This is a genomic window from Nonlabens ulvanivorans (assembly GCF_000732625.1).
Classification (GTDB): domain Bacteria; phylum Bacteroidota; class Bacteroidia; order Flavobacteriales; family Flavobacteriaceae; genus Nonlabens; species Nonlabens ulvanivorans.
This window is the reverse complement of the sequence record NZ_JPJI01000012.1, coordinates 59,257-116,927: the sequence shown is the minus strand read 5'-3', so window position 1 is coordinate 116,927 and position 57,671 is coordinate 59,257. Positions and strand designations below refer to the sequence as shown.

At 34.2% G+C, this 57,671-nt stretch carries 61 protein-coding genes and 1 other RNA gene (1 of these 62 running past the window's edge); 36 read left to right on the top strand and 26 right to left on the bottom strand.

Going from position 1 to position 57,671, the window contains the following annotated elements; genetic code table 11:
• The 5 genes in view from IL45_RS01890 to IL45_RS01870 are tightly spaced (each overlapping or abutting the next) and all read left to right on the top strand, a layout consistent with a single transcriptional unit that may run on beyond the window.
• A protein-coding gene (locus IL45_RS01890; RefSeq protein ID WP_036579582.1) for a phytoene/squalene synthase family protein crosses the window boundary here: on the top strand, positions 1-291 show its final stretch. 549 nt of this gene lie to the left of the window's left edge; only the last 291 of its 840 coding nucleotides appear in the window; its start codon lies off the left edge, out of view; it ends in the stop codon at positions 289-291.
• A complete protein-coding gene (locus IL45_RS01885; RefSeq protein WP_036579580.1) occupies positions 291-737 on the top strand; it encodes a sterol desaturase family protein in 447 nt (148 codons plus the stop codon). Before IL45_RS01890 ends, IL45_RS01885 begins: the two co-directional genes overlap by 1 nt.
• Positions 738-2,201, top strand: coding sequence for a 1-hydroxycarotenoid 3,4-desaturase CrtD (gene crtD / locus IL45_RS01880; RefSeq protein ID WP_036579578.1), 1,464 nt, complete (start codon positions 738-740; stop codon positions 2,199-2,201).
• Positions 2,198-2,821: a carotenoid biosynthesis protein gene (locus IL45_RS01875; protein ID WP_036579576.1), complete on the top strand. Its 624-nt coding sequence runs from the start codon at positions 2,198-2,200 to the stop codon at positions 2,819-2,821. The genes crtD and IL45_RS01875 overlap by 4 nt, the downstream gene beginning before the upstream one ends.
• Entirely contained in the window at positions 2,800-3,936 is a 1,137-nt protein-coding gene (locus tag IL45_RS01870) for a lycopene cyclase family protein (protein WP_036579574.1), read from the top strand. The genes IL45_RS01875 and IL45_RS01870 overlap by 22 nt, the downstream gene beginning before the upstream one ends.
• Here the strand turns inward: IL45_RS01870 and IL45_RS01865 are convergent.
• From IL45_RS01865 to IL45_RS01840, 7 genes are all read right to left on the bottom strand, one after another.
• On the bottom strand, positions 3,931-4,635 hold the full coding sequence (locus IL45_RS01865; protein WP_036579572.1) for a hypothetical protein: 705 nt from the start codon (positions 4,633-4,635) through the stop codon (positions 3,931-3,933). The genes IL45_RS01870 and IL45_RS01865 overlap by 6 nt on opposite strands.
• Before the next feature lie 141 nt (positions 4,636-4,776).
• Positions 4,777-7,044 carry an aconitate hydratase gene (locus IL45_RS01860; RefSeq protein WP_036579570.1) on the bottom strand — a complete coding sequence of 756 codons (2,268 nt, stop codon included), beginning with the start codon at positions 7,042-7,044 and terminating at the stop codon, positions 4,777-4,779.
• A 243-nt stretch (positions 7,045-7,287) separates the two neighbouring features.
• Complete coding sequence (locus IL45_RS15070) at positions 7,288-7,461, bottom strand: hypothetical protein (protein WP_160165379.1); 174 nt, start codon at positions 7,459-7,461, stop codon at positions 7,288-7,290.
• A gap of 1 nt (position 7,462) precedes the next feature.
• Positions 7,463-8,416, bottom strand: a complete 954-nt coding sequence (locus IL45_RS01855; RefSeq protein WP_036579568.1) for an AAA family ATPase — start codon at positions 8,414-8,416, stop codon at positions 7,463-7,465.
• 12 nt (positions 8,417-8,428) lie between these two features.
• Positions 8,429-9,898, bottom strand: coding sequence for a peptidylprolyl isomerase (locus IL45_RS01850; RefSeq protein ID WP_036579566.1), 1,470 nt, complete (start codon positions 9,896-9,898; stop codon positions 8,429-8,431).
• The gene (locus IL45_RS01845; RefSeq protein WP_036579564.1) at positions 9,858-10,709 is read right to left on the bottom strand and encodes a hypothetical protein; all 852 of its coding nucleotides are present in this window, start codon (positions 10,707-10,709) and stop codon (positions 9,858-9,860) included. Before IL45_RS01845 ends, IL45_RS01850 begins: the two co-directional genes overlap by 41 nt.
• Positions 10,702-12,678, bottom strand: coding sequence for a peptidylprolyl isomerase (locus tag IL45_RS01840; protein WP_051788612.1), 1,977 nt, complete (start codon positions 12,676-12,678; stop codon positions 10,702-10,704). Before IL45_RS01840 ends, IL45_RS01845 begins: the two co-directional genes overlap by 8 nt.
• A 158-nt stretch (positions 12,679-12,836) precedes the next feature.
• Here IL45_RS01840 and IL45_RS01835 point away from each other — a divergent pair, with 158 nt between their 5' ends.
• The 4 genes from IL45_RS01835 to IL45_RS01820 all read left to right on the top strand — a co-directional run bounded on the left by IL45_RS01835 (position 12,837) and on the right by IL45_RS01820 (position 15,368).
• Positions 12,837-13,295, top strand: coding sequence for an SRPBCC family protein (locus IL45_RS01835; RefSeq protein WP_036579561.1), 459 nt, complete (start codon positions 12,837-12,839; stop codon positions 13,293-13,295).
• Between the two features lie 4 nt (positions 13,296-13,299).
• On the top strand, positions 13,300-13,539 hold the full coding sequence (locus tag IL45_RS01830; RefSeq protein WP_036579558.1) for a hypothetical protein: 240 nt from the start codon (positions 13,300-13,302) through the stop codon (positions 13,537-13,539).
• A gap of 117 nt (positions 13,540-13,656) precedes the next feature.
• Entirely contained in the window at positions 13,657-13,992 is a 336-nt protein-coding gene (locus IL45_RS01825; RefSeq protein WP_036579556.1) for a hypothetical protein, read from the top strand.
• Complete coding sequence (locus IL45_RS01820; RefSeq protein WP_036579554.1) at positions 13,992-15,368, top strand: FAD-binding oxidoreductase; 1,377 nt, start codon at positions 13,992-13,994, stop codon at positions 15,366-15,368. The genes IL45_RS01825 and IL45_RS01820 overlap by 1 nt, the downstream gene beginning before the upstream one ends.
• Here the strand turns inward: IL45_RS01820 and IL45_RS01815 are convergent.
• The 4 genes from IL45_RS01815 to IL45_RS01800 all read right to left on the bottom strand — a co-directional run bounded on the left by IL45_RS01815 (position 15,365) and on the right by IL45_RS01800 (position 20,068).
• Positions 15,365-16,096 (bottom strand): hypothetical protein, encoded by a 732-nt coding sequence (locus IL45_RS01815; protein ID WP_036579551.1) that lies wholly within the window; start codon positions 16,094-16,096, stop codon positions 15,365-15,367. The two genes, IL45_RS01820 and IL45_RS01815, sit on opposite strands and share 4 nt — an antisense overlap.
• Positions 16,097-16,240: 144 nt before the next feature.
• Positions 16,241-18,583, bottom strand: a complete 2,343-nt coding sequence (locus IL45_RS01810) for a T9SS type B sorting domain-containing protein (protein WP_036579549.1) — start codon at positions 18,581-18,583, stop codon at positions 16,241-16,243.
• A gap of 130 nt (positions 18,584-18,713) precedes the next feature.
• Positions 18,714-19,154 (bottom strand): T9SS type A sorting domain-containing protein, encoded by a 441-nt coding sequence (locus IL45_RS01805; RefSeq protein ID WP_036579547.1) that lies wholly within the window; start codon positions 19,152-19,154, stop codon positions 18,714-18,716.
• Between the two features lie 146 nt (positions 19,155-19,300).
• Positions 19,301-20,068, bottom strand: coding sequence for a 3'-5' exonuclease (locus tag IL45_RS01800; protein WP_036579544.1), 768 nt, complete (start codon positions 20,066-20,068; stop codon positions 19,301-19,303).
• 191 nt (positions 20,069-20,259) lie between these two features.
• On the opposite strand from IL45_RS01800, the gene IL45_RS01795 reads away from it, so the two are divergent.
• Positions 20,260-20,643: a hypothetical protein gene (locus tag IL45_RS01795; protein ID WP_036579542.1), complete on the top strand. Its 384-nt coding sequence runs from the start codon at positions 20,260-20,262 to the stop codon at positions 20,641-20,643.
• Here IL45_RS01795 and IL45_RS01790 read toward each other — a convergent pair.
• From IL45_RS01790 to IL45_RS01765, 5 genes are all read right to left on the bottom strand, one after another.
• Positions 20,627-21,925: an O-antigen translocase gene (locus IL45_RS01790; protein WP_051788611.1), complete on the bottom strand. Its 1,299-nt coding sequence runs from the start codon at positions 21,923-21,925 to the stop codon at positions 20,627-20,629. The two genes, IL45_RS01795 and IL45_RS01790, sit on opposite strands and share 17 nt — an antisense overlap.
• The gene (locus IL45_RS01785) at positions 21,925-23,016 is read right to left on the bottom strand and encodes a DegT/DnrJ/EryC1/StrS family aminotransferase (protein WP_036579539.1); all 1,092 of its coding nucleotides are present in this window, start codon (positions 23,014-23,016) and stop codon (positions 21,925-21,927) included. The genes IL45_RS01790 and IL45_RS01785 overlap by 1 nt, the downstream gene beginning before the upstream one ends.
• A 359-nt stretch (positions 23,017-23,375) precedes the next feature.
• On the bottom strand, positions 23,376-24,314 hold the full coding sequence (locus tag IL45_RS01775; RefSeq protein ID WP_051788610.1) for a hypothetical protein: 939 nt from the start codon (positions 24,312-24,314) through the stop codon (positions 23,376-23,378).
• 81 nt (positions 24,315-24,395) lie between these two features.
• Positions 24,396-25,094: a tetratricopeptide repeat protein gene (locus IL45_RS01770; RefSeq protein ID WP_146128695.1), complete on the bottom strand. Its 699-nt coding sequence runs from the start codon at positions 25,092-25,094 to the stop codon at positions 24,396-24,398.
• Between the two features lie 98 nt (positions 25,095-25,192).
• A complete protein-coding gene (locus IL45_RS01765; RefSeq protein WP_036579531.1) occupies positions 25,193-25,756 on the bottom strand; it encodes an RNA polymerase sigma factor in 564 nt (187 codons plus the stop codon).
• Between the two features lie 106 nt (positions 25,757-25,862).
• Between IL45_RS01765 and IL45_RS01760 the strand changes: the two genes are divergently transcribed.
• The 3 genes from IL45_RS01760 to IL45_RS01750 all read left to right on the top strand — a co-directional run bounded on the left by IL45_RS01760 (position 25,863) and on the right by IL45_RS01750 (position 29,756).
• Entirely contained in the window at positions 25,863-26,240 is a 378-nt protein-coding gene (locus tag IL45_RS01760; protein ID WP_036579528.1) for a hypothetical protein, read from the top strand.
• A 39-nt stretch (positions 26,241-26,279) separates the two neighbouring features.
• The gene (locus tag IL45_RS01755) at positions 26,280-28,982 is read left to right on the top strand and encodes a CHAT domain-containing protein (protein ID WP_036579527.1); all 2,703 of its coding nucleotides are present in this window, start codon (positions 26,280-26,282) and stop codon (positions 28,980-28,982) included.
• 237 nt (positions 28,983-29,219) lie between these two features.
• Positions 29,220-29,756 carry a T9SS type A sorting domain-containing protein gene (locus tag IL45_RS01750; protein ID WP_081866512.1) on the top strand — a complete coding sequence of 179 codons (537 nt, stop codon included), beginning with the start codon at positions 29,220-29,222 and terminating at the stop codon, positions 29,754-29,756.
• Positions 29,757-30,281: 525 nt separating this feature from the next.
• Here IL45_RS01750 and typA read toward each other — a convergent pair.
• Positions 30,282-32,087 (bottom strand): translational GTPase TypA, encoded by a 1,806-nt coding sequence (gene typA, locus IL45_RS01745; RefSeq protein ID WP_036579522.1) that lies wholly within the window; start codon positions 32,085-32,087, stop codon positions 30,282-30,284.
• Positions 32,088-32,389: 302 nt separating this feature from the next.
• On the opposite strand from typA, the gene IL45_RS01740 reads away from it, so the two are divergent.
• The gene (locus tag IL45_RS01740; protein ID WP_036579519.1) at positions 32,390-32,821 is read left to right on the top strand and encodes an FKBP-type peptidyl-prolyl cis-trans isomerase; all 432 of its coding nucleotides are present in this window, start codon (positions 32,390-32,392) and stop codon (positions 32,819-32,821) included.
• A gap of 76 nt (positions 32,822-32,897) precedes the next feature.
• Here IL45_RS01740 and IL45_RS01735 read toward each other — a convergent pair whose 3' ends face one another.
• Positions 32,898-34,262: a peptide-N-glycosidase F-related protein gene (locus tag IL45_RS01735; RefSeq protein WP_200875664.1), complete on the bottom strand. Its 1,365-nt coding sequence runs from the start codon at positions 34,260-34,262 to the stop codon at positions 32,898-32,900.
• Positions 34,263-34,453: 191 nt separating this feature from the next.
• On the opposite strand from IL45_RS01735, the gene ffh reads away from it, so the two are divergent.
• Complete coding sequence (ffh, locus tag IL45_RS01730; RefSeq protein WP_036579517.1) at positions 34,454-35,782, top strand: signal recognition particle protein; 1,329 nt, start codon at positions 34,454-34,456, stop codon at positions 35,780-35,782.
• A gap of 180 nt (positions 35,783-35,962) precedes the next feature.
• A complete protein-coding gene (locus IL45_RS01725) occupies positions 35,963-36,850 on the top strand; it encodes a bifunctional 5,10-methylenetetrahydrofolate dehydrogenase/5,10-methenyltetrahydrofolate cyclohydrolase (RefSeq protein WP_036579514.1) in 888 nt (295 codons plus the stop codon).
• Positions 36,851-36,924: 74 nt separating this feature from the next.
• On the opposite strand, the gene IL45_RS01720 is transcribed toward IL45_RS01725, so the two are convergent.
• Entirely contained in the window at positions 36,925-37,704 is a 780-nt protein-coding gene (locus IL45_RS01720; protein WP_036579745.1) for a hypothetical protein, read from the bottom strand.
• A gap of 33 nt (positions 37,705-37,737) precedes the next feature.
• On the opposite strand from IL45_RS01720, the gene IL45_RS01715 reads away from it, so the two are divergent.
• From IL45_RS01715 to IL45_RS01670, 10 genes are all read left to right on the top strand, one after another.
• Positions 37,738-38,301 carry a DUF2059 domain-containing protein gene (locus tag IL45_RS01715; protein WP_036579510.1) on the top strand — a complete coding sequence of 188 codons (564 nt, stop codon included), beginning with the start codon at positions 37,738-37,740 and terminating at the stop codon, positions 38,299-38,301.
• A complete protein-coding gene (locus IL45_RS01710) occupies positions 38,301-38,798 on the top strand; it encodes a YkgJ family cysteine cluster protein (protein WP_036579505.1) in 498 nt (165 codons plus the stop codon). Before IL45_RS01715 ends, IL45_RS01710 begins: the two co-directional genes overlap by 1 nt.
• Positions 38,799-38,904: 106 nt before the next feature.
• Complete coding sequence (locus tag IL45_RS01705; protein ID WP_036579504.1) at positions 38,905-39,387, top strand: TlpA disulfide reductase family protein; 483 nt, start codon at positions 38,905-38,907, stop codon at positions 39,385-39,387.
• An 8-nt stretch (positions 39,388-39,395) separates the two neighbouring features.
• Positions 39,396-40,088, top strand: coding sequence for a thioredoxin family protein (locus IL45_RS01700; protein WP_200875663.1), 693 nt, complete (start codon positions 39,396-39,398; stop codon positions 40,086-40,088).
• Between the two features lie 103 nt (positions 40,089-40,191).
• The gene (locus IL45_RS01695; RefSeq protein ID WP_036579501.1) at positions 40,192-41,604 is read left to right on the top strand and encodes an MBL fold metallo-hydrolase; all 1,413 of its coding nucleotides are present in this window, start codon (positions 40,192-40,194) and stop codon (positions 41,602-41,604) included.
• 1 nt (position 41,605) lies between these two features.
• Positions 41,606-41,914 carry a rhodanese-like domain-containing protein gene (locus IL45_RS01690; RefSeq protein ID WP_036579497.1) on the top strand — a complete coding sequence of 103 codons (309 nt, stop codon included), beginning with the start codon at positions 41,606-41,608 and terminating at the stop codon, positions 41,912-41,914.
• A gap of 12 nt (positions 41,915-41,926) precedes the next feature.
• Positions 41,927-42,334: a rhodanese-like domain-containing protein gene (locus IL45_RS01685; RefSeq protein WP_036579496.1), complete on the top strand. Its 408-nt coding sequence runs from the start codon at positions 41,927-41,929 to the stop codon at positions 42,332-42,334.
• Between the two features lie 3 nt (positions 42,335-42,337).
• Positions 42,338-43,156 carry a 3-deoxy-8-phosphooctulonate synthase gene (kdsA, locus tag IL45_RS01680; RefSeq protein ID WP_036579494.1) on the top strand — a complete coding sequence of 273 codons (819 nt, stop codon included), beginning with the start codon at positions 42,338-42,340 and terminating at the stop codon, positions 43,154-43,156.
• A gap of 169 nt (positions 43,157-43,325) precedes the next feature.
• Complete coding sequence (locus IL45_RS01675) at positions 43,326-43,817, top strand: GIN domain-containing protein (protein ID WP_036579491.1); 492 nt, start codon at positions 43,326-43,328, stop codon at positions 43,815-43,817.
• A gap of 115 nt (positions 43,818-43,932) precedes the next feature.
• Positions 43,933-45,102: a cytochrome-c peroxidase gene (locus tag IL45_RS01670; protein ID WP_051788608.1), complete on the top strand. Its 1,170-nt coding sequence runs from the start codon at positions 43,933-43,935 to the stop codon at positions 45,100-45,102.
• 3 nt (positions 45,103-45,105) lie between these two features.
• Here IL45_RS01670 and IL45_RS01665 read toward each other — a convergent pair whose 3' ends face one another.
• On the bottom strand, positions 45,106-45,867 hold the full coding sequence (locus IL45_RS01665; protein WP_235183310.1) for a glycoside hydrolase family 25 protein: 762 nt from the start codon (positions 45,865-45,867) through the stop codon (positions 45,106-45,108).
• Complete coding sequence (locus IL45_RS01660) at positions 45,864-46,232, bottom strand: DUF1801 domain-containing protein (RefSeq protein ID WP_036579488.1); 369 nt, start codon at positions 46,230-46,232, stop codon at positions 45,864-45,866. The genes IL45_RS01665 and IL45_RS01660 overlap by 4 nt, the downstream gene beginning before the upstream one ends.
• A 135-nt stretch (positions 46,233-46,367) precedes the next feature.
• Here IL45_RS01660 and IL45_RS01655 point away from each other — a divergent pair, with 135 nt between their 5' ends.
• The 8 genes from IL45_RS01655 (at position 46,368) to IL45_RS01615 (ending at position 51,849) form a co-directional block, all read left to right on the top strand.
• Positions 46,368-47,003 (top strand): hypothetical protein, encoded by a 636-nt coding sequence (locus tag IL45_RS01655; protein ID WP_036579485.1) that lies wholly within the window; start codon positions 46,368-46,370, stop codon positions 47,001-47,003.
• A 99-nt stretch (positions 47,004-47,102) separates the two neighbouring features.
• The gene (locus IL45_RS01650; protein ID WP_036579483.1) at positions 47,103-47,855 is read left to right on the top strand and encodes a hypothetical protein; all 753 of its coding nucleotides are present in this window, start codon (positions 47,103-47,105) and stop codon (positions 47,853-47,855) included.
• Between the two features lie 22 nt (positions 47,856-47,877).
• Positions 47,878-48,168 carry a winged helix-turn-helix domain-containing protein gene (locus IL45_RS01645; protein WP_036579481.1) on the top strand — a complete coding sequence of 97 codons (291 nt, stop codon included), beginning with the start codon at positions 47,878-47,880 and terminating at the stop codon, positions 48,166-48,168.
• Positions 48,169-48,259: 91 nt separating this feature from the next.
• Positions 48,260-48,772, top strand: coding sequence for a Coq4 family protein (locus IL45_RS01640; RefSeq protein WP_051788607.1), 513 nt, complete (start codon positions 48,260-48,262; stop codon positions 48,770-48,772).
• Positions 48,769-50,184 carry a DUF4153 domain-containing protein gene (locus IL45_RS01635; RefSeq protein ID WP_036579474.1) on the top strand — a complete coding sequence of 472 codons (1,416 nt, stop codon included), beginning with the start codon at positions 48,769-48,771 and terminating at the stop codon, positions 50,182-50,184. Before IL45_RS01640 ends, IL45_RS01635 begins: the two co-directional genes overlap by 4 nt.
• 312 nt (positions 50,185-50,496) lie before the next feature.
• On the top strand, positions 50,497-50,805 hold the full coding sequence (locus tag IL45_RS01625) for a hypothetical protein (RefSeq protein ID WP_036579471.1): 309 nt from the start codon (positions 50,497-50,499) through the stop codon (positions 50,803-50,805).
• Positions 50,802-51,479: a DUF1361 domain-containing protein gene (locus IL45_RS01620; RefSeq protein ID WP_051788606.1), complete on the top strand. Its 678-nt coding sequence runs from the start codon at positions 50,802-50,804 to the stop codon at positions 51,477-51,479. The genes IL45_RS01625 and IL45_RS01620 overlap by 4 nt, the downstream gene beginning before the upstream one ends.
• Entirely contained in the window at positions 51,463-51,849 is a 387-nt protein-coding gene (locus tag IL45_RS01615; RefSeq protein WP_036579470.1) for a ribosomal maturation YjgA family protein, read from the top strand. Before IL45_RS01620 ends, IL45_RS01615 begins: the two co-directional genes overlap by 17 nt.
• Positions 51,850-51,933: 84 nt before the next feature.
• On the opposite strand, the gene IL45_RS01610 is transcribed toward IL45_RS01615, so the two are convergent.
• Positions 51,934-53,157 (bottom strand): NAD(P)-dependent oxidoreductase, encoded by a 1,224-nt coding sequence (locus IL45_RS01610; protein WP_036579469.1) that lies wholly within the window; start codon positions 53,155-53,157, stop codon positions 51,934-51,936.
• Positions 53,158-53,326: 169 nt separating this feature from the next.
• Between IL45_RS01610 and IL45_RS01605 the strand changes: the two genes are divergently transcribed.
• Together IL45_RS01605 and ssrA are read left to right on the top strand one after the other, a co-directional pair.
• Positions 53,327-53,731 (top strand): plastocyanin/azurin family copper-binding protein, encoded by a 405-nt coding sequence (locus tag IL45_RS01605; RefSeq protein ID WP_036579730.1) that lies wholly within the window; start codon positions 53,327-53,329, stop codon positions 53,729-53,731.
• A 175-nt stretch (positions 53,732-53,906) separates the two neighbouring features.
• Positions 53,907-54,305: a transfer-messenger RNA gene (gene ssrA / locus IL45_RS14900) on the top strand.
• A gap of 317 nt (positions 54,306-54,622) precedes the next feature.
• On the opposite strand, the gene IL45_RS01600 is transcribed toward ssrA, so the two are convergent.
• The 4 genes from IL45_RS01600 to uxaC all read right to left on the bottom strand — a co-directional run.
• The gene (locus IL45_RS01600) at positions 54,623-55,063 is read right to left on the bottom strand and encodes a hypothetical protein (RefSeq protein WP_036579467.1); all 441 of its coding nucleotides are present in this window, start codon (positions 55,061-55,063) and stop codon (positions 54,623-54,625) included.
• Positions 55,053-56,084: an RHS repeat domain-containing protein gene (locus IL45_RS01595; RefSeq protein WP_036579465.1), complete on the bottom strand. Its 1,032-nt coding sequence runs from the start codon at positions 56,082-56,084 to the stop codon at positions 55,053-55,055. Before IL45_RS01595 ends, IL45_RS01600 begins: the two co-directional genes overlap by 11 nt.
• A 90-nt stretch (positions 56,085-56,174) precedes the next feature.
• Entirely contained in the window at positions 56,175-56,432 is a 258-nt protein-coding gene (locus IL45_RS01590) for a hypothetical protein (protein ID WP_036579464.1), read from the bottom strand.
• Positions 56,433-56,569: 137 nt separating this feature from the next.
• On the bottom strand, positions 56,570-57,671 hold a 1,102-nt coding region (uxaC, locus tag IL45_RS01585), incomplete at its 5' end, for a glucuronate isomerase (RefSeq protein ID WP_200875662.1).

The window sequence follows — 57,671 nt, the reverse complement described above, 5'->3', positions numbered from 1 at the left end:
AGAAGTTATTTTCCTAATACAGATCTTCAGGATTTATCTGAAGATGATAAAGCCCGTCTTATACAAGAAATTAAAGAGGACTTTGATGCAGGACTTAAGGGAATTCAACGTTTACCAGTTGAGGCTAAACTAGGTGTTTATACCGCATATGTTTATTACCGTAGACTACTTACCAGATTAGAACGCACACCATCTAAAGAAATAAGAAATGCACGTATTAGGGTTCCCAATTATGAAAAATTAGGCTTACTTGCAAAAGGATATGTTAGCTATCGCTTAAATTTGATTTAATGGATATACTTTTTTGGATTCTTATCTTTCTGACCACTTTCTGCATTATGGAGTTTAATGCCTGGTGGATGCATAAATATGTGATGCACGGTTTTTTATGGAATTTACATGAAGACCATCATCATAAACAACACGACAGCTGGTTTGAGAAAAATGATTTCTTCTTTGTTTTTTATGCAGTAATAAGCATTGGGCTTAAGATTGCACATAGCGAATTAGATCTTTGGTGGGCACTACCTATGAGTGCAGGAATTTTTGCATACGGAGTAGCATATTTCATAGTACATGATATATTTATTCATCAACGTTTTAAATGGTTGCGTAAAGCTAATAATGTCTATGCACGTGGAGTTAGAAGAGCACATAAAATACACCACAAACACATCGGTAAAGAAAAAGGTGAAAACTTTGGAATGCTTGTCGTTCCTCTCAAATATTTCAAATAAATGGCTACTGCCATAATAATAGGATCTGGATTAGGAGGAATCGCAACTGCTCTTAGACTGCGCCATAAGGGATATCAAGTTACCATATTTGAACAAAATGACTATGCTGGTGGTAAACTGCATTCTATAGAAAAAGACGGGTATAGATTTGACCTAGGTCCTTCCCTATTTACTCTACCTCATTTAGTAGATCAACTTCATGATTTATTTCCTGATCATTGCAATTCTTTTTCCTACATAAAAAAGAGTGTTGGTTGTCATTATTTCTGGGAAGATGGAACTTCATTTAAGGCATACAGCGATCAAGCAGATTTTGTTTCTCATGCTAGTGATACATTTGCAGAGTCCAAAGCCGTTATCAACAACTACCTTAATAATAGTAAATCACGTTATAACCTTACCAAATCTCTTTTTTTAGAAAAGTCGCTCCATAAATGGAGCACGTATTTTTCAATAAATACCATACAAGCGATCATTAACGCACCTTTTCTGGGCCTATTCAATACACTACACAAAGAAAATGAAGTGTTTGAAAACCCTAAATTAACCCAACTGTTTAATCGTTATGCTACATATAACGGTTCTTCACCTTATCAAACTCCAGGAATCATGTCCATGATACCTCATTTAGAGATGGGAATAGGAACGTATTATCCTCAAAACGGGATGCACCGTATATCTCAATCTCTTTATGAACTCGCTGTTAAGGTCGGGATAGAATTCCGCTTCCGCGAAAGCGTGACCAAAATTAATTATAAGGACAATAAAGCTACTGGTATAAAAACGCCAATTAATAATTATAAGGCAGATATCATTGTTTCAAACATGGACATTTATCCTACTTATAAAAAATTGCTTACAGACTATCCTGCACCTCAAAAAACACTTGATCAAGAACGCAGTAGTAGCGCCTTAATCTTTTATTGGGGTATTAATCATAAATTTCCAAACCTAGATCTTCACAATATCTTATTTAGCGAGAACTATCCAGAAGAGTTTGATCACATTTTCAATAAAAAATCTCTTTTCAACGACCCTACAGTATATATTAATATTACCAGTAAGGAAACTAAAACAGATGCACCGGCAGGTTGTGAAAATTGGTTTGTTATGATTAATGCACCTGGTGATTATGGACAGGACTGGGAAGCAATGATTGTAGAAGCCAGAAAAAATATAATAGCAAAAATCAATAATTGTCTCCATACAGATATTTCTAATTACATCAGTACAGAACATGTGTTAGATCCTCGCGGTATTGAGAAAAATACCAGTAGCTATCGAGGCGCATTGTATGGTGCTGCCAGTAATGATAAATTTGCGGCCTTTTTAAGACACCCTAATTTTAATAAAGGACTTAAAAACCTATATCACGTCGGTGGATCTGTTCATCCAGGTGGCGGAATTCCACTCTGTTTATTAAGTGCACAGATAACAGCAGACTTAATACCTGATGTGTCATGATTAAAAAATCGCTTATACTTTTTACTTGGGTGCTTCATGTTACAGCACTTATAGGTATAGCATTGGGGTACCAAGACTTTTTTGTTACTAAATCTCCTTTTACACTTCTATATCTTGCTTTAGTTTTATGGATTTGTTATCCTATCCAATCTATAAAAAAAGTAAGCCTATTTGCATTATGCTTTATCGTAGGAATGATAGTAGAATGGTTAGGTGTACATACGGGCAGCCTTTTTGGTGATTATTTTTATGGTGATAATTTAGGTCCTAAATTAGATGGCATACCCTACTTAATAGGTGTCAACTGGGCCATACTGGCTTTTATAAGTCATTCTATATCACAATCGTATATAAAAAATATAACAGCCCAAATATTTAGTGCAGCAGGATTAATGGTCATTCTCGATTTTTTCCTAGAACATATTTGTGACTATGCAGGTTATTGGCACTTTAATGGTGGTGCAGGCTGGTGGAATTATATATGCTGGTTTATCGTTGCTTCTATACTCCATGCCGTATTAGCTCATTATAAGTTGAAAGGTGATCGCAACACTTCCTTACATTTGTATACTGCACAACTCATTTTTGCATTAGGATTATGGATCATCATTTCGATATAGCAATTATAGGTTTGGGCTGCGCTGGCAGTCATATAGCCTTAGAGCTATTACAACAATGCCCAGATATAAAATTGGTGGTTATAGACAATGCTCCTATCGTCTTACATAAGAAATGGTCCTATTGGGAAAAAGATTCTGGAAAATGGGACCATATGACTCTTAAAAAATGGAATTATGGTCTTTTTAAATCGGCACAAGGTATTATTGAACTAGATATGAATCCCTATGTTTATAAGACCATCAACAGTGTAGATTTTATCGCTTTCGCGAAAGCGAAACTACAACAAAGTAATCACAGCTCCTTTATCAATTCAACAGTAACCAGCATTGATAAAAAAAATGAAGAACTACAAATTATAAACCACACCAATGGTATAATCCATGCTAAGGTCATATTAGATAGTCGTATAGACAATCAGTTTTTTAAAGATCAAAAAGCGATCACTTTACAACAGCATTTTAAAGGGTGGACCATCGAGACTACCGATGATCACTTCAATCCAGAATGTTTTACCATGATGGACTATAGCTTAAGGGATCGTGGTACGACAAGCTTTACATATATATTGCCCTATAGTACTAAGAAAGCACTTATAGAATTTACATATTTTTCGCCTGATCTGGTAATGGATACTACCTATGAAGAGTATCTCAAGCGTTATATTAATGAGCAATTAAACATAAAAGAGTATAAAATTGTAGAAATAGAAAAAGGTATTATCCCTATGACTACTTATAATTTTGACCGTCACCATTCTCAAAACATCTATAAGATAGGAACCGCAGGTGGCTGGGTAAAACCATCAACTGGTTATTCTTTTAAAATGACAGAGAAAAAAGCAGCTACTTTGGTACGTAATTATATAAACGGTTTACCATTACTGACAGATTTATTTACAAAACGGTTTAGTATATATGATAGCAGCATGCTGTCGGTCTTACATGATTTCAATGATGATGGACCAGCGTTTTTTCTTCGTTTATATGATAACAATAACATACAAAGACTATTTAAATTTCTAGATGAGGAGACCAACCTTGCAGAAGAGATTTCTATAATGCAAAGCATGACTTCAAAGCGCATGATTAAAGCTTTTTTTAAAAGCTTATTATAGACCTTCCGGTATTTCAAAATTAGACCAAGAACCAATAATGCGATAAGGTTGAAATCTGGTAAACATCTCTTCCTTATACCATTGCAAGGCTTGAGTTTGTTGCACAGCATGTCTATGACTTTGACTACGATAGGCAAACTTCTTTAAAGCACGAGCATCGTTCCAAAGGCTGAAAGTCGCCATTTGAGTTACTGGTCTCTCTCCTACTCCAGCAGTAAATAATAAATTAGGATTATCAACTAAGTCTAATTGAGAGGTAGGTACATAATCCCAAAATCTTTTCAACATGCTTATTTTAATAGTCGCTCTTGTTATTACAGAGATATAGGCGTTATTATCATCTAAGTTTTCACTCACCATAAATGGGTTTTTCTTAGACCACTGTCCATGCGCTTTAATACATTTCATATAGAAAGTAAGCTGGTTGGAACTGTGCTTTTGATATCGATTATATAAATTTGAATTTGCAAAAAAGCTTTTTGCAGATTCTTCATTTTCCCAAACTTGCAATAATCCATAAACACTCCAGTCTGGTTTAGGATCAAAGTTTTTCTTCCCTGAACCCAACAATTTATAAAATTGTAAGCCATTCACTTTCTTTAACGGACTGTGTGCAAATTGCATCATTCCGAATGCCCAAAATTTTTGTTTTAATTCAGGATATTTAAAAAAAGTAAGTGTTGTGATTTGTTGTGACATGTTTTACAAAGATAGCCGCTTCTGTATTTTAAAAATCATAAAAACAACACCATATCATTTGAATACTTGTTTTAAGTTATATAAAAATGCCTCTTGAAATCTCAAGAGGCATTTTAAATATAATTCAAAAAACGCTTTTAATTATGCCGCGTTATCTTCTTTAATTTTATTCAAAGCACTTCCCTTATGGAACCACTCGATTTGAGCAGCGTTATAAGTGTGATTTGCTTTGATTGTATCCTTAGAACCATCTGCGTGAGTGATCTCGATAGTCAATGGCACATCCGGTGTAAAATTAGCAAGATCAACAAAGTTGAACGTATCATCTTCTTGAATTAGATCATAGTCAGCTTCATTTGCAAACGTAAGTCCTAACATACCTTGTTTTTTAAGGTTTGTTTCATGGATACGAGCAAATGATTTTACAATTACTGCTACAACACCTAAGTGACGTGGCTCCATTGCTGCATGTTCACGTGAAGAACCTTCACCATAGTTATGATCTCCAACCACTACAGAAGGTACTCCAGCAGCTTTATAAGCTCTAGCTGTTGCAGGAACTGCTCCATATTCACCATCTAACTGGTTTTTAACAAGATTAGTTTGCTTATTATAAGCATTAACCGCTCCTATTAAACAGTTATTTGAGATGTTATCTAAGTGACCTCTATAACGCAACCATGGTCCAGCCATAGAAATGTGATCTGTTGTGCATTTACCAAAAGCCTTTATTAATAATTTTGCATTATTTACATTAGTACCTATAGGAGTAAATGGTTCTAATAATTGCAATCTTTCAGAGTCTTCTGCAACATTTACAACTACACCGCTTCCATCTTCTTGTGGAGCTAAGTAACCATCATCTTTTACTTCAAAACCTTTAGGTGGTAATTCCCATCCTGTAGGCTCATCTAACATTACTTCTTCTCCATCTTCATTGATTAATTTATCAGTGATAGGATTAAAGTCTAGTCTACCGGCTATAGCAATGGCAGCAACCATTTCTGGAGAAGCTACAAATGCATGTGTATTAGGGTTACCATCGGCACGTTTAGCAAAGTTTCTGTTAAACGAATGAATGATGGAGTTTTTAGGTGCATTTTTAGGATCCTCATAACGTGCCCACTGACCAATACATGGTCCACAAGCATTTGTAAAGATTTTTGCATCTAACTTTTCAAAGATCCCTAGGATACCATCGCGCTCTGTTGTGTAACGTACTTTTTCAGATCCTGGATTAATTCCAAATTCTGCCTTAGTCTTAAGACCTTTATCAATAGCTTGTTGAGCTATAGAACTTGCACGAGATAAATCTTCATAAGAAGAGTTAGTACAAGAACCTATAAGTCCCCATTCTACCTTAAGAGGCCATTCATTTTTAGTTGCCTTTTCATTCATTGAACCTACTTCAGTCGCTAGATCTGGAGTAAAAGGTCCATTTATGTGAGGCATTAATGTATCTAAATTAATTTCAATTACTTGATCAAAATACTGTTCTGGATTAGCATATACCTCATCATCACCAGTAAGATAATCTTTCACTTCGTTTGCAGCATCTGCTATATCAGAACGATCTGTCGCACGCAGGTAACGCTCCATTGAAGCATCGTATCCAAAGGTAGATGTTGTTGCACCTATCTCTGCACCCATGTTACAAATAGTTCCTTTACCAGTACAAGAAAGGTTTGCGGCACCTTCACCAAAGTATTCTACAATTGCACCTGTACCACCTTTTACAGTAAGAATCTCAGCTACTTTAAGAATAACATCTTTAGGAGCTGTCCAACCAGATAATTTACCTGTTAATTTAACACCTATAAGTTTAGGGAATTTCAATTCCCAAGCCATTCCTGCCATTACGTCAACGGCATCTGCTCCACCTACACCAATTGCAACCATTCCTAGTCCACCAGCGTTTACTGTGTGGGAATCAGTTCCAATCATCATACCACCTGGGAACGCATAATTTTCAAGTACTACTTGATGAATAATACCAGCTCCTGGCTTCCAAAATCCAATACCATATTTATCTGAAACAGACTCAAGGAAATTAAAAACTTCATTAGAAGTATTTAAAGCATTTTGAAGATCTGCATTAGCACCGTTCTTTGCCTGGATTAAGTGATCACAGTGAACTGTTGTAGGTACTGCTACTTCCGTTTTACCAGCTTGCATAAATTGTAGCAAAGCCATTTGAGCCGTAGCATCTTGACATGCGATACGATCTGGTGCAAAATCTACATAGTCTTTACCTCTAGTAAAAGGTTTACCAGGTGTTCCATCCCAAAGGTGAGAATACAATATCTTCTCAGCTAGTGTAAGAGGTTTACCAGTAATTTCACGTGCTTTATTTACACGAGCTGGCATCTCAGCATACACCTTTTTTATCATATCAATATCAAAAGCCATATATGTTATTTTAATTAGTCATTTTAAGGATTGCGAAGTTACAAAAATGACACGTGAAATGAAAGTCTAACCGCGCTACCACAGTAGTTTAGACGTTCTCAAAATAATGATGTTTAAGTAGATGTGTAATTATGAATTTAATAATTTAAACCGTTTAAATTGTCAAATTCATAATTCTAACGATAATGATTATCAAACTAGTAATTATTTATTTCAGTAGGTTGACTGTAGACAAGATGAAATCTACTTCCTATTCACTGCTTTAAAAATAAAATAAACAGCAGCTAGGTCAGCAGCATATCCTAAAACCATAAAACTATTGCTAAAAATAGGATAGATATCCCTATATAATGCACCAGCACCAACTAAAATACCTCCTATTAAAAAGAGATATAAACTAGCAGCGTATTTGCGCATCTTAAAGAATTTTTGCGATAATACTATCTTCAGTATATCCTTCGGCTTCTGCCTTGTAGTTTTTAATAATACGATGTCTTAGAATTCCAGTAGCAACTGCCTTCACGTCTTCTATGTCTGGACTATACTTACCATTTACAGCTGCGTGAGTTTTTGCTGCTAGAATTAAATTCTGAGAAGCTCTTGGTCCAGCACCCCAATCAATATATTCCTTAACAATCGCTGGTGCGGCTTCCGACTTTGGTCTTGTCTTACCTACTAAGGCCACGGCATATTCAATAACATTATCTGCTACAGGTATACGACGTACTAATTGTTGAAAATCTATTATTTCTTGAGCATTGAACAATGCATTAATTTGCGCTTTGTGATTACTAGTAGTTGCCTTCACCACATTTACCTCTTCTTCAAAAGAAGGGTATTCTAAATTAATAGCAAACATAAATCGATCCAGTTGTGCCTCTGGCAATGGATAAGTACCTTCTTGTTCTATAGGGTTTTGTGTTGCTAGCACAAAATAAGGTGCGTCTAATTTATAATTATGACCTGCGACAGTAACCGTTTTTTCTTGCATGGCTTCTAGTAAAGCTGCTTGAGTTTTAGGTGGTGTACGGTTAATCTCATCTGCAAGGATGATATTAGAAAATATAGGACCTTTAATAAATTTAAAGGTTCTACTTTCATCTAGTATTTCACTACCTAGGATGTCACTAGGCATTAAATCTGGTGTAAACTGTATACGCTTAAATTGCAAACCTAGTGCTTGTGAAATGGTGTTTACCATTAAAGTCTTTGCTAGACCTGGAACACCTACTAATAAAGCATGCCCACCGGCAAAAATAGAAATAAGAATCTGGTCTATAACTTCATCTTGTCCTATAATAATTTTTGCAATTTCTTTTTTGAGCTCTTGGTGTTTCTTTACCAAATTATCGATAGCAGTTACATCTGACATGTGATCTGTTTATTATTTATTCCATTCATTTTCAAAATCACAACCTTTAAACTCTGCACCAATCTTAATATAAGTGTCTTTGAGTTTTTCTGATTGCCATTTCCTAATTGCTTTTACTTGTTTATCTCTTAAAGCAATATCTTTAATTTTAAGATAATCTAAAGCATAGTCTGCTTTGTGATCTTTTATCTTATTGATGACATAAATAATTTTAAATGTCTCACGACCTATCTGATCTTTTTCATCTATAATACCACTTATATCTCCTTTTTCAAGAAAAATAATCTGTCTAGTTAAATCTTCAGAAAGTCTGGTAAGATCTAATCGTGCTTCACCAGTATTGGGATTAATTAATTTCCCACCATTCTTTGCTGTTTCTTTTTCATCACTAATCTCTCGTGCGGCTTGATCAAAAGTAATTTCTTTTAAAATTATTCTATCTCTCATCTCATCGAGTTTCTGTTTTGCCTCATTAACCTGAGCAACAGAAATATATGGATATAATAGTATATGACGTACATCTCTTACTTGTCCCTTTACCTTCTCTACTTTTAAAATATGCCAACCAAAAACAGTTTCAAATGGTTCACTTACTTCTCCTTCGGTTAATGAAAAGGCTGCTTCTTTAAACTCTTTTACAAATTGATCTCCTCTTTTCAAAGAAATAATACCACCTTGACGCTCTGTTGCTACGTCTTCAGAGAACAATGCAGCTTTTGCTGCAAAACTAGCTCCGTTTTCAAGTACATCAGTACGGTAATCGTTTAGTTTATCTACCACATCTTTAACAGCATCATCACTAGGTTTAGGTTTTACTACTATTTGAGCAATCTCAACTTCAGTATTAAATAATGGACGTTCTTCTTCTGGTAGATTAAAGAAAAATGCTCTTACCTCTTCTGGCGTAATTTCCACCTCTTCAGTAATACGCTGTTGCATACGTTGCGCTAGTTTCATATCTCTAGTGATACGATTTAATGCAGACCTTAATTCTGGCATGCTACTTTTTTGATATTTCTTCAACACGGCATCTTCACTTCCTAGAATACCTTTAAAATATGCAATACGTTGATCAGTCTCTGCCTCTACTTCTTGATCACTGACCGTGATACTATCTTGTACTGCATGATGAGCAAACATTTTTTCACGCAATATACTCTCAATCAATTGACAGTCTGACAATTCACCTAAGTCTTGATCTCCTTGAATTTCTAGAAGTTGTTTTTTAATATCTGAATTAAGGATAACATAATCACCTACAACACCAGACACTCCATCAATAAGCTCTCTTACTTGTACCACAGGTACTGGTTTTACCGAGTCTATTTTTCTCATAGCCAACAGTACTTCTTCTTTTACCTGCTCATCAGACATTTGAATTGTATCCGTTTGTGCAATAGAAGCTTTCGCGAAAGCGAGACCTAAAATAACCAGAAGGTATTTATGACTTAATTTGAAATTTCTTACTCTTGATAGCATCATCTAATAAATCTTTTTCTAATTTTTTAATGTAATTAAGTTTGCGCCTATTGAGCAACACTTGTTTTATTGTAGGTTTTACGTAAGATAATGGTGCATTATCACCGCGACGCAGTACATTATTGAATCGCACCAAATATACGCCAACGCTATCTTCTAATTTCCAATATTTGTTATCTTTTATGTAACGCTCTTCATTTGAAGGCGTGATTGTAGTGACTCTATTAAAAACAATATTTTTCTGAACCCAGATACTATCATTTAAAAAATGACTTTTGAATCCCAAGCATAGACTATCTAACTTTTTAAACGCATCAATCGAGCCTTTATTGAATAATTTATCGACCATATCAACATCTGTGTACAATGGATCTAATTGTATATAACGGAATTGCACTAAATCCTCGTTAAGTTTAAAATCCTTTTGATGTTGTTTAAAATAATTTTCTATGGCTGCAAGTTTAATAACCGTATCTAAATTTTGCTTGGTGAGCTCTTGCTTATAAGCTTGTGAATAAAGTTCAAAGCGATATTTTTCAATAAGCTTATCTAATTGTTCTTGCTGCGATAGGGAAATGTTTTTGCGAGCATTTTGCATTAACAATCGCTCAGTTGCCCAGTTATTAATATAACTAGAGACTATGATGGTACTATCTTCTTTGGTATATTGTTCTGGTAATAGATTTTCAATATCTTCTTGAGAGAGATAAGCATCACCGGCTATAACTACAGCATCCACAGGCTGTGCTTGCTGAAAATACTCACAAGAGCTAAGTAGCAATAAAAAAGCTATGTAATACAATAGTTTATGCATCTTTAGCAATCGCTTTTTTGACTTTTTTAAAGGTCTTTTTATTGACCTTAATAGTTCTACCATTTCTAAGGGATGACATCCAATCTTTTTCTAATTGTTGCTGGTAATCATTAATTACTGCACCACGAGCCTCATCAAGTGTTTTTTGAGAAGGTTCTAAAACCTCCTTTACAAGAATTACTTTATAGAATCCTGTTTTCTCATCATAATAAATGGATGAAACGCCTTCTTTAACTTCAAAATTGTCTGGAATACGATTATAAGTTTCTTCAACAATCCCATTAGACATCATTACCTTAGTACGTCCATCGATATTGAATTGTTTTTTAATCTCTTCTCTAGAGGTGCCGTTTTTTAATAATCGCTGCACTTCTTGAGCTACTTCTTCTGTAGTATTTTGTGTTAAAACAATATCTAACCTACGTTTCCATTGATACTTACTTTTATGTAAGTCATAATAAGCCTGTTGACCTGTAGAATCTTCTTTTGCCTTATTCCAAATTTTAGTTTCTAGTAAATCAAAAAGTAATAGACCTTCTTTATACTCATCATAGATAAAGGCAAAGTCTTTATTTTCATTTTCTAAATTTTTATCATAATAAGCTGCAATAGATTTATCGATAAAATCATAATAGAACTTTTGTACCTTTTCTTCTTTACTACTATAATTTGTAAAATCCTTTTTCTGACGGCTCATAACGTCTTTGTAGAAATCTGCATAGGAGATTTCTTCATCTTTAATAGTAAACATTTTCAAATCTGCCATCTTGAGAGCAGGATCATATTGCCAGCTATTACTTAAAATAGAATCTGAAATAACTTCATTTAATTTTTCAAGAACCTTCTCTGATCTTTCTACATGATACTTTTCTCTAAGACTTTTATTGAATGAGTCTGTAATCTTGCGAGCTCTAGGTGATTTTCTAATTTTCTCTTTTAGTGATGGTGCAAGATCCTCATAACTACCTACTGGATGTTTTTCTATAAGCTTAACAATATGCCATCCAAATTTTGATTTAAAAGGCGCAGAGTATTCACCTTTTTCTTTTAAACCAAAGGCGATATCCTCAAAAGTCGTGGCATTTAATCCTCCTGTTCCAAAACGATCTAATTTACCACCACGCGATGCAGAGTTCATGTCGTCTGAAAACTCTCTTGCTAGTTCTTCAAATCTACCCGTTTCTTGTAACTGTTTATAAACATCATTGATACGTTTTTCGGCGGTTTTTTCTTCAGCATCTCTAGCGTCAAAAGTCATGATGTGTGCAACGGTAACCTCACCTCTTGCTAGTCTATCTTCAAAAACCTTAACTATATGATATCCAAAGTCTGTTCTGAAAACTTCAGAATGCTTTCCTACCTCAGTGTCAAAAGCAGCATTTTCAAAAGGATAAACCATTCTAAAAACACTAAACCAGCCTAATTTCCCTTCATTACCAGCGCTCGGACCTTCGCTTTTAGTACGTGCCAGTTTAGAAAAATCTGCTCCATTATCTAATTCATTTTTAATTGCGTTTATTTTATTCCACGCTTTTAATGTATCCTGTGGCGCATCGCCTGGCCCAACTTTAACTAATATGTGACTGGCCTTTACTTCTCTTTTTTTACGATTATAAGCTTCTCTTATCAAGGATTCTGTTACATCTGTGTCTGTTAAGTAGGCTTGTGCAAGACTTTGTCTATAATTATTAAGCTCTTTTTTATAAGACTCTTTAAGATCCAGATTCATTTCATAAGCCTGCAATAACTTTAACCTGTAGTCTATATAAAGGTCTAAGTAATTATCGATATCTTTTTGAGAATCATCTTGTACAATGTCTAGATTTTTGAGATAAACTCTCATAAAAGTCCCAGCATCATAGGGATTACCGTCTATAGTAAGTAATGTTTTATCTTCAAGTTCTTGAGCGACCGCTATCGAACTTATAAAAAGTAATAGTATCGTAAAAAAACGTTTTGTAGAAATCATATTTATTCTCTTTCAAGGCTAGCAAAAATAACCATATTTTAACCCTATACAAAACGCTTCTCTTTTCAACCTAGTATATTGATTTCACTTCTATTTTAACTAGGTATTTTAAAGCAGTTATCTAGTTAGTTTTTCAACATCACCTCGACATAATTCTTATGATTGAATGCACCCATCAAGTGACGATACCACAACCAATAGAAAAGGTTATGGAGCTTTTTAAAAATCAAGATTATTTTAAAGAGTGGCAAAAAGGATTAATAAGTTTTAAAAACCTTACACCTGACATAGGTCAATCAGGCAGTAAGCGCAGTATGAAAATTAAAGCTGCTGGTACTACTATAACAATGATTGAGGAAATAACCGCAATCGACTTACCACATTTATGGGAAGCTACTTATAGGACTAACGGTGTCCTCAATAAGCAAAGTAATCGTTTTCAAGAAAAGGTGATTAAAAAAGGTGATCAAACACAAAAGGTAACGGTTTGGGACAGTACTGCTACATTTACTTTTACAGGCATGATGCGTATTATTGCAAAAGGGCGACCTCAAATTTTTACTAGTCAAACACACCAGCACATGGAAGATTTTAAGACCTTTGCAAGCACAATGTAAATCCATGGGAAGACAACTTAAACTGATTTGGGACTTTAAAGGTCCAGACGCACAGCGCACCGCACAACATCACGTTATTCATCTAGATGAGTTTATCGTGAGAGATAAAATTGCTTCTTTAGGCACTGGAGTAGAAAAAATCAATGAAAATCACTTTATAGCTTTTATGGGTATTGAAGAAGCTGCGATGCCACCAGTACGTGATGCGCTTAAACCACATCGTGGGCAGTTGTGGATGAGTTAATTACGCTTTCGCGAAAGCGTATTCAGTAAGACAATCAATACTTAATAATTAATCTAGCTGCTATTCTACTTTACATATGACTATTTATTGCTTAATTTTAAGTACTAAATTACAGCCATGGAAACGAATCATTTAAACTGGAATAAAAACGAGTTTCAGACGTATTTACTACTTTACTGTGCAAGTGCAGATCTTTCTCAAGGTGCAGAAGAATTACATTTCATAAAAGAGCACGTAGAGAAATCAGATTTTAGAACAATTCATAAAGTATTTAACAATGATACTGATTACCAAAGTCTTAAAAGGGTACAAGAGTATGTAAATCATCACAACTTATCTAGTAAAGAACTTACTGACACTTTTAAAGAAGTGAAAACTCTTTTTAAAATTGATGGTGAATATGACTCCATGGAAAAGCATTTATTAAATATGCTTAAATCTTTACTAGAATAATGAGCTTTAGTCTTTTTGAAAAAATTCTAGATCCATCACAAATTGTAAGTGGTCAGGAGCTAGAATCTCGCTATCATCATATATGGCACATGGATGAACCATTGAAAGCTATCTGCCTTTTAACGCCTGCTAGTACTGATGAAGTAAGTAGTATTATGAAGATTTGTTATGAGCACAATTTACCTGTTGTCGTACACGGTGGATTAACTAATCTTGTAGGTAGTACAGAAACGTATGGGAACGAGGTTGTCATTTCAACAGAGCGCTTAAATTCTATTGAAGAGATTGATGGCTCAAGCAGGACAATGACCGTACAGTCTGGAGTTATTTTAGAACATATTCATGAAGCTGCTGCAAATACTGACTTATTATTCCCTCTTAACTTTGGCGCTCGTGGTAGCGCGCAAATAGGCGGCATTATATCTACAAATGCAGGTGGACTGAGAGTTCTTAAATATGGTATGACCAGACAACTGATTCTAGGCCTAGAGGCCGTGATGGTAGATGGGACCATCATATCATCAATGAAAAAGATCATTAAAGACAACAGCGCCTATGATGTGAAGCAACTTTTTATAGGTTCTGAAGGTACTTTAGGGATTGTGACAAAAGCAATTTTAAAATTAGAAGAAGCGCCTAGTAGTAGAAATGCTGCTTATATTGGGTTTAACAACTATGAAAATGTAGTCGCATTTCTAAAATACATGGACAGTAATCTCGCTGGAAAACTGAGTGGTTTTGAACTTATATGGCGCAATAGTTATGAACAGATGACTAGCGTTAGTAATGCTGTTAGACCACCATTACCTTATGATTATAATTATTACGTACTTATTGAAGCTCTAGGTAGTCATCCACAAATTGATCACGCCGAATTTCAATCATTGCTTGAAGACGCTATTGAACAAGATAGAATACTAGATGCTGTAATGGCTCAATCACCTAGCGATATTGAGTGGTTTTTTAGAATTAGAGAGGACGTAAATAATCTCGTGGACTTTATGAAACACGATCAGCACTTTGACATTAGCTTACCTATACCTTTCATAGGTGATTATATCGCTGATCGTTATCAATCACTTGCTCAAATAGATGGTGTGGAGCAGATATATGCCTTTGGCCACGTTGCCGATGGCAATATTCATTTCATGATAGGCAAGAGTAATCTAAATGACGATTTAAAAAAGAAAATTGACCATTGTATTTATGACGGATTAAAAGCGATAGGAGGATCTGTAAGCGCAGAACATGGTATCGGCACTCATAAAAAAGACTATCTCAATCTATGCCGTACACCAGAAGAAATAGTTTTAATGAAGGCTTTGAAGTTAACTATGGATCCTAAAGGATTATTAAATCCTGGTAAAATTTTCTAATCGAGGTAGTTTTGTGTTACGCTTTCATTATTTTCTATATAACAGAATCGCGCTAATATATAGAGTCCAAATAAATAGCTACCTCGCTCTATAAAATAGAATCGTATTGGAAATAATTCATAATAGTAAGCTACCATCGCGGCAAAATCTGCAAATACAAAAGCAAAAGTAGCATACATCAAATAAGCAGAATTAAAGGTACTTCTCGTAGCATTTGAAAAACCTACTAATAAACAAGTAGTCATACCAGCGATTCCTGTAAGTAATAATAGAAGATACTCAACATCTGTACTTATCATTTCTTCAAAATTATTTACGTTATAAAAATGAAAAGCGATGTGCGTAAAAAATATGAATAGGAAAGAAGCATATTCATAACGTTTTATTTGATCCCATTGAATACTTTTCAATACCCATGAAACTATAATACCATAGACTAATATACTAGCCGCTAAAAATAGATATTTTCCAAAATTAAAATCATAATAATAGAATCCTATACTAGATAATACCTGTAAGCAGTATATGAAGTATAACCATTTACTATAATGACCTATCGCTACAATAAAATATAGGAAAACCGCAAGTGTAGACAGTATTCTAGCCAGCCTAATATATTCAATATCACCTATAGCAATAACCACGATGTTAAAAACTATAAATAAAGAACTCAAAACTAACATTTGAGTTCTAATCGTTAAACTTTTAAACCATTTAAATAGGAACATACACTTACAATTTAGCGATTAACAACTTAATGAAGGTATTCTGTGCTAAACAACACAGTACTAGTAACTATAAATATCGGAAATATTTTAGTATTCCTAATTTGGTCGTCATAAAGCGCGATTAATTAATGATTATTATAAATACTATCTAATTAAAGAGAAATGCCCTTTATACATTTTACCATTTTCCCGTTTCACAATAAACCAATAATCACTTGATGGCAATGGGACGCCATTATAGGTTCCATCCCAACCTATCCCGTCAGCACTAATTTGCTTGAGAAGCTTACCATATCTATCATAGATATAGATTTCATTATTAGATTCAAAACGACTATTTATTATCTGCCAGTAGTCGTGAAACCCGTCACCATTAGGTGTAAAATACCTAGGATGATATAACATAACTACATTTTGACTAACCGTAGAACAACCAGTAACATCACGCGCATATATTGTATATTCATCAATGGCTAATTGATTAAATACATTTGAGTTTTGATAATTAACGCCATCAATTGAGTACTCAAAACTGCCGACACCACTTACTTCAACGATAATAGAATTATCATTTAACGTCCAATCTTCAACAATAACATCGGTAATCTGTACATCAGTGGCAATAACGTCAAAGGCATAATTAGTATCACATCTAGTTACACCTTGAATACTAGAAACCGTTACACTATAAGAACCTGGTGTATCTATAACAATTCCTGACGAAGTTGCTCCGGTGGACCATAGATAATTATCGAATCCGCTACCAGCATCAACAGTTAGTTGTTGGTCATCACAAAGAAAATATTCTGGCTGCAACAATAACTGAGGACTTTCTAATAATTGAAGATGGAATGTAGTGGTATCAAAACAATCTTCACTACCTACAACACTCACACGCGCAATTACAAGTTGATTTAATGAAGTATTGGTATAATTTATAGGATTAGTAATGGGCACATCTGCAATTAAATCTGCTGTGGATTCAAAATAATCCACTCTTAACCCGTTAGGTCCTTGACCATTTAGTATACTAGCATTTTGACTAGTAAGATCAAAAGTCTCAACTCCATTTGCATCCGTATCGCATTGTATTAAGTCGTTTACTGAATTTGCTATAGGTGTATTATAAATTGTAATCACCCGATTTTCTATAAATAGCTGACCTGTTACAGCCTCTACAACACTTAAACTGACATTGTAATCACCTGCAATAGTATAACTATGGACCGGATTCTCTATGGCAGAAGTAGAACCATCACCAAAATCCCAAGAAATTGAAGAGTATGCTTGAGACAAATTAGCTGTAAACTGTGATGCGTCACCCACACAAACATTTTCTACAATAAAGCCAATGTCAAAATAGGACTGTACAAATGGCGGCAATCCTAATCGGGATATTTTATTATTTAAGGTTACCCCATTTGAAGAATAATTTGCAAGAGATCCTAATTCGTCTGGGTTATTAATCACACCTAGTCTATCATATCCGTCTTGTGCGACATATATTTTACCGTCCTGCGCTAGTTGAAGGGAATTATTAGATCCTGTAACGGTATTTGAGGATTGAGAACCCAAAAACACTTTTGAATTATCAACATCTACAGCATTATAATTAATCAAATCAAATTGATAAACACCTTCAAAAGTTTCTGTGATATATAAGAATCTACTACGTGGACTGAACTCTACACCATAAATCTTAGAAGAATTTGTTCCCATATTGGTGCCAAATGAGTTGATTTGAAAAGCATTGCTAAGCATTCCTGTTGTAGCGTCAAAATCTAAAAGTTCTAAAATCTCTGATTCATTATAAACAACAGCTACCTTGGTCCCATCAGGCGATGCCTTCATTTGACCTATGGTGTCAGCAAGAACATTTACATTATTACCTACCGCACTAATAATAGGGTTAATATTAATACCATTGATATCAACTAGATAAGAAGTAAACTCATTAGAACCATATTTATGAGCAATTACCCACACATCCGTACCGTTTGAATGACTTACCGCTGTAATTTTTTCAGTTGTAGGATCATGTAACAAAATATTCTTATCGGTAGTAATTTCTCCTAATCCATTATCTAGTGACATATCTACAACACTGTATCTGAGGCCACCTGGCGCAGCAAGTGATTGAAGAGTAAAAATATAATATAGATTTTGATTCCCAGGATGCGGCACAATTAGACCAGATTGAGTGCTCGATGAATTACCTTGTAATTGGGAACCATTAGGCATTACTAGATGATCCCTATTATAAACACTTCTTCCATCTGTATAGAATCTAAGATTACCTTGAGAATCGGAGATAGCAGCGCAACCTTCGGCAGTATTTAAATTGCCGTTAACTAGAGCTACAGGCATGCCGCTATTAAAAGTTAATCCAGCGTTTTCTCCAAAATACCAATTACTAGCTTCACCTTGACCATTTAAAAAATTAAAGGTTAAAAATAGTACGATTAAATAAATGTAAGGTAATCTCAAGTTTAAGATGCTTTAGACATGCAATTTAATTGGTAAATCGCTTTCGCGAAAGCGAAACATCAAAAACCTAAACATAAAAAAAGGTTACTTCTAGAAGTAACCTTTTTGAAAAGAATAATTGGCTATAGTATTACTCTTTAGACAATTTAATATTTTGCACGCCATCTCCAGAAGAGATTTTTGCAATATACATTCCTTGTGAAAGGCTAGTTGCATCAAGATTTATAGATGTTGCACTACCTTCTTTTTGAGTTAATACTAATTTACCGGTAAGATCATAAATATTTACCGTATCGATAATTGTATTTGCTGACTGTATAGTCCAACTACTTTGAGCAGGATTAGGGTAAGCATTGAATACATTAAGTTTAAAAGAGTCAGAGCTAAGTGTTTGTTGAGAGAAATAGATATTATCAACATAAATAAAATCAGACTGTAAATTACTTGACGCATCTATCTTCCATTGAAAGAAGTTTGCTTTTGAGAATCCTCCAGTACCACCAGTGCTTCTAGGAGCTGTGTTTTCAAAGAAAGAAAGTGGGATTTCAACATGAGTCCAAGCTTCTGACACAATAGCTTCTTGTGGTGCAGCTCCACCGATTTCATACCAATACTCAACGACAGCACCGTTATTATCTATTACCAGACACTATAAAACGTAAGACTCTTTAAACCAATAAGTAAAGGTTTAAAAATAAAAAAACAACCTATACAATACTACTTATTAAATCCTCTCAACTTTATAGCGGTAAGAACTTTTTTAGTGTATAAAGGAAAGTCTGCGTTCTGAATCCAGCTGTAATAACCTGGTTCTTTCTCTAACACATCGACAATTCTCTTCCCTTTGTGTTTCCCAAAATTGAAACACTCTTCTCCTTTATCATTAAAAGCAAGCATTCCTGCAAAATCGACCGGTTTACGACGCGTAGAAAAATCAGCAAGAGAATTCATGTCGTTTTCAAGGTCTGGATAACGATCTAATTGACCTTTGAGCACTTCATATGTAGCGATAGTATCAGCCTCTGCACTATGCGCATTTGTAAGATCCTTATCACAATAAAATTTATAAGCGGCGACAAGTGTGCGTTGCTCCATTTTATGAAAAATGTTTTGCACATCAATAGCATTACGATTACCCATGTCAAAATCTACATCAGCACGCAGCATCTCTTCTGCCAGTAAGGGAATATCAAATCGGTTTGAATTAAAACCAGCTAAGTCAGAATCTTTAATAATATTGTGAATTTCATGAGCTAACTCCTTAAAAGTACGTTCATCTTTTACCATCTCGTCAGTAATTCCATGTACTGCTGTGGTCGCTGCAGGAATAGGAACCATCGGGTTCACTCTATAAGAATATGTTTTCTCAGTACCATCAGGCAATACTTTATGTATAGCAATCTCAACAATTCGATCTTTTGAAATATTAACTCCTGTGGTTTCTAAATCAAAAAAACAAATAGGTCTACGTAAATTGAGTTGCATGTGATATATTTTAGAAGATCAATGTTGTGAGTTACACGCTTTCGCGAAAGCGGAATCCAAACATTTATTGATATGTTTAAACTTTATTATTTTTACAAAGATAGCAGCTACCTATGTCAAGGCATGGAATTTGTAAAAGAATTTAATAAAAACAATTTGTAGCAAATATCAAGTTGTAATAAAACAAGAACATGAACGGACTTAAATTACTTACTGCGTTATTTCTATTGATAATAGCGATCCCTTTACAGCAGCAACCAGAAGGTATAAACATCACCATAGAAAAAGGTCATAAAAAGATTACCTATTATGCTGAAAATGTAACCGACAATGATCTTGATTTATTTTTTAAAGTCAATAGCACGGGTTTCCGTCGTAGTGCAGATCGACCTATGATCGAGACAATTCCTGCAAAAACTAAAAAAGCACTTATAACATTGATTCCTTTAAAGGGTAAGGATACCACACATACTTATATTGCTGTAGTGACAAAAAAGGAAAATAATATTGAATTGCGCAAAACAGATACTATTGTTAAGGATGTAATGCGCATTGATCCTAAGAAGCAGAATTAAATAATTCTTTTTTTAATAGTATCACAATTACTATAAAGTAAACGATATAATTTGCAACATGTGCCATAACTATTCCTTCTATACTATATAGTGGTAATAAAATCATGCTGAAGATATAAAAGCTTAAAACGCTTACTATTTCTGCCACTAGATATCTTTTTATATCGTTGCGCGCAATAAATTGAAAAGCTAGTACAGTGGTGACTATTTTAATAAAATCGCCTATTAATTGCCATTTAAACAGTGGCTCCATTCCTTCAAAATCAGCATTAAATAAATAGAGGATGATATAGTCCCTAGAAATATATACTGCTATTAAACCTAATAGCAGAAAAGGCAAAATAGTTTTATAAAAATGTGATATCGTTGTTCTAAAATGGGATGAACTTTTATTTTTACTTAGTTTAGGTAGTACATACATACTTATTAAACTAGTCGCAAAAAGTATGTAGTAATTAGATACTCTAATCATTCCTTCCCACCATCCAGCCGCTGCATCACCTACTTGCGTGCGCACTTCATTACGTACTAGTATGGCAACCAAAGGCAATAAAAAGGCACTAACTAAAGCCATGGCACTGTATGAAAAGAGCTTTTTAGCAATTTCTTGACTCCATTGAATACCTATCAATTCAAATAAAGGAACTTGATGTTGAATAGTACTTTTAAGAAAAAAAAAGGCAACTACACATTGTATAAAAGGGACTATCACAATACTATACAAAGCACCAGTCAGATTAAAAGTATAAATCAAATAAGCTGATATTATAAAAATCACTAAACTTATAACTATCTGTAAAGTGATATACCTTTTAAAAAATTCAAATCCTTGTAATAGTGAAGTAATAAAAATAAAAACGACATAAAACGGCAAGGAAACAGCAAATAATCTAAAAACGGTTGTAAAAGATATATCAGTAGCGATTAGATAATCATCTAACCATGGTGCCGCGATAAAAATTAATATCGCTAGTATTAAACTAGATATGATTGATAAAGACCATGCAGTTTTGTAATGTTTTTTTAATTCAGTGAAGTCTTTACGATAAGCCGCTGCATATGATACTAATCCATGTTCAAACCCCAAAACGGCAAAAGTCTGTATACCTTGTGTAAAATTGCGAAGATTACCCATAATCGCCATTCCAGCAGCACCAGCATAGTCTGCAATGATACGAGACATTATTGCTCCTATACCTATTCTAATAAGAATGAATACACCATTAAAACTTGCAACTTTAAGCAGTACATTTTTAGTAAAAAAACTTAAGAGAGATCTCATTAATAGTTATTTACAACTTGAACTACTTTTTTAATTTCTGATGGAGATAGTAATGGATGACAAGGTAGGCTTACCTCTGTCAGGTGTAAATTTTCTGTTTGCGGAAAACTTAAATCATTCAACTCTTTAAAGGCCTCTTGTTGATGTGGTGGTAAAGGATAATGCACATTAGTTTCAATACCGTTTTCCATCATATAATCTTGAAAGTGATCTCGATCTGTCACAAAAACAGGAAAAACATGCCAAGAGTTATGCTTTAAAAAGTTAACGTTAGCAGTCACTACGTGATCATTTGTAAAATGATCAAAATAATATTGAGCGACTTTTGATCGTTGCAAATTATCTTGATCAAGCAATGTTAATCTATTACTTAAAAAGGCAGCTTGCAATGGATCTAACCTACTATTAATTCCCTTTGCAGAATTCTGAAATCGGTTATCACGACCATAGTTAGCTAGTTTACGAGCCATAGCTGCTAGTACATGATCATCTGTAGTGATAGCACCACCATCACCTAATGCACCTAAATTTTTTGTGGGATAGAAAGAGAAGGCACTTGCCCTAGCTAGACTTCCTGATCGCTTACCATCGCTATTAATGGCACCATGCGATTGTGCGCTGTCACAATAGACTGGCTTTTGTTGCGCTGCCGCAAAAGCGTATACTTCATCGCTAACCAACTTACCATATAAGTCAACGGTAATAATCGCATCCACTTTATCAATTTGTGATTTTAAATCATCGACAGTTAATAATATATCAGAAACATCTACAGGAACAGGCTGCATTCCAGCATGGATGATACTTAAAAAAGTTGCAATGTAAGTATGAGCTGGAAGAAGAATTTTAGCATTTTCTGTAAGATTCCCTAATTCTTTTTCGGCCAATAATATTAAGGTTAGTGCATCTAGACCGTTTCCTGTGCTTACAACCTTATCCACACCGCAATAAACCGCAAATTGCCTTTCAAATTGTTCTACGTAAGGACCACCTATATATCTACCTGATTCATAAACAGACGCAAATGATTGCTGATCTTTATGATGAAAACGGGCATTAAGCTCTCGTAATGGCAAGTAAGATATTTTCAAATTTTCTATGACTGGTGTTTTTTTTAAACGTTTTTAAAAATAATAAAGTATTTGATAATGAAATCCTTAATGCGAATTAGTAAAATAGTTGAATATAAAAAAAAACGCTAAGCCAATAAACAGAAACACATTAATCCAAAAAGACAACTTTTGCATTTTTGTTTTCTCCTCTCTTAAACTCAAAATGGCACATGTAAAACCTATTAGGATACTGATATATTGAAAGGTTATTAAGTAAGCAATCACCATATCAAACTGTGTACTGGCGTTACGATCTAATTGAGATAAGATTAAAAAAATAGTTAATAGAACAATTGAAATCCATGCAAAATGCAAGGAACGTTTACTGTATTTCATACTTAAATTTTACTCCATCTTGACCTAAACACAGGTTGATTAATGGCTCCTAGTTCCTCTTTAAATCGTTGTAAACCTCTATTTACAGATCCATCACTTTCATTCACATGTCCATAATCTATGTAGTTATAGTTTAGGTCTTTGAATTTTTTACTAGCTTCAATATATAAAAAGTCCAATGCACTTTTTTTCATGCCGTCTAAAGTAGCGGCTGCATATTGTGATTTTACGATAGTTCCTTTTATAAAAAAAGTTACACCTGCTAATAAATTATCACTTTCATAGACCAAAAACTGTTTAATCTGATCAGGAAATCTGGAAGCTAATAATTCTATCTCAGCTAGGCTATGAACTGGACTAGTTTGATGTCTAGCTTTTAATTGAGGCTCCAGTATATCATCCCAAAATATTTTGAAATCATTATTAATTACTAATCTCAACTCATCAAATTTTCCATTACGATATCCACTTGTTTTTTTTGAAGAAATATTAAATTCATTCCTCAAGTTTAGATGCAAGTTATGCAAAGCCTGGTATGTATTAAAATCTAGAAATTCAAACTGTTTTATAGTATGCAAATGATGCCTGTTATAGATAGCTGGTTGCCATCTTATTTCAACGGATAAGTAATGAGTTTTGAGATAAAAAATAATCTCAGTTAAAATAGCAATCATTAACTCATTAGAGGTTTCTAACTTCATAAAAACACCTCCATAAGTTAAACCTTGATGGCTATAAAATTGGTCTCCGACACTATTCCCTGGTACACAAGCCACCAGTTTTTCATTATAGTATACCATCAGGCTTGCATCTTCAAAACGATCCTGATGATAATCCATGAAATTTCTATCTAATAAAAAAGTGCCATTACAAGACTGCTTTATGAAAGCATTCCATGTAATGGCGTTTTTTGGATAGTATTTTTGAATGGTAATATTCAATGGAAAATATTCAGTGCGCTAAGATAGCAGAATAATCATTCCATTTTAAGTAATATGAAAGGTAGTATCATATTAAAAAAGTTAATTAAGCAACTCGATAATTTCAGTCGCTTTACCAGCATTGTATAAATGTTCCTTTCTTATTTTATTAAATATCATGAGAGCTTTCTTTTCGTCGCCTTTTTTAAGATATAGGAGCCCTTTATACCAATATCCCTTCTCTGCATCAAGGAAATCACTAGATATCAATTGATCATATGCGATGATGGCATCGTCATAAGACCCCATTTCCATCAAAGATATTCCCTTTAAAAGATAGAAGGCTGGTAAGTTTTCTTGTGATGTAATAATTGAATTTTCAATAATAGGCATAGCCTCTTTATATTTTTCATCTATGAATAATGCAGTAGCCTCATCAAGCGCACTCTGACTATCACCATCTCTCACTATAGAATATGTAAGCTGGTTTTTATCTAAATAGGTAGCATAAACATGATCTGGAGTCGAATTAGTCCCATTGAATTGAGATACACTTATAATGATAACGACCGATGCAGCAGCAGCATATATAAGATGTTTCCACCTGAAATCATACCTCGACTTTATAGGTTCACTAGAATGATCGATATTCTTTAATGTAGCTTTAAGGTTAACAATGTCTTCATCATTAAATAATTCTTGATATTCAGATATAACAGTTTTATCTACATTATTAGCAAAGCTCCAACCTGCCTTATGGAATGTATCATGCAATTGTTGTTCAATTATTAATTGTTCCACAAATTTTGAATCTTTCTTCCTTATTTCAAATTGAGCATGTTCCTCATGAGTTAAGGAATTTTTAAAGTACTTTTCAAGTAAAAGGTTGTCTGGCGTGATCATAATTCTCTTAGGGCATTAAATCTAGGGCTGTCTTTGATAAGCTCTATCAGTTTCTTTTTGCATTTAAAGACACGTTGTCTTGCGACTGTTTCAGAACTATATGCCAAATCTTTTACCATATCAGCATAGGATACATCATTAAAAAACATTTCAAGAATAGACTTGCAGTTATCTGAACTCAGATCCAAGGCTACTTGAAATAATTCTAATCGTTCTTGTTCTAATAAAACATGTGCATCTTCATTTTTTATATAGAACTGTTCCTCCTCTATATCTTTTGTTACCCAATGTGAAGATTTATTTAGCTCTCTTCTCCACAAATTCTTACATGCAGTAAATAAAAAAGCCTTGAAACTAGATTTAATTGAAAACGGATTCTTTTTATATCTAACGGCTATTTGAACTAATGCCTTTTGGAAAATATCCTCGGCATCTTCAACGCAACCTTTATTTTGAACCACAAATTTTTTCACCTTAGGCAAGGTATCCTTATAGAGTTCTGAAATCACAGCAGAGTCACTCGTTAATAAGGCTCTTAAGTATTTTAAATCATCTGCCATTTGAACAAATATATAAGTAAATCATAAAGAGTTTAATTTTAAGGGTAACAAAAAACAACTCTTTGTAACAGTAGGGTAACATCCTAAATTATAAAACCCTACTTTTATGAAAAATTTATTTTTAAAATTACTTTTGTGCTCAATTATCTCGTTAACTATCACTTCTTGTAGTGTTAATTCTCTTGAAGAAGATGATTTAACTTTACAGAATTCTAGTCTACAATTAAAAAGTAATACAGCTAAGTTAAAACTATACGTAAGCTGGGAATCAAACGCAACAAAAGATCAACAAACTCATTTAAGAGAAGAGTTAAAATACTCTAATCCTTACCTTATACTACACTCCTACACTATTGATGAAAACATTCACAGTGGTGAGATATGGGAACTATCATTACAACAATCTGAATCAGAAACAACTGATCCTGTTTTATGGATAGAAGATGAAACTGTAATAGACATTGCAAGCTTTGAACCTTTTTAAATTATAAATGTGTAAATTAGGTTTCACAATATAAAGATTTTGAAATCTAGTTTTAATTGCATCATATTTTGGCTACTTGTACTTTGCTTAGGCAATACTGCAAGTAGCCAAACTTTTTACGATCTATTTGATTCATTTGAAAAAAACAAAGGTGTTGAAGCGTTACAACCTCAACTAGATAGTGTATTAAGCATTACTACAGACCAGACTGTATTTTCAGAAATGTCTCATGATTTTTCTGTAAAATACTTTAGACTTAGAGACTATGAAGCAGCAATTAAATATGCGCTTATAGAGGTAAAATCTTTTGAAGAGGCTCAAATTATAAATGAAAAATATACTAAAGCCCTTTACCAACTAGGTTATTTCTATGAGCAAACCGCTCAACTTGAAATAGCGATACAGTGTTATAGTAAAATAATTTCGGTAGAACCTAATTCCTATAGAACTATTCAATCTTATGGTAAACTAGGAGATTGCTATTACAAACTAGGTGACTATTATCAAGCAGAAGTTTACTTTCTAAAAGCTATCTCTGATTTAGAAAACTATAATGCTTCAGGTTTTTTAGCATCCCAATATCTCAATCTAGCAAAAGTATATCACACTTTAAATACTGATCAGTCTCAAGAAAAAGAACTTAAAATTTTAAATAAAGTTCTAGAGATAAACAGGAAGAATCAACTGAACGACCGAAGATTATCTATCCTCTACAATAATCTAGCAAATTATTACAATAACGAAAAGTCATATGACTTTAATCAAGCTAAAAAATATTATCAAAAATTATTAAATCACTCCATAAAAAACATAGATTCAACATCTATAGGTATAGGATATGGTAATTTAGGTAACCTTTACATTAAGCAAGGTATCGATAGTGCAAAATATTATCTCAATAAAAGTTTAGATTATACTTTATCAATAGAATCTAAGGATCGAGTGTTTAAAAACATCGCAGATCTAGAATTGAAAAATGGAAATAGAAAAAATGCATTAATTTTTATAGATAAAGCCATACAGGTAAATTTTATAAATGATAAAATAAAAATTAATGAGCCTTCATTAGTTGATTTCAAAGATGCTATAGACCCAATCGGTGTTATCAATTCTCTTTCAAGAAAAGCAGAGATACTATTACAGCAATATGAAGACTCTAAAAAGAATACTTATGTAGTTGAAGCCTTTAAAAATTTACAAACCGCCGACTCTCTTATAGATTACATCCAAGATTCAAATAGTGAAGAAAGCTCAAAAATGTACTGGCGCAAAGAAGCCTCAAAAGTATATCATCATGCAGTTTATTGTTCCTTTATTCTTGACAATCCAACACTAGCATTTGTATACAGCGAGAAAAATAAAGCCGTTCTACTTACAGAAAATATAATACAAAACTCTATTGACATACCTTCATCTGTAAAAAACAGAAAAAGATTTTTGAACGACAAGCTATTAGAATATGAAAAAAAACTTGAGAAAAAAAAGGACTCTAACTCGATAAAATTTTATAATAAAGCAATCCTTAATCAACGTCTTGAAATAAAAAAATATGACGATTCTATAAATAAAAATTATTCTGAAGGTGTAGGCAAAACTTATCTTAACCAATTAACCAATCTATCAGACGTACAGAAAAGCTTGAGTAGTAACGAAATCGTCATTTCTTATGTCTGGAATAAGGAAGTGCTATTTAAAGATCACCTCATGTGCTTATTAATAACATCTTCAGATGCTCAGATATTTGAACTTGAAAACGCAGGGAAATTAAGCATAGAAATAGCCCAATACTTAAGACTCCTCTCTCAGCCATTCAGTACCGAAAGTGATATAGAAAATTATGCTCTGAAAGCTAATTCAATATATAACAGACTATTCCCAAAAGAAATTCAAGACCAAATAAAATCTAAGAAAACGACAATTATTGCAGATGGCCAATTACAGAATATACCCTTCGACGCATTAATCACAGATATTAAAAAGCATACGTATCTAATTAATGAAAGTCAAATTAACTATGCTTACTCCTTATCTTTTTCTAAAAGTAATGCCGCTATTAATAGAACGGCCAAAAAAAATCTGATAAGCTTCTCACCTACTACATTTGATGCCATAGGACTCCCCAAACTTTACAATACAAATGAAGAAATAAATTCGATAAATCAGTTTATAAAAGGAGATAATTATATCAATAATAAAGCAACTAAGAGCACATTTAAGAACCGCATAAATGGATACAAAATTATCCATTTAGCAACACACGCTAGCTCTGGGGAGAACCCATTTATAGCTTTTTATGATAGTAAAATGGGTATGAAAGAACTTTATTCTTTACAGAATAATGCTCAACTTGTTTTCTTAAGCGCTTGCGATACTTCAATCGGAGAAATTATCCAAGGTGAAGGCACTTTGACACTGGCAAGAGGTTTTTTCTATACAGGATCTCAAGCTGTAGTAGCCTCTTTATGGAAGACCAGTGATAAGTCAACTTCCTATATTGTGGAGGATTTTTACAAAAATATTGAAGAAAATCAAGGAGTCTCTACTGCCCTACACAATGCAAAACTTAAATACCTCAGAGAGCATAGTCTGTCAGACGCTTCTCCATATTATTGGGCTTCATTAAAAGCCATGGGAGATAATCAACCTATTTCTTTAGATAACTATAATGTATATTATTGGATTGCAGCAATTTTTATTCTTATTCTTCTGATTTTCTTCTTTTTAAAGTCCCGTAAAGGATAATTAATATTATTCACGTTATTTCCTACACATTACGCTTTCGCGAAAGCGTAATAACAACTTCATTTCACAATTTCACGACCACTTGTCTAATAAATTTATTCAGAATCTCTGTTCTGGGTAACAAAGGATTCTTTAAAAGAACAACCTATTGAATGCATTCTGGGAGACTTTCTGAAAACCCATTTAACAGAGTAGGAACTAACCAAATCAATTATCATGAAAAAACTATAATAAATAATGCCCTTATTAATTATTAGTAGCTTTATGTTTCTATATGCACAAATATTAGTGGTAGAATACACTTATAATGATCCAGAATGTTGTCCTAGCAATCAACATCCAACAACTACTAGAGTTAACGTTACTGGAACTAGTTTACAAATATTAATACCGGCAACTGCATATTGCTTAAGTTATCGTGTAGGAACTATATGTCCAGATTTCAGAGAACCAATCTGGACTGCCAAAGTATGTCAAACTTGTAGAGGTATAGGTATAGTACCTAAAAATGAAAATATAGGAAATACCAAAATCTCACCAAATCCTAGTAATGGTGTAACCACATTCACATTTGAATCTAGTGATATCAAACTTCATAAGATTATTATTTACAACCTAAACGGTATTGAAGTAGAGATAATTGATATCCCTGATTATAAAGAATCGATTTATAAAAAAACCTGGGATGGTAAAGACATCTTAAAAAAAGGAGTATACTTTGTGAGTTTTCAGACTTCAAAAGGCAAAAAAGTCGAGAAATTAATCATAAAGTAAAAAGAATTTTACTCTATGTAATATGAACTCAACAGCAGAAAGTAGAGATCAATTCTCTGCTTTTTTTTTAAAAAAATAGACGTTAATAATGAATTAAAAAAAAATTGAAAAAAAATTAAAATTGTTGGGTAACAAAATCTACTAATGAGGAACACTACTATGAAAAGACAGTTAAACTGTTGTTTTAAAACATTAATAAAAAGAGTAAGAATAATAAACCAGTCAATTTCTTTATAAAATTTAATTTTTAATAAAGACACTGTCTATCCCTATAAGCAGGACTGGTTATTCAAACCTAGATATTATAATTGATTACTAATCTTATGATAGATTAATCAAAAGTAAAAATTAGAAGATGGTGATTATTAGGTTCTACTATTAATTGGGGAGACCATTTTTTAAAAGAAGGCAGGAATATTTTCCTGCCTTTTTTAATGCGGTAAATTTATAAATTTCATAACAAGGCACAAAAAAAGCAGATTCTTAAGAATCTGCTTTTTTAATATTACTCTTAATCAATATTGATTATGAAAGTTCTTTTGCTTTACGTTTACGCTCATTTTCATCAAGATATATCTTACGTATTCTCAAATGATTAGGAGTTACTTCAACATACTCGTCCTTTTGGATATATTCAAGCGCTTCTTCAAGAGTAAATTTAATTGGCGGCGCAATCTTTACCTTATCATCGTTACCAGCACTACGCACGTTAGAAAGCTTCTTAGTTTTAGTAAGGTTAATAGCTAGATCATCTGGTCTAGAGTTCTCACCTACTACCTGACCTCCATAAATCTCTTCACCTGGATGAATAAAGAATTTACCACGATCTTGTAACTTATCCATTGAATAAGGAATAGATGTACCAGTCTCCATAGAAATCATAGATCCGTTAATACGACCTGCTATCTCACCTTTATAAGGTTCAAAACCTACAAAACGGTGATTCATAATAGCCTCACCAGCAGTAGCAGTAATCAATTGATTACGTAAACCTATTATACCACGAGAAGGGATTTTAAATTCACAAACCATACGCTCACCTTTTGGTGCCATACTAGTCATTTCCCCTTTTCTTAAGGTAACCATCTCAACAGCTTTACCACTTACCGCTTCTGGTAAATCAATAGTTAACTCTTCAATAGGCTCACATTTAACACCGTCTATTTCTTTGATGATAACTTGTGGTTGACCTATTTGTAATTCATAACCTTCACGACGCATCGTTTCAATTAATACAGAAAGGTGTAATACACCACGACCGAAAACCATAAACTTATCTGCACTACCCGTATCATGTACTTGTAAAGCAAGATTCTTTTCTAGTTCCTTAGTTAAACGATCATTTATGTGGCGAGACGTTACAAACTTACCGTCTTTACCAAAGAAAGGAGAATCGTTAATAGTAAATAACATACTCATTGTCGGTTCATCAATTGCAATCGTTTCCATTGCTTCTGGATTTTCAAAATCGGCAACACTATCACCTATTTCAAAACCTTCTAAACCTACAATTGCACAAATATCACCAGCCATTACTTCTTGAGCTTTGGCTTTACCCATACCATCAAAGACATAAACCTCTTTAACCTTAGTCTTAGTCATAGAACCGTCACGCTTACATAGCGTCACGTTTTGACCTTCTTTAATAGAACCTCTTTTAATACGACCTATTGCAATACGACCTGTATAATTAGAGAAATCTAATGAAGTAATTAATAGTTGAGTCGTTCCTTCTTCAACCTTTGGAGCAGGAACATGCTCGATAACCATATCTAATAATGGTTCAATATTAGTTGTTTCATTTTGCCAGTCCTCAGACATCCAGTTATTTTTTGCACTACCATAAACGGTAGGGAAATCTAACTGCCATTCTTCTGCACCTAGTTCAAACATTAAATCAAATACAGATTCATGTACTTCATCTGGTGTACAATTCTCTTTATCAACTTTATTTACAACTACACAAGGCTTAAGACCTAGGTCTATTGCTTTTTGTAATACAAAACGAGTTTGTGGCATTGGTCCTTCAAATGCATCCACTAAAAGTAGAACACCATCTGCCATATTCAATACACGTTCTACTTCACCACCAAAATCGGCGTGACCAGGTGTATCAATGATATTAATCTTAGTCCCTTTATACATAACAGAAACGTTCTTTGCAAGGATTGTAATCCCACGTTCACGTTCAATGTCATTGTTATCAAGGATTAACTCTCCTGTTGTCTCGTTCTCACGGAAAATTTCACAATGGTGTAAAATCTTGTCTACTAACGTAGTCTTACCGTGGTCTACGTGAGCAATAATCGCAATGTTTCTAATGTCTTTCATAAAAATAACGCTTGTTAGCGGCTGCAAAAATAGGCTTATTTATTGGTTTTTAGCGGTTTATTGAAATATTTGCACAGCTTCTTTCAAATACTTGATTTTCAATAGCCTTAAATCTAATTGATATTTCGCTTTCGCGAAAGCGAATCATAAAACCATAACCGTTTATTAATTCATCCATCCTATAAATATATTTTACTCCTAATCGTTAAGTCTTTCTTAATCATTAGTAATAAAGTGACGTTTCATTTTGTTAGGTATTTGTAAATCATACCTTTGCCGCTGATAGAAAAATATCAATTTTTATGAGTCAAGTTAAAGCAAATGACACTGTAAAGGTGCATTACACAGGTAAATTAAAAGCAACAGGACAGGTCTTTGATACATCTGCAGACAGAGAGCCATTAGAAGCTCAACTAGGTCAAGGAATGTTGATCCCAGGTTTTGAAAACGGCCTTATAGACATGAAGGTAAATGAAAAGAAAACTATTGAAATCCCTAAGGAAGAAGCTTATGGTGAGGTAATGGAAGAACTTTTTCATAAAGTAGATAGAACACAATTACCACAAGAAGTACAACCTGAAGTAGGAATGGGATTGATTTCTCAAAACCCTGATGGGACAGAAAGACAATTGCGCGTTGCAGAGGTACAGGAAGATCACATAGTAGTTGATGCTAACCATCCACTAGCTGGTCAGGACCTTGTATTTGAATTAGAATTAGTAGGAATCAACTAAGGTTCTCTACAACATTTAAAAAAGCCTGTCGATAAATATCGACAGGCTTTTTTTATCATTATATTTAAAGAAATACTTAATCTACCACAACTGCGCGGGATATAGGAGTATCACTTTTCACGATAACAAATGTTGATATTGGGTAAAAAGAATTATCTGTAGTCGTATTAGTCCAGTTTTCAAAACCATATTCAAAGGTAAAAGTTGTACCTGCCATACTGGATGTAAATGAGTCTATTCTCGTAGGTACTTCCATTCCCGGACACCATCCAGCTCGATCTGGAGTCCAGTTTCCAGGTGCTTGATTGCTAACTGGATTAGAAGCACATCCCAGAGGACCCAGATTATGCTGAAACATATTTGCGCCGTTAATACTTACACTATGCGTTCTATAGCACCATTCAGCACAAGTACGACCATCTGGATCACCAGACGCTGCTTGTCCCCATCCAGATATTATAGTACGCAAATGTGTGCTTTGGGCATTTGAAGGAATGTTAATCGAACGTGTAAGATCAAAGGCATGTGCGACACCGTATGGTACACCTGCTTGTGAGCCATTATCATAATTAAGAACTCTAGTGATCCCATAATATTGATAATCTGGTGTTCCCTCTATATAATCAAAATCCACACTAACTTCATAGCCTTTTGCATTCCAGCACTCAGTTCTTATTCTCAATTCAACGTTACCGGTTAACATTGATTTAAAATCAGTGACATCAAATTCAAATCCTCTAGGCAACTGACTGTTATCATTCCAGTATGGTGTTATAAATCTAGCCATTTCATAACGCTCTCCAGACAAAGGATCCGTTACTTTTACATTTGCAAAAACATCCCACTCATCACATCCTCCTGATGGACAGGTAAGTTTTACATACATTTTTATTGCCTCTATATTACTTAGGTCATTATGGAGATTAAATGTCTGAACAGATGTTTGATTAAATCCACCACCAAAGGCGACTCTAGTTCTATTAAAGGTTAGATAGTTATGTATCACTGGTGTACCTGACCCATTAAGTGTTATTACGATATCGTCTGCTATGTCGGTAGTTTGAATAACGATATTTTCTTGAAACGTATTTATGGCATCTGGAATGAATCTAACAAAAATCAAACTTGAAGTAGTAAGGACAGGTAAGCTTAGTTGAGTAGAAAATGTAGAACCATCCACCGACAATTCAAATGGACTAGTCGTTGTAAGATTGATGTCACTACTTAAATTTGTATGGCTTAAAGTAAAAGACTTCAATTGTGAATTTTGACCTACTTGAGTATCTTCAAAAGACAGACTACTCAATGAGGCTGTTAATGATGGCGTATTTCCAGAACCATTTGATCCTGTATCATCATTCTCTTCAGAACTACATTGAATAAAAAATAAAGCAAATAAAAAAACAGCGAGGTATTTAATCGATTTTAAAATTTTATTCATGTCGTAAAGTTTATGTTTAGTGCAATTTAAAACAAATTTCTAGGAGTACTCAAGGTTAGTTTTCATACTTTATTAAAAATGAACAAATCATATTTAATAAGGTAGAACATTGATAACAAAAGCTTTATAATAACTTGAACTTAAAGCGCCTAAATGGTATCTTTGCAAACTTCAAAAAATGAGTCAATAATATGTTTGATAATTTAACTGACAAACTCGATAAAGCCATGCACGTCCTTAAAGGACATGGAAGCATTACCGAAGTAAACGTTGCAGATACTCTCAAAGAAATACGTCGCGCCCTTGTGGATGCCGATGTAAACTATAAAATAGCCAAAGAATTTACCTCTCGCGCTAAAGAAAAAGCATTAGGTCAAGGCGTACTTACAACTCTTAAACCAGGTCAACTTCTTACTAAAATTGTAAAAGATGAACTTACAGAGTTAATGGGTGGTGATGTTACTGGACTTAACTTAACCGGTAATCCTACTGTTATTTTAATGTCAGGTTTACAAGGTTCTGGTAAAACAACTTTTTCAGGTAAACTTGCCAACTTCTTAAAAACTAAAAAGAGTAAAAGACCTCTTTTAGTAGCTTGTGATATTTATCGTCCTGCGGCAATCGATCAATTACACGTTGTCGGTGAAAGTGTCGGTGTTGAAGTATACTCTAATCGAGAGGAAAAAGATCCTGTAAAGATTTCTGAAGCCGCTATTTCTCATGCCAAACAGAATGGCTTTAATGTGGTTATAATTGATACAGCAGGTCGTCTTGCGGTTGATGAACAAATGATGACTGAAATTGCAAATGTGCATGCTGCAGTTAAACCTCAAGAAACACTTTTTGTAGTTGACTCTATGACAGGTCAGGATGCTGTTAATACTGCCAAAGCATTTAATGAACGATTAAACTTTGATGGTGTTATACTTACTAAACTAGATGGTGACACACGTGGTGGTGCTGCATTATCTATTAAATCTGTTGTTGATAAACCTATTAAATTCATAGGTACTGGTGAGAAGATGGAAGCTATTGATGTTTTCTACCCATCTCGTATGGCTGATCGTATTCTGGGAATGGGTGATGTTGTTTCTCTTGTAGAGCGCGCTCAAGAACAGTTTGATGAAGAGCAAGCTCGTAAATTGAGTAAAAAAATTGCTAAAAATCAATTTGGCTTTGATGATTTCTTATCACAGATACAGCAAATCAAGAAGATGGGTAACATGAAAGATTTAATGGGTATGATTCCAGGTGCTGGAAAAATGCTTAAAGATGTTGATATAGATGATGATGCTTTTAAAGGTATAGAAGCTATAATTCATTCTATGACTATAGAAGAAAGAACACGTCCACAAGTGATTAACGGATCTCGTAAAAAAAGAATCGCAAAAGGTAGTGGTACTACCGTTACTGAAGTCAACCAACTGCTTAAGCAGTTTGACCAGATGAGCAAAATGATGAAAATGATGCAAGGCGGTAAAGGTAAAGCCATGATGAATGCTCTAGGAAAAATGAGATAACCATTTTATATTTTAGATATTTGAAAGTCCTAGGTTCACACTTAGGACTTTTTTTTGTGACACAAATATTCGTACGCAATCCTTATCGTTAACAAGTAGATAATAAGTGTATCGATTAAAATTTTAAAATTCGATTCTTATGATTGAATTTTACAACATCATAAACCAGCACACATAACTATGATTATTCTCGACGGAAAAAAAACAAGTAATGATATCAAGAACGAGATTACAGAAATCGTTCAAGAAATGAAGAATAATGGCGAGAAAGTACCTCATCTAGCTGCAGTAATCGTAGGAAATGATGGAGCCAGTCTTACCTACGTAGGTTCTAAAGTACGTGCATGTGAACGAGTGGGATTTGAAAGCACAATGGTACGTATGCCTAATACAACTAGCGAAACCGAACTGCTTAAAGAAATAGAAAAACTTAATAGCAACCCAGATATTGATGGCTTTATAGTTCAGTTACCTCTTCCAAAACAAATTGATACTCAAAAAGTATTAATGGCTGTAGATCCTGATAAGGATGTAGATGGCTTCCACCCTACAAACTTTGGTAGAATGGCATTGGACATGAGCACCTTTATCCCAGCAACACCATTTGGAATTCTTGAATTACTAGACCGTTACAATGTAGATACACAGGGAAAACACACTGTTGTGATAGGCCGTTCTCATATTGTAGGTAGACCTATGAGTATACTAATGGGAAGAAAAGGTTTTCCTGGTAACTCAACTGTAACATTAACACACAGCCACACAAAAAATATTACTCAAATCACATCACAAGCTGATATCATCATTACCGCATTGGGCGTACCTGGATTTTTAAAAGCAGAAATGGTAAAAGATGATGCAGTCATTATTGATGTAGGTATCACACGTGTTCCCGATGAATCTCGTGAACGAGGTTATTACATAACTGGAGATGTGGACTATGAAAATGTCTCTAAAAAAGCAAGTCACATAACACCTGTACCTGGTGGTGTGGGACCCATGACTATTGCTATGCTACTTAAAAACACATTACTGGCAAGAGAAAGACACAGAGCTGCTAACAGGTAAGCTTCCAGCTCCAATCAAAAAGTCCTACATATGTAAATATGTAGGACTTTATTTTTAATAATTAATAATAGTTTTTATTTTCCGCCATTTGCTTGCAAGTCTGCGATACATTGAGCATCTAACTGCGCTATTCCCGATCCCATGATATTCATCATATCTAATGGATTAAAAGTTTCTAATTGTGCACTCATTAAACAACCATCGACATCACAATGTGCGCTATTTGATTGGTCTTCATGATCAGATTGTAATGGAGTACCTATGTTCACTAACCCCATGATGTGGGCAAACTCATGTTCATATACTGCTGTTTCTACATTGACTCTACTAGGCTCATTAAAGCCACCGCTCAACTCTTCAATAGTTTTTTGAAACATCACTAAAGATGTATTTCTGTATGCTGTACCTAAAATAACACTATTACCTGAGTCATTTTCACTTGATTGATCAGCAAATAAGACAAAAATAGTAAGAGTGTCATCTAAACTAAACTGTGTTCTTATATCATCTTCTAATTGACGTACTTCTGCAATCGAATAAGTCCCCAAACTTTGTGCAGGAATCTCTCTTTCTACAATAGAGATTCCACCAGGTTTATGTAAGCGATTATTTAAAAAAAACAATAAATTATTGAGCGACGCTTGTTCTGGTCTAAAACCATCAACATACACTGCTTCAATAACGATCTTTGTAAATCGAGTATCACTTAATAGTTCATTTGCACTTGCACCTGTATAAAGCGTGTAAGAAAATTGACTACTATCTCCATTATTATCCTGATCTTTGTCTGAACTACACGCATTTAAACCGGCAAGGATGATTAAAAGGCATAATAATTGAAATATCTTTTTCATATTGTATATTTTCACCCAAATTAAAATTAAATAATGAAACATTCTATTAAATTACTCCTAACACTTCTTGTTTTTTCCGCTTTCGCGAAAGCGCAATCTGGAGAATCCTACCAATCCTTAATGATGAAGTATTTTGAAGTAAGCGGTATAGATACTGAGTACAATGCAGCCTATGATGGTATGATGCAAATGTTTAAAGATGCTTATCAAACTCAAGATGTGCCTGCATCTGTTTGGCAAAAGTATGATGCAAACAAAACAGCTTCTGTAGCAAAGCTTAAAGGAATTCTAGCTAGTGAGTATCGCAGTATTTTTGATGACAAACAAGATTTAGTCAATTTGATTAACTTTTATACTTCTAAAGCTGGTAAGCAATTAAAGTCTAATCCTAACGCTATGAGTGAAGAGGACAAACTTGCATATGAGGCTTTTAGGGTATCTAATACAGGTACTAAACTATTCGGTCGCATGGACCGCATTAATAAAGCTAAAGAAACAGCAAGTGTTTACTGGTCTCGTGAGCTTTTTTGTCAGGTAACAGGCGAATTAAAGGAAATGGGATATTCTAGTTCAATGCCTATGGGAAGTTGTAATTAATGGAAGATTTTTTAAAATCGCTCCCACAACTTGCTGCTCAAAAGAAAAAGGAGAATCAAGCTTATTTCAAAAAGCTTAAAAAAAAGGCTCCCAAAAATTTAGATAATCGCATGCAAGAACTGCATGATGAAACTTTTGAAGAAGTCGATTGTCTATCATGCGCAAACTGCTGTAAAACAACCGGCCCTTTATTCACACATAAAGACATTGATAGAATAGCAAAGCATTTTAGAATGAAACCTAGCGATTTTATCGACCAATTTTTGCGTATTGATGAAGATAAAGATTACGTATTGCAACAGGTGCCTTGCCATTTTCTAGGAGCAGATAACTACTGTTCTATCTATGATGTACGGCCTAAAGCATGTCGTGAGTATCCACATACAGACCGACGTAAAATATACCAAATAGGTAATCTGACAGTAAAAAATACTGCTATATGTCCCGCCACATATAAAATAGTAGAAAAAATGAAAGCCTCAATTTCAATGAATTGAGGCTATTATTTTCTATAGAACATTACGTTGGCAGATTTTAACAAGCAAATGCTAATCATAGTTAAAATAAATCGAGAATTCATACACCTTATATATATTTGAAATGATGAAAAAATATTTCCCATTTATATTATTGCTTATTATAACTGCATGCAGCAAGCCCGAACCACAGAAAGCCGCAGTAATTGGCATTGAAGATATTGCATCTTTAACAAGTAATTATCCTGATAAGATACAAGTCATTAATTTTTGGGCAACCTGGTGCAAGCCATGTGTTGATGAATTACCAGCTTTTGAAAAATTAAAAGCTACCTATGGTGATCAAATAGAAGTTATCTTAATATCACTAGATGATGTTGAAAATTTAGAATCTAAAGTAAATCCATTCCTAGAAAAGCATAATATACAATCTCAAGTAAGATTACTAGATTACCCATATGCGGCAGAATATATACCTATGGTAGATCCACACTGGGATGGAGCTATACCTGTAACATTAATAAAATATAAGAAAGAGCACAAATTTTATAACCAAAGTTTTGAATTCAAAGAATTAGATTTTGAAGTCGCTGCTCTATTAGAAAAATAATAAATAAAATGAAAACACTTAAAGTATTAACTGTTGTAGCCATCGTGGCACTAGTGGGCATTTTGGTTAGTGGCGTACTTAACTTTGGATCCACATCCATGGAAGATAATGAAATAGAAAGTGCTGTTAACAAATCTAATGTGATAGATCAGGCACCAGTTAGAAAAGGTTATGACATCGGTGACAAGGCGACTGATTTTAACCTACAAAATGTTGATGATAAAATAGTCTCACTTAAAGACTTCAATGATGCAGAAGGTTTTATCGTGATTTTCACTTGCAATCACTGCCCATACTCAGTAGCTTATGAAGATAGAATTATAGCACTCGATAAAGAGTTTAAAGGACAAGGCTATCCTGTCATCGCTATTAACCCTAATAACCCAGAATCATACCCAGAGGACAGTTTTGACAACATGAAAATAAGAGCTAGAGAAAAAGGTTTCACATTCCCGTATCTTTTTGATGCTGGTCAAAAAATATATCCTCAATATGGGGCAACTAAAACACCTCATGTCTTTTTACTACAAAAGGAAGGTGCCGATAACATTGTAAAATACATAGGCGCAATCGACGATAATCACAAAGATGCAAAGGCTATTAAAAATGACTATTTGCGCAATGCCGTCACTGATTTAATCAATGGTCAAGAAATTAAAATGACTAAGACAGTGGCTATAGGCTGTTCTATTAAAAGTTAGTCACCATAAATTTCATTGATACAGAACCCGTGTTTATACATGGGTTTTCTTATTTGGTAAACTGTCAAAATTGTATTTTTGCAAAAAGAATAGATTACCCAACATGATTTTAGAACAACATTATACTAAATGTCTAGCTCAAGGTGCTTACTACATTGCATCAGCTGGCGAGGCTGTAATTATAGATCCATTAAGAGAAGTACAACAATACATCGATCGTGCGGCAAAAGATAACGTGACCATAAAATACGTGTTTCTTACGCACTTTCATGCAGACTTTGTTTCTGGTCATGTAGATTTAGCAGATAAAACTGGTGCAACGATTGTTTTAGGACCCAATGCCGAGACTAGTTACGCTTTCGCGAAAGCGGAACACGGAGAAGTCTTTAAAGTAGGTGATGTTACTTTTACTCTTCTACACACTCCTGGACATACCATGGAATCTTCTTGTTATTTATTAAAGGATGAAGAAGGAACGGCTAAAGCTATTTTTACTGGTGACACCTTATTTATAGGTGATGTAGGACGACCAGATCTTGCTGCAAAATCAGATTTGAGCACAGAAGATCTAGCTGGTCATCTTTATGATTCTTTACGTACTGAAATCATGCCGCTACCTGATGATATTATTGTTTATCCGGCGCATGGTGCAGGAAGTGCTTGTGGTAAAAGTATGAGTAAAGAAACTTTTGATACGCTAGGTAATCAAAAGAAAACAAATTATGCCCTTGCTAAAGATTTAAGTAAAGACGATTTTATTAAAGAATTAACGACTGGTATTGCTCCACCACCAGCATATTTCCCAAAGAATGTATGGATGAATAAAGGAGTCAATTCTAGTATCGATGAGATTATTGCTAGAGGAAATACACCTATGAATGCCGTGTCGTTTAAGGCACTTGTCGATGATAATGAATACTTAGTTCTAGATGTAAGATCGCCACAAGAGTATACTGCATCTAGCATTCCAGGATCTTGGTTTATAGGTTTGGATGGACAGTTTGCCCCATGGATTGGTGCTTTAATTGAAGACATAGATCAGAAAATTATTTTTATTGCACCTAAAGGACGAGAAGAAGAAACTGTTACCAGACTTGCGCGCGTTGGTTATGATAATGCCCTAGGTTATTTAGATGGTGGTTTAGATGCATGGAAGGAAGCTGGATTTGAGACGCAGCAAATCGAAAATATTACAGCCCAGCAATTTATTGATGGCTTATCTAATGACATCTCAAATCCTATAGATGCTCGTAAGCAAGGAGAATATAATACTGCTCATGTAGAAGGCGTCCCACTATATACCTTAGACAATATTCATTCAGACGTTAATTTGCTAGATACCAATAAAACATATCATGTATATTGTGGTGGTGGATATCGCTCTGTGATATTTGCTAGCATTGCGGCCGCAAATGGCATAAAAAATGTGGTTAACGTAGAAGGTGGCTTTGGAGCCATAAAAAAGACTAATTTAGGAACTCAAAAAATTACTGAACCAACAAGTTGTTCACTTTAATATGAAAGACATTACAAAACAAGAATGGAAGGAACTTACTGCATCAGATGATAATGCGGTAATTATAGATGTACGAACTGCAGATGAAGTTGCAGAAGGTATGATTCCTAATGCATTACACCACGATATTTTCCAACCACAAGAACTCATGGCAGCACTTGAAGAAATGGATAAGTCTAAAAATTACTATATCTACTGCCGTAGCGGTGGACGCAGTGGTCAGGCTTGTCAAATTATGAATCAAATGGGCTTTGAAACAACTTATAATCTTTTAGGCGGTTTTAGTGAGTGGGATGGCGATGTTGCTTAACCTATATATGAAATGAAAAAATTAATTCTTTTATTCAGCTTAATCTGTACAATTGCTTTAACTCAAAGCTGCTTTGAAGCTAAAGCTGGTACGGTTGAACTAGTAAGCTCTGAAGAGGCTGCAGATATCATAAAATCGCAATCAGCACAATTAGTTGATGTACGTAGTAAGGTTGAGTATGATGCTGGTCATATCGCTGGCGCTATTAACATTCCTGTAGACAGTGAAAATCTAAATGAAATCATCGCCGGACTTAATGACAAAGAACCTGTTCTGGTTTATTGTAACGGTGGACGACAAAGTGCTCAATGTGCTAAGATTTTAGAAGATAAAGGATTTATTAAAATATTTGATCTCGATGGTGGTTTAAGTAAATGGACCACTAGCGGTAGAGAGATCGTTTTAAAAACTAACGAATAACAAATGCAATTATCTGACATTCCACAAATCAAGCATGTAGATGCTGACAATTTCTTTTTACTTGCTGGCCCATGTGCCATTGAAGGAGAAGACATGGCACTGCGCATCGCAGAAAAAGTGGTCAAAATCACTGATAAGCTCAATATCCCTTATGTATTTAAAGGAAGTTTTAAGAAAGCTAATCGCAGCCGTATAGATAGCTTTACTGGTATAGGTGATGAGAAAGCGCTTAAGATATTGCGCAAGGTTTCTGAAACCTTTAAAGTACCTACTGTTACAGATATCCATGAGGTTTCTGATGCTGCTATGGCTGCAGAATATGTAGACATTCTACAAATCCCGGCTTTTTTAGTAAGGCAAACAGACCTAGTAGTTGCTGCTGCACAAACTGGTAAAGTCGTGAATCTTAAGAAGGGACAATTTATGTCACCAGAAGCTATGAAACATGCCGTTCAAAAGGTGAAAGATTCTGGTAGCGATAAAGCATGGATTACAGATCGTGGGACTATGTTTGGTTATCAAGATATGATTGTAGACTTTAGAGGTATACCGACCATGCGCGAGTTTGCGCCTACGGTATTAGATGTGACACATAGTTTACAACAGCCCAATCAAACAAGTGGTGTCACTGGTGGTCGTCCAGATATGATAGAAACTATTGCACGCGCAGGAATTGTAAATCATGTAGATGGTTTATTCATTGAAACTCATTTTGATCCTGCAAATGCTAAAAGTGATGGAGCCAACATGTTAGATCTTCAATTTTTAGAAGGTCTATTAACTAGACTGGTAGCTATCAGAAAAACCGTTAATTCTTTTTAAAACAAAATTTTAAATAATAAAAAAAGCCTGCAAATTAATTATTTGCAGGCTTTTTTGTTTAATTAATTATCATTTGTGAAGCAATAGTGTTAAACATTTCCCATTCTGTAACAATGCAAAAAATGTGGAGTCCTATTTTATATACATCTAACAACTAAAACTTTACATTATGAAAAATTACATTTTTATTGCAACGTTCTTTATGGCATTTATAGGATTTGCACAGACCAGTATGGAAGTAGAATCCTTTTCAAAAATTAAAATTGAAGCTGACGCACAAATTGAAATTGTTTACTCACCAAAAGATCAAGTGATGTTTAATGTGGATGAAGATCTACTCAAAGACTTTACAATCTCATCAGATAATGGTTCCTTAACCATTAAACAAAATGGAGCTTCTATAGCAGGATTAAAAATACGTATTTACACCAACCAACTTAAAGGTATGGCTGTAAATGGAAACGGTAATGTAACCTTAACAAAGTTTGCTTCTATGAATAATTTATACTTATCCATGAAAGGTTCTTATACGGTTGATACTGGCGATGCTAAGATTAAAAACTTTATAATATCAAGAGATGCTAACAGTAAAGCCATTCATGAAAATGCAGTAGAAGTTAAAGAAAGCGTCAACGGATCCTTACTTGTAGTAAATGGATAACATTTATTTGCTCTAATTATTAACTAAAAGCCCTTTCTTTAAAAGAAAGGGCTTTTTATTTTCAATCGATTTATTTTAAACTTTGTAATACATTAGTAGTCATAAAGAAAAAATCATGAAGATCAAATTTTACTTACTACTCTCTGTTTTTGTAATCATGGTTTCTTGTCAAAACGAAAAAGATGAATATATCCCTACAGACCAGGTAATATTGTCTAACGTATTTGGAAGTAAAATTGATTTAAATAACCTGGAAAGCTATCAAAATAATAACATTCCATCTTATATAAGATTTTCTAATCGAGGAAATGCCATAGAAAATGATAAGGCAACATTAGGTAGAATTCTTTTCTATGATACAAAACTATCTACTAATAATAGTATCTCTTGTGCCAGCTGTCACCAGCAAGAACACGCGTTTAGCGATACTAATGTAGCTAGCACTGGTGTAAATGGGATGACATCGCGCCACAGTATGAGATTAGTTAATGTCGGATTCCAACCTGGAACTAACTTCTTCTGGAATGAAAGAGTTAACTCTCTAGAAAGCCAGGTTACAGAACCCATAAAAGACCATGCTGAAATGGGTTTTAGTGGTGAGAACGGCGCACCTACATTTAACGATTTATTACTTAAATTATCAGATACAGATTACTATCAAGTATTATTCAATCATATTTATGGAGATCCGTTAATAACAGAAGAACGATTACAGGAGTGTTTATCCCAGTTTGTTTTGAGCATACAATCATTTGATTCTAGATATGATGATGGATTACTAGCAACGGGAAATCCAGGACCAGCTTTCCCTAATTATAACATGTCAGAAAATCGCGGTAAATTTCTATTCACGACGACACCAGTTAATGGTGGCGCTGGTTGTGTAAGTTGCCATGTGCCGCCAGAATTTGCAATAAAAAATAACATTCACAATAATGGTGTTATTGCGACTATTGCAGATCCTAACGTTTTTGATCACGATAATACCAGGTCGCCCAGTTTAAGAGATCTTGAAAACCCAGAAGGCTTTATCAATGGACCACTTATGCATAATGGATCCTTTAATACCTTACTAGAAATGGTGGAGCATTACAACTCAATAGATATGACTAATCAGCAATTGTTAGATCCTCTTTTATTTGATAGCGTTGGACCTAATGGCCCAATAGGTCAACAATTACAACTATCAGAAAGCGATAAAACAGCACTCATTAATTTTCTTAAAACGCTGACTGGAAATGATATTTATACTAATCCTAAATGGAGTGATCCTTTTGTAAATTAAATTTTAAGGAACAAGTAAGGCTTCAAAATCATGTTGTGAACCTTGAAATACATTTCCATCCACTAAGGTTTTAATGCCATCTACTGGAAAACGATCGCTGTACTGCCAGAAATCCCACGAGATACGTGGTGCATTAACTCGATTGTAATTTGCAATCCACACTCTAGGATATTCTTCAAAATAAGAATCTGGTTTAAGGATATCCCTGTAGAAAGCCTCACCACTATATATAATGGGTTTCACACCATAATGATCCTCGATAATTGCAATCCAGTTCTTAAGACCTTTTCTTAAAGAAGCTTTATTCTGCACATTAGACATATCCTCGATATCTAATACAGGTGGTAAATCACCTTTATTTAACACCACTTGATTTTTAAAAACAGCAGCTTGCTTAGCACTATTTACATCACTCCAGTAATAATGATAAGCTCCTTTTTTAATTTGGGATTTTGTCGCACCAGTCCAGTTTTCTTTAAACCTTTTATCCTTTTCGGTTCCTACAACAGCTCTTATAAAAACAAAATCAATTTGCTTTGTACTATCTGGATGTTTAACATTATTCCATTTAATAGCACCTTGATGATGAGAAACATCTATACCATGTATCGCATATTTTTTGATGTGATCACTCTTATAAACCATTGAGGCATCGTACTTATTCAAATTATAATACCAGCGATATATAGGCCTTTTATATTGGAATAATAGAATAGATATAATGCCAATTATTAAGAATATGAACCACCATTTTTTATAATTCATTTCTTCTTTTTATGGTTAATACGTATCTCTTTGAGTTCTAATAATGTTTCAATAACCATCTGATCATCGATTTCTTCTAAGGTTTCAAATCGCAATGATCGCAACATTTTTCTTCCTTCACCGGCGATTAATTTACCATGTTGATTAGTCAATTCATTACCATAGGACATTCCTAGATCAACAAATATTTTCCTGAAATTAAAGAAACAAAACATCGTTTTATCGTCAAGATAATAAAATGGTAAATGCCATTTATATTTCAGTTGTGCCTCAGGAATAGTCGACTCTACCAGTAATTGTAGATGCAGCATTATCGAGCGATAAGGCTCTGGAGAACAGTTAATATAATCGTGTGCGGGATTCATGCTATAAAGCTATTTCTTTTTACGCTTTCGCGAAAGCGTAATCAACACCACTTCTCTACTCTAATAAAATAATCAATAAAAAATATGATTAATTCAGTAAAATACGTTTACTTTGTATTTCAAAGTACTTTTATTATGACTAAAGATAAAGTTTTAGACGACTTAAAAGAAATCAGATCCATCATGGACAAGTCGACACGTTTTATATCGCTTTCTGGTATGAGTGGTGTCATGGCTGGTTTTTATGCGCTGATAGGTAGTATTGTTGGTTATTTTGTGATAGAAAATGCACGTGAACGTGGTTATACAGATACGTTAGACAGTTTATTGAGTACACCATGGGAACGTAACCCATCACTTCAAATACTAGTTATTGCCGGTATTGTTTTATTTATGGCTGTTGTAACGGCCTTTTTCTTAACTAAGATTAAAGCAGCCAAATACAAACAAAAAATATGGAATAAACAATCTATAAGACTGGTAGTTAACTTTCTAGCACCACTAACAATAGGTGGTTTATTTACTCTGGCGTTATTACAATATGGATTGTTATTTTTAGTAGCACCTGCCATGCTAGTCTTTTATGGAATAGCCTGTATGAATGCAGCAAAATATACTTTAGGAACTGTCAAATATCTAGGATTAAGTTGTGCTATTCTGGGTCTAATTAATACACAGTTTATAGGTTATGGATTGTACTTTTGGGCTGCTGGATTTGGATTGTGTCATATCATTTATGGCGCTGTGATGTATTATAAATATGATCGATAGGTTGAGTGGGCAGTAGGCAAAAAACGCAGTCTAATCCTGCACAATCGAGAACAGGTTACAAAACAATAAAGTCATTAAAATATAATTCCATTTAGAATTATGAAAAAAGTTTTTAAAATTACATTACTAATAGTTACATTAACGCTAATAGCAACTTCATGTAATACCGAGAGCAAACCACAAGTTGTTATCGATGAGAATACCGTTGCAGAGGATTTTGTGATACAAGAAGATACCACGATGGTTAAAGTTTTAAGTCTTCCCGTTTATATCGATAGTACTCAATACATTTATCACCCTACAAAGTTATTAAGCAATCGAACCAAAAATGATAGCCGAAGATTTTCAATAAGTAAAAACTCTTACGAATCAGGGAATAGTAATAGTAAATACTCTCATTATAGATTCAATGGTCAGTATGCTGGTTTTGCAGTTGAAAATATAAAAACAGGTGAAATTATTAAAATTACTGATCAAGAAATTAACTTTTCTAACGTCAAGATATACAACAAGCTAGAATACAATCCTAGAGTAGAATTTGTACTCTACGAAGGTCACGATCTGGATACAAACAAAGATGAAAGATTAAATCACCGTGACGTTTCAGCTTTGTTCATTAGTAATTTAGATGGAAGTAAATTCAAGAAACTAAGTGTTGACTTTGAAGAATATTTATCCTATTCCTTTCTCGTCGCAAACGATAAACTTTATTTTCAAACTGTAAAAGATTTGAATGGAGATGGAAAGTATGAAATTGATGATGAATACCTTAATTACGTAGTGGACCTGATTAAAGAGGACAAACAAGCGATACGTTATGACACTGAACCAGCATTCAAACAGAACCAATAACTAAAAAACGATAACTCTCTCAATGAGTCTTATTAATAAATTAAATAAAGCATTTGATCATCGCATTAGACTAGGCATTATGTCTGTTCTAGTGGTGAACGATCATGCCGATTTTAAAGAGCTTAAAGAGTTGTTAGATGTTACAGATGGTAACCTTGCAAGTCATGCCAAAGCTCTTGAAAAAGAAGAATATATAAGAGTAGAAAAAAGTTTCATAGGTCGTAAGCCTAATACTAAATATATCGCTACAGATGTAGGCAAACTAGAGTTTAAAAAGCATATCGCTGCCCTAGAAAAATTATTAGGTGGATAACATACTTGCCTAAAATCCTATCAACGCTGTAACACAACTAAAAAATGAAAATCACACTGTCAATTTATTGCTCGCTCTAAGCCTATATATTATGAAATCTATTTTTTTATCTTTTTACTTTGAAATACAAAGTACTTTAAAATACCTAAGAGAACTTTTAGTGAGTTTAGGATTTACCATATCTAGCAAAATGTATGTCTTTTTTAAAAAGGGAACATCATGGCATCTTCAGACAACGCAACTACTGTCCTACCCTAAGAATAGTTTAGGATTTCATCTAGGTTGCTTTTTATTAAAACACAAATTTGAACCTCAACCACGTTGTGAGGATCATGACGTTTTTCATGTTCTAACGGGTTATAAAGTAGACACTGCACAGGAAATCGCAATGCAGTTTTGGTTATGGGGCAACGGTAAGCGTAGTCCATTTGTAGCTCTTGCAATGCTTATTGGTCTACTACTTTATCTGGACTGTTATGACAGCTTTACTAGAGCATATTTAAAAGGTCAATATTCTAAAGCTATACATCATATTGATTTCAGCCAACATCTATCATCACCTATATCAAATTTTAAAACTAACAATAATATTATCTCATCATGAAAAAGACCATCGTCATTATCTTAGGCGGCATCACATTTGCCACTCTATTTTACAACCACTTTCTAGGGTTAAATACAGCAGTTTATGCTCTATTTCTTATCATAGCGCTTGCTGTAATGAATACTAGATCACTTCTTAAGCCTACCATTATTGCCAGTGCGGCTGGAATGATTGCCTCTTCCATTGCTATTATAATGCATGGATCTGGCATGGCTGTAATGTGTTACTTCTTATCTGTGTTTTTATTTATAGGAATGGTTGCTAGCTCTCAAGCGAGTATTTACACGAGCTGGTTTAATGGATTATACAATCTGTTTTTTGGAATGTTCCATGACTTTATTTTCAATATCCAAAAAATTAAAGAAGAGCCTACATCTACTTATGCAGTAAGTCAGATTATTAAAATCACCGTCATTCCTATTCTATTGATTATTTTATTTTCTTACCTATATAGTCTTGCTAATCCAGTTTTTGCAGAGTGGCTCGCATTTATAGATCTCAGCTTTATAGATGGATTATGGTTTTTCACAGCTATACTAGGCGGTTTTATCATGGGGAATATTGCACAGCCTAATGCGATTGATCCTTTAACTGAAAATGATATCAAAACTGACAACTTTTTAAAATCTAAAGAACTAGAAAATCCAGAAATTGAAAAAGCTAAAAATGAATTACAACTAGGTACGTTCTCCATTAGTGCGCTTAATATCCTACTGGTCATTGTATTGATTACAGAGCTGATGTTTATTTTAAATATCAAGGATTTTGCAGCATCAGAATTAAGCGATGCGGTTCACTCTGGTGTTTATGCCAGCATTGTAAGCATCATTCTAGCCGTGGTGATTATTGCTATATTTTTTCGCGGAAGCATCAACTTTATAAGAGAAAACGGAACTCTTAAAACACTCACTTTTATATGGATAGGGCTTAATTCCCTATTAATCGCCAGCATATTTACAAAGACTTATTTATACATAGATCAATATGGGTTATCCATGAAGCGCATAGGTGTTGTGGTGTATCTTACCTTATGTTTAATAGGACTATTTACTACTTTTTTAAAGGTACAACACCAACTAAACTTTGTGTATTTATGGCGCCGTAATCTAGCGGTAAGTTTTGTGATTATCTCCATATTTTCATTATTCAATTGGTCTGCTATTGTTACAGATTACAATCTCAATAATGATTTTGTAGATCATAAACAGTTAGAAAGATTATTACCACAAAATGCTTTGATCCTTAAAAAGCATGGATTATATGACGATGCACAACAGCTCAATAATAGTTTAGGATATAGTTCTGCACGATACTGGGAAGAACATTTTACAAATCGTCAATGGCAAGATTTTAATTATATCGCTTATCAAATTAAGAAGGAAAATAATCAAGATGCTCAAAGCAATCCATAATAGGCTAGCCTTATGTGAAAGAATAAACTCTTATGGAATTAAGACTGCCTTACTAACCTTTATTTATATGATGGTAATAGGTTCTGGTTATATATTAACCCATTTGGACTTTTTTATCGCTTTTATTTTATTGGGAATATTTATTGGTATAATCATCAATGGAATCATGATGATAGCTGTTTTAATTCAACTATTAAGAAATGTGAATCGGACGATTGAAACTTTATTTACCATTTACATTTTACTACTTAATATACCGATGGCGTTCCTTCTCATATTTCTCAACGACTTTTTAAACCAACATTTTTATTCATGAACTATTTAAAAGAATTAACTCCTGTCAATCGATTTGCACATTGGACAGCTATCGTCAGTTTTTGTTTAGGCACTCTATCATTCCTATCGTATTTAATATTTAAACAAAGTGATTTAATAGAGATAGGCCTAGGTTACATCGTCATAGCTGTGGTGTGCAACATCATTGTTCTCGTAATGATTATGATAGCAGCTTTAAGCCAGAAAACATCATTTAAAGAAACTGCTTATACGATAGGCGTATTGCTAGCTAATATACCTATAGCCTTTCTCTACTTTATAATAATAGTTGAATTTGCAATATGAAAACACTAATCATTAATCGCTTTAAAGAGCTAAGCATTTTATTAATGCTTAGTTTAACTAGTATCGTACTTCTTGCCATGCGCATAAAAATCACACACGACTTTTATATGCTATTTCTAGTCTGGAATCTTTTTCTAGCAATACTACCCTATGTTATTAGTTTATGGTTAGAAACAAGCATAGCTAGTACGTACTATAAAAGAACTCATAAATGGTTGACCATACCTATTTTTACCATATGGCTGCTCATTTTACCTAATGCTCCTTACATCATTACTGATTTAATACACATTAGAAACGCAAGCGGTGCTTTTCTTATATATGATAGTATTCTTATCGCTAGTTTTGCTATTACCGGTTGCTGGGCTGGCTTTATGAGTTTACATCAAATGATAAACAGCCTAAGCTCTATGCATATTATTAAAAGAGAGGTACACAAAACTGTACTGCCATATCTTATCCTATTTCTAAGCGCCATTGGCATATATTTAGGTCGTGATTTAAGGTGGAATAGTTGGGATATCATCCAGCAACCAGCTAAGCTTTTTACAGACACTTTATCTATTTTTATGCATCCGTTAACACACCAGACAGCTTGGTTACAAATCATACCTATGAGTCTATTTTTAATGGTCCTCTATAAACTATTTCTTCAACATGAGACGAAGTACTAAAAGACATTATGCTATTCTAACGATAGTTATCTTTTTAATAGAAGTCTTCATAGCGCTTTATATTAATGATTCTTTCATACGACCATTTCTAGGAGATGTGCTAGTTGTTGGATTGATTTATTGCGCAGTAATGGCCATTACATCATATCGAGTGGTAATAGTAGCTATCGGCACATTAATTTTTAGCTATATGGTAGAGTTAGCACAATATGCACAAGTAGTTGATCTACTAGGATTAAGTGACAACAAATGGGCTAGAATTATCATAGGCACTAGTTTCTCATGGTGGGATATGGTGTGTTACACCATAGGGTTTATAATCATTTTACTAATTGAGAAGAATAAAAGAATTATGAAAATTAGTCAATAACGCTTTCGCGAAAGCGTTATTAAAAATTAGACTCATAAAAAAAGCGAGCTTAGGCTCGCTTTTTTTATGTACAGTTTTTAGTCCTTAATCATCGCCGTCCACAAAATCTTGTAAATAAGAAAATCTTTCTGTTAAAGTACCTTCGCTAGTGGTCATTTGTGCTCGTTCTAATATTCCATTCTTATCACCATTAAAAAATGCAGGAATCACGTGCTTCTCAAACATCTCACCAAAACCTTCACTCGCATCCTTAGGCAATTCACAAGGCAGGTTATCTACAGCCATAACGGTTATAGCGCCGGCTGTTTTAAATGGCACCTCTTTTTCGGTAGAAGCATCATAGGCATATATGGGATCTGCAATCGTGCTAGGTCTTATGGTACATGCAATAGGACCGTCAATATCACAACTCACGTCTGCAACAAGATTTATTTTAAAATCAGCAGCCCTCATATCTTCTCTCGTAAAAAAGTATGGCGCTCCATTACCATAAAAATGACCAGTAATCAACATATCGGTAACTTTGGCATATTTCATAAAGTCACTCTTCAACAATTCTGGATTATTATAGCACTCTGTTTTTGTAGGCTTATAACCATCTTTACGCGTGTAATAATCCATTACGTCTAACTGCGTATACACAGTTTGCACATTATTAAACTGCCCTAATTGTAAATATTCTTTAGGTTTTAAAGCATGTATATGTAATTCTTCCAGCACTTCTATAATTCCACCGGCAACTTTTCCCACTCCAGTCATTGCAATGTTAATAGGTGGTAAATCACATTTAATGCGATGCAACTCTGCTTTAAGCGATTTATAATCTGGCAAGTTTTCTACCTTAGGTAATTCAAACAGTCCATCGCGCAAACCTAGTGCACGGAAACCATTATAAGCTCCTACAATGCCGGCATATCTACCAAAACCTATTAATCTTGCTCCGTTCTTTTTTACAATCGTCTCATGATCATAAAGCTCAATTTTTTTGTTTAAGATTGCTCTTAACAACTCTCTATTGTAGGGTTGCTTTTTAATGGTGTGCGAAAAGAAAAAATATTTTTTATTTGGAATCAAAGCATCCATAGGTACTTCTTTCACTCCTATCATTACATCGGCATTGCTCACATCTTCTTGAACTGTGATACCACTAGCAGCATATTGTGCGTCACTGAAAATTCTAATGGGAGAAGACTCTACTGTGAATTCCGCTTTCGCGAAAGCATGATTCAAACGACCTAACTGCTCTGGAGTAAACACTACTCTCCTATCTGGCGGACTCTTTCTCTCTCTAATTATGGCAAATTTCATAGCGGTATTTTAATGTAGCAATATAAGGAAATCAAGTAAAACCTTTCTATGGGGAATTATAGTCAATGAGTCGGGAAATATGATACAAATTTGAAGAGTAGCATCGATGCATCTTTGCCATGTAATTAAAGATAACCGCCTAGTAATAAGGCATAAAAAAAACAATATCATGAAAAAAGTAATCGCATTTTTAACCATCGCACTAGCATTAACAGCAACTTCTCAAGCGCAACACAGCATGAAGAAAGATAAGATGATGGATGCTCCTGTAAAAACAATTGCATTAGAACAAGTAGCTGGCGAATTTGTGCAAAAAGAAATTAAAGTAAATCCTGGAACTTATGTATTTACAGTAACCAATAATGAGGTGGGACACGATGTAGGTTTTGTACTTGTGAAAAAAGGAGATGATATCTCTAACCCAAAGAATCATATTCAAACCGCATATGTAACGCAAGCTGTAGCCACTGGTCAGACGCAATCATCACAGGCAACAACATTGAGCGCAGGTTCTTACTATTATTTTTGCCCATTAAACCCTACGGCGACAGATAATTTATTAATTGTTGAGTAACTCTATGTAGTTCCCCATAGATATAGAGTATACTCTTGATCCCAACTCGCTGCTGAGTTGGGATTTTTTTTATTTCTTTTGGCATAGTTTTTACTACTGTTACAGTGGCTAATAATTATATTTGCAATCGCTTTGGTTTTGAGTCCTGGACTTAAAAAAGAAGTATAGACAATTTGGGGTCGACTGGTTTTGACAGCGAGACCGAGTTAATTGTAAGCATGTAGAGCGCTGGGAAACAGCTCTTAAATCTCATTTTTCATCTTTTTTAAACGGCGAGAATAACTACGCCCTAGCTGCATAATCCGAATTACAGTAGGATAGTGCCTCGGTCTACAAGGTAGACAAGCAGGAAATCTCTCAGCAGCCTTGATTTACGGCGACTGATTATGAGATTTCGTAAAAGTAAATCTATCCTCATCAGGGCTTTGATGTTGAGGAGAAACTCGATTGAAGACAAGCGTTACTTTGGTAGTTTCTAACCGGTGTAACGACTGAAATTAAATGGAAACTAAACATGTAGAAGGCCGTTAAATCGCTCGTTTGGACGAGAGTTCGATTCTCTCCGACTCCACAATTAGCCTCATAATCAATTGATTATGAGGCTTTTGTATTTTTGGGTGACAATTTGGTTGACAATTTTATTCACTTTAAGTAATTAAACTAGACATTATCTAGCACCATAATAATAATTCCCAGTTTCTCCATCTAGTTCCTTACCATTAAATTTATAAGGCACATTATAGCTGTTCTGATGTTCCTCTACGAGAGTTTCACCAAAAGGAAGGTACTACATATGCTGGGTAACTACTCCATTCATATTTGTAATATACGAAGAACTACCAAAAACTTGAAAGGAATGTAGGTAACAAGGTAACAAATTGAAGACTTTATCTAATTTCTATATTTGATTTGTAAAGTGTCAATATAGGGACTACTAAATTCATTCAACCTTATATTATTATTTTCTAAAAAGTAAGATGTCGAATACATTATGTTAAACGGTTCTCTTGTTTTATCATAACAACCTAATTGTATTCGAATTTTGCCATCGTTATTCCTATATTCTTCAATTCTTATATAACGTTTAGAAATTATTAACGTATCTAATAAAAGATTTCGATTATCAAGACAACTTTCAAATCTTAAAAATGTGGATTTATGATTAAATACAATGTGTAGTTTTTCATTTTCACGATAATTTTTAAAAAAATCATTTTCTAAAGTTTCACCAATAACTTTATTCATTATGTCACATTCATCAATCTTACCCTGATTAACGCATGATAAACCAATAAAAAAAACAAGTGCAAGATATAATTCTTTATTTACCATTTTCAATTTGATTAATTAAATTAGTAGCCTCAATTCTTTCAGCCTCTGTACTTTCTATATTGGTCATTTGGCCATAACCTTTGAAAGTATATGAATGATTATCTGTTTGCCATTCACCATTTTCTTGTTGAGTAAAAGTAAATCGTCTACTTCCATAACCTCCTTCAGAATCAGATTCCGAACTGGTTGTTAAAGCCTTGAAAGACATTGTATTTACTTCTTTACCATCTACCTCTGTACAACCATGAACAACTTCACTTGCCAATAAAACTGCATGTCCTTCCATATCGCCAACTTCACCCATAAATACAATATCTCCCAACTCACCCATCGCAATATTTGATACAAATTGGCGATCCTTTCCATTTCCTTTTTTAAACCAGTTCATACCTCCTGTATCATGAGATCGTCCTTTAAATGCACCATTATTTGCTGAAAAACCTGATTTCAGAACATTCATCGTTGAGGAATTTGCTCCATTCATATATGAAGTCCAACAACTTTCGTAACATACGGTTTCAGTAGGAACCACACCTTTTTGATATTTCCAGCCTCCTTTAAATCCATACCATTCGCTAAATCGTATGTTTTTATTTGCCATATTTCTTGCAGCCCATAATAAAGCAGGAATATTTTCTCTACCGTCAGGATCTACATAATTAATCGGGTTGTTTAGTGTATATGCATAGGAAGAATAATCATAATACTTCTCGGCTAGTGGATCCACACTCAACCACTGACTAAATTTAGGATTATAATACCTAGCCCCATAGTAGTAATTCCCAGTTTCACCATCAAATTCCTTACCATTGAATTTAAAAGGCACATTATAACTGTTCTGATGTTCCTCTACGAGAGTTTCACCAAAAGAAAGGTATTCCATGTGTTGGGTTACTACACCGTTCATATTTCTAATATAAGAAGAACTTCCCAAATGATCTGGATGGTACCAGTAGGCATCTATCCATGAAGCTACGTGAGTATAAGAATTTACATCACCTTCTCTCACAGGTGAAGACATTGTAAATGGTTGTTCTAAACTTGCATAGGTATCTGATAGTGCCGTATGTTACTCTTGAGCAATAATATCAGCACCATTATCTCTAATTTCTTACTCAAGGCTTGCAAACCAATCTCTTTCTGTAGGATGTAACCCTAAATCTTTTGCTGTACCAATGGTACTATTAATACGTTGTGCATCGAGGTAATAATGTTTGGTATGTCTCACAACGGTATTACCATTTTGAGGTCCACTTCCTTCTTCATAATTAACCGTACAAGCAGTAAGTAATGCACTTGGGTATAGTACATCCCTATGTGTCTCATTTTTAGAAAGACTCTCTGCATTATTAGTAACATCTAATCGCACTGGAATATGTCTTACTACACGTTCTCCACCAGCATCATACGTATAAACAGTAAGTTGATTTTCTATTGAATTATCACTTATCTACACTCTAATCATTACAGAATCTAACTGTTAATTTACGCTTTCGCGAAAGCGTATTATTTATCAAACTCAAAATAATTCACGGCGTTGTGGTAACATATATCACTAACTATTTTCCCTAGCCACTGCTCATCTGCGGGAAGTTCTCCATTGACAACATCATTACCTAATAGATTGCACAGGATGCGACGAAAATACTCATGACGTGGAAAGCTTAAAAAGCTGCGTGAGTCTGTCAACATACCTACAAAAGTGCTTAAAACACCGAGACTAGATAGTGTGTTGAGCTGTTTTTCCATACCATCTTTTTGATCTAAAAACCACCATGCTGCACCATATTGCACTTTACCTCGTATCGTACCATCATTAAAATTGCCGACCATGGTTGCAATCATTTCATTGTCTGCAGGATTGAGATTGTAGATTATGGTTTTAGCCAGTTGATCAGTGCTGTCCAGTTCGTTCAAATAACCACTTATAGACACCGCATGAGAAAAATCACCTATGGAATCAAATCCAGTGTCAGGACCTAATTGGGTTAATAAACGTTTGTTATTATTACGTATCGCGCCTACATGAAATTGTTGCGCCCAGCCGCGTTTGTGATACATTTTACTCAACTCCAGCATCACCTTACCTGCAAAGTATTGTACTTGTGCAACTGATAATTGCTTGCCATTTCTTACTTCTTGAAACAACGTATCAAGATTAAAATCTGCAGTTGTGCTGTGGTAGATTTGTTCCAGACCATAATCTGCAAGACGGCAACCATTCTGGTGGAAATAGTCTACTCGGTTTTCTAGTGCGACTAATAGTGCATCGTAATCATTAATACTGTTACCAGTTACTTCTTCTAGTTGACTTAGATAAGCATTATAACTCACGGCATCTCCTACCCCAAAAGCCTTATCTGGTCTAAATGTAGGCAGGACTTTAGGTGATAATGCTTGAGATTTAATACTGTTGTGATATTCTAGACTATCGATAGGATCGTCAGTAGTACATAATAACTCTATGTTTTGTTGCTGTAACAAACCTAACGTGCTGTGAGAAGATTGCTGGAGTAAGTCATTTGTTTTCTCGTAAGTCGCTGCAGCATTATTTTCTGTGAGAAGCTCTTTAACACCAAAGTAACGCTCTAATTCTAAATGCGTCCAA

Bases quoted from the DNA above. Each gene is read 5' to 3' on its own strand.
- IL45_RS01760 (WP_036579528.1), top strand. From the start codon at position 25,863: ATGAAAAATTTATTTTTAAAATTACTTTTGTGCTCAATTATCTCGTTA.
- IL45_RS01600 (WP_036579467.1), bottom strand. From the start codon at position 55,063: ATGGTAAATAAAGAATTATATCTTGCACTTGTTTTTTTTATTGGTTTA.
- IL45_RS01825 (WP_036579556.1), top strand. From the start codon at position 13,657: ATGGAAACGAATCATTTAAACTGGAATAAAAACGAGTTTCAGACGTAT.
- IL45_RS01670 (WP_051788608.1), top strand. From the start codon at position 43,933: ATGAAGATCAAATTTTACTTACTACTCTCTGTTTTTGTAATCATGGTT.
- IL45_RS01840 (WP_051788612.1), bottom strand. From the start codon at position 12,678: ATGATTTCTACAAAACGTTTTTTTACGATACTATTACTTTTTATAAGT.
- IL45_RS01845 (WP_036579564.1), bottom strand. From the start codon at position 10,709: ATGCATAAACTATTGTATTACATAGCTTTTTTATTGCTACTTAGCTCT.
- IL45_RS01645 (WP_036579481.1), top strand. From the start codon at position 47,878: ATGAGTCTTATTAATAAATTAAATAAAGCATTTGATCATCGCATTAGA.
- IL45_RS01795 (WP_036579542.1), top strand. From the start codon at position 20,260: ATGAACGGACTTAAATTACTTACTGCGTTATTTCTATTGATAATAGCG.
- IL45_RS01610 (WP_036579469.1), bottom strand. From the start codon at position 53,157: ATGAAATTTGCCATAATTAGAGAGAGAAAGAGTCCGCCAGATAGGAGA.
- IL45_RS01710 (WP_036579505.1), top strand. From the start codon at position 38,301: ATGGAAGATTTTTTAAAATCGCTCCCACAACTTGCTGCTCAAAAGAAA.
- IL45_RS01885 (WP_036579580.1), top strand. From the start codon at position 291: ATGGATATACTTTTTTGGATTCTTATCTTTCTGACCACTTTCTGCATT.
- IL45_RS01875 (WP_036579576.1), top strand. From the start codon at position 2,198: ATGATTAAAAAATCGCTTATACTTTTTACTTGGGTGCTTCATGTTACA.
- IL45_RS01860 (WP_036579570.1), bottom strand. From the start codon at position 7,044: ATGGCTTTTGATATTGATATGATAAAAAAGGTGTATGCTGAGATGCCA.
- IL45_RS01690 (WP_036579497.1), top strand. From the start codon at position 41,606: ATGAAAGACATTACAAAACAAGAATGGAAGGAACTTACTGCATCAGAT.
- IL45_RS01835 (WP_036579561.1), top strand. From the start codon at position 12,837: ATGATTGAATGCACCCATCAAGTGACGATACCACAACCAATAGAAAAG.
- IL45_RS01625 (WP_036579471.1), top strand. From the start codon at position 50,497: ATGAACTATTTAAAAGAATTAACTCCTGTCAATCGATTTGCACATTGG.
- ffh (WP_036579517.1), top strand. From the start codon at position 34,454: ATGTTTGATAATTTAACTGACAAACTCGATAAAGCCATGCACGTCCTT.
- IL45_RS01720 (WP_036579745.1), bottom strand. From the start codon at position 37,704: ATGAAAAAGATATTTCAATTATTATGCCTTTTAATCATCCTTGCCGGT.
- IL45_RS01665 (WP_235183310.1), bottom strand. From the start codon at position 45,867: ATGAATTATAAAAAATGGTGGTTCATATTCTTAATAATTGGCATTATA.
- IL45_RS01605 (WP_036579730.1), top strand. From the start codon at position 53,327: ATGAAAAAAGTAATCGCATTTTTAACCATCGCACTAGCATTAACAGCA.
- IL45_RS01815 (WP_036579551.1), bottom strand. From the start codon at position 16,096: ATGTTCCTATTTAAATGGTTTAAAAGTTTAACGATTAGAACTCAAATG.
- IL45_RS01595 (WP_036579465.1), bottom strand. From the start codon at position 56,084: ATGTCTTCACCTGTGAGAGAAGGTGATGTAAATTCTTATACTCACGTA.
- IL45_RS01820 (WP_036579554.1), top strand. From the start codon at position 13,992: ATGAGCTTTAGTCTTTTTGAAAAAATTCTAGATCCATCACAAATTGTA.
- IL45_RS01700 (WP_200875663.1), top strand. From the start codon at position 39,396: ATGAAAACACTTAAAGTATTAACTGTTGTAGCCATCGTGGCACTAGTG.
- IL45_RS01640 (WP_051788607.1), top strand. From the start codon at position 48,260: ATGAAATCTATTTTTTTATCTTTTTACTTTGAAATACAAAGTACTTTA.
- IL45_RS01655 (WP_036579485.1), top strand. From the start codon at position 46,368: ATGACTAAAGATAAAGTTTTAGACGACTTAAAAGAAATCAGATCCATC.
- IL45_RS01735 (WP_200875664.1), bottom strand. From the start codon at position 34,262: ATGAATAAAATTTTAAAATCGATTAAATACCTCGCTGTTTTTTTATTT.
- IL45_RS01765 (WP_036579531.1), bottom strand. From the start codon at position 25,756: ATGGCAGATGATTTAAAATACTTAAGAGCCTTATTAACGAGTGACTCT.
- IL45_RS01740 (WP_036579519.1), top strand. From the start codon at position 32,390: ATGAGTCAAGTTAAAGCAAATGACACTGTAAAGGTGCATTACACAGGT.
- typA (WP_036579522.1), bottom strand. From the start codon at position 32,087: ATGAAAGACATTAGAAACATTGCGATTATTGCTCACGTAGACCACGGT.
- IL45_RS01850 (WP_036579566.1), bottom strand. From the start codon at position 9,898: ATGATGCTATCAAGAGTAAGAAATTTCAAATTAAGTCATAAATACCTT.
- IL45_RS01715 (WP_036579510.1), top strand. From the start codon at position 37,738: ATGAAACATTCTATTAAATTACTCCTAACACTTCTTGTTTTTTCCGCT.
- IL45_RS01620 (WP_051788606.1), top strand. From the start codon at position 50,802: ATGAAAACACTAATCATTAATCGCTTTAAAGAGCTAAGCATTTTATTA.
- IL45_RS01790 (WP_051788611.1), bottom strand. From the start codon at position 21,925: ATGAGATCTCTCTTAAGTTTTTTTACTAAAAATGTACTGCTTAAAGTT.
- IL45_RS01705 (WP_036579504.1), top strand. From the start codon at position 38,905: ATGAAAAAATATTTCCCATTTATATTATTGCTTATTATAACTGCATGC.
- crtD (WP_036579578.1), top strand. From the start codon at position 738: ATGGCTACTGCCATAATAATAGGATCTGGATTAGGAGGAATCGCAACT.
- IL45_RS01660 (WP_036579488.1), bottom strand. From the start codon at position 46,232: ATGAATCCCGCACACGATTATATTAACTGTTCTCCAGAGCCTTATCGC.
- IL45_RS01750 (WP_081866512.1), top strand. From the start codon at position 29,220: ATGCCCTTATTAATTATTAGTAGCTTTATGTTTCTATATGCACAAATA.
- IL45_RS01615 (WP_036579470.1), top strand. From the start codon at position 51,463: ATGAGACGAAGTACTAAAAGACATTATGCTATTCTAACGATAGTTATC.
- IL45_RS01650 (WP_036579483.1), top strand. From the start codon at position 47,103: ATGAAAAAAGTTTTTAAAATTACATTACTAATAGTTACATTAACGCTA.
- IL45_RS01675 (WP_036579491.1), top strand. From the start codon at position 43,326: ATGAAAAATTACATTTTTATTGCAACGTTCTTTATGGCATTTATAGGA.
- IL45_RS01870 (WP_036579574.1), top strand. From the start codon at position 2,800: ATGGATCATCATTTCGATATAGCAATTATAGGTTTGGGCTGCGCTGGC.
- IL45_RS01830 (WP_036579558.1), top strand. From the start codon at position 13,300: ATGGGAAGACAACTTAAACTGATTTGGGACTTTAAAGGTCCAGACGCA.
- IL45_RS01635 (WP_036579474.1), top strand. From the start codon at position 48,769: ATGAAAAAGACCATCGTCATTATCTTAGGCGGCATCACATTTGCCACT.
- IL45_RS01855 (WP_036579568.1), bottom strand. From the start codon at position 8,416: ATGTCAGATGTAACTGCTATCGATAATTTGGTAAAGAAACACCAAGAG.
- IL45_RS15070 (WP_160165379.1), bottom strand. From the start codon at position 7,461: ATGCGCAAATACGCTGCTAGTTTATATCTCTTTTTAATAGGAGGTATT.
- IL45_RS01800 (WP_036579544.1), bottom strand. From the start codon at position 20,068: ATGCAACTCAATTTACGTAGACCTATTTGTTTTTTTGATTTAGAAACC.
- IL45_RS01695 (WP_036579501.1), top strand. From the start codon at position 40,192: ATGATTTTAGAACAACATTATACTAAATGTCTAGCTCAAGGTGCTTAC.
- IL45_RS01725 (WP_036579514.1), top strand. From the start codon at position 35,963: ATGATTATTCTCGACGGAAAAAAAACAAGTAATGATATCAAGAACGAG.
- IL45_RS01685 (WP_036579496.1), top strand. From the start codon at position 41,927: ATGAAAAAATTAATTCTTTTATTCAGCTTAATCTGTACAATTGCTTTA.
- IL45_RS01865 (WP_036579572.1), bottom strand. From the start codon at position 4,635: ATGTCACAACAAATCACAACACTTACTTTTTTTAAATATCCTGAATTA.
- kdsA (WP_036579494.1), top strand. From the start codon at position 42,338: ATGCAATTATCTGACATTCCACAAATCAAGCATGTAGATGCTGACAAT.